This window comes from Stanieria cyanosphaera PCC 7437 (assembly GCF_000317575.1).
Classification (GTDB): domain Bacteria; phylum Cyanobacteriota; class Cyanobacteriia; order Cyanobacteriales; family Xenococcaceae; genus Stanieria; species Stanieria cyanosphaera.
Map to the genome: position 1 here is coordinate 2,062,929 of NC_019748.1, position 57,671 is coordinate 2,120,599.

Sequence of the window (57,671 nt, forward strand, 5' to 3'; positions counted from 1 at the left end):
TATTATTCCTGGTAGTGAAGGTGCAGAGACTAGTTGTAGGTATCAAACAGGAAAATTTTATTCAGATTTCAATGCCTACAACATAAAGGCCACCACCTAAAGGCAAACTGTCTAAGGTGAAGAGATAGTCCAGAGAGTGAGGAAACTCACACCAATCTGAAGCGCTAGGTCGCCGGTTCAAATCCGGCCAGTCCCGTTTTTTTGCTGCTTGTACTCTTGATTTCAACACTAACTATGTCATTAGGTAATGAACCGTCAGAAATTTTAGAACAACTTTTGTTTTATAAAGGTCGTAAATTTAATTATGAAGTGATCAAATTACGTTTACCTAATGGAGTAGAAGGAAATTGGGAATGTATTCGTCATCCGGGGGGTGCTTTAGCTGTACCAGTTACCCGAGAAGGAAAGTTAGTTTTGGTTAGACAATATCGTTTTACTGTGCAAGGAAGATTATTAGAGTTTCCTGCTGGTACAGTAGAAAGTTATGAAGATCCAGCAGAAACAATTAAACGAGAGATTGAAGAAGAAACTGGTTATCGTGCAGGCAGTTGGAAGTCTTTAGGAAAGTTTTCTCTTGCGCCTGGTTATTCTGATGAATATATTTATGCTTTTTTGGCACAGGATTTAGAGAAGTTAGAAATTCCACCTCAACAAGATGAGGATGAAGATATCGAAGTAGTGTTGATGAGTCCCGAAGAATTAGAAGCAGCAATTTTAGCTGGCGAACCGATTGATGCTAAATCAATTGCTAGTTTTATGATGGCACGTCCTTATTTAAAATCAATCATAGATTAGTTTGTTTTGAACTAATTTGTTATTTCTTTTTAAAAGCTTTCCAAGTACCACCATAGCGGTAATTGGGATTATCGTGACTCACTTGTTGCCAACATTGAGGACAAACTAATACCCATTCGCCTTCGGGTTGATATTTAATGCGGTAGCGGATGTCGACAAGATGATTGCAGATAGTGCAAGATTTTAATTTTTTTGAAGACATTCTCAATAGCAACTACGACTCCAACAACAGTAGAATAGCTCATACATACCTATTGTTATCAAAAGCGATCGCATTATGAACCCTGCACTTTCTCAATTCGGTACTCAGATGTCCCAACTGACTGGAGTTCGGGCAATTATGAAAGATATCATCGAAACTTTGAGAAATAGTAATGGTAGAAAATTTATTAATCTTAGTGCAGGTAATCCAGTTATTTTGCCAGAAGTAGAACAGTTGTGGCGAGATTGTACTCAAGATTTATTGGCAAGTCAAGAGTATGGTGAAGTTGTCTGTCGTTATGGTTCTTCTCAAGGATATACTCCTTTAATTGAAGCGGTAGTTAAGGATTTTAATCAACGATATAATTTAAGTTTAAGCGATCGCAACATTTTAATTACTCCTGGTTCTCAAGCACTGTATCTCTACGCAGCTAATGCTTTTGGGGGACGTACGGTAGAAGGAAATCTTAGGCAAATTGTTTTACCTCTCAGTCCTGATTATACGGGTTACGGAGGTGTAACTCTCACTCCTGAAGCTTTGATTGCTTATCAACCTACTCTGGAAATTGACGAATTCCATCATCGTTTCAAGTATCGTCCTGATTTTAGTCAATTACAAATTACAGATCAAACTGGTTGTGTGATCTTTTCTCGTCCGTGTAATCCAACTGGAAATGTTTTAAGCGATGAAGAAGTAAATAAAATTGCAACTTTAGCAGCAGAATACAATACACCAGTATTAATTGATTCTGCTTATGCTTGTCCTTTCCCTGCCTTAAATTTTGCACCGATGACTCCTCAATTTGGAGATAATATTTTGCACTGCATGAGTTTATCCAAAGCAGGATTACCAGGAGAAAGAATTGGCATTGCTATTGGTGAACCAAAATTAATTCAAATTTTAGAATCGTTTCAAACCAATGCTTGTATTCATTCTTCTCGTTACGGACAAGCGATCGCAGCAAGAGCGATTAATTCGGGTGCTTTAGCGCAAATTTCAACTGAAATTATTCGTCCTCACTATCAAGATAAAATCGAAGTTTTAGAACAAACTTTAGATGAATATATGCCCTCAAATTTGCCTTGGTTTTTACATCGAGGCGAAGGAGCAATTTTTGCTTGGTTATGGTTAAAAGATTTACCAATTAATGATTGGCAATTATATCAAGAATTAAAAGCAGTAGGAGTAATAGTTGTTCCTGGTAGTACCTTTTTCCCTGGATTACGAGGTAATTGGCAACATAAACATGAATGCGTCAGAATTAGTTTAACTGCAACTGAACCCGAAATTACCAAAGCAATGAAACGTTTAGCTCAAGTAGTTGAAAAAGTTTATGTAGCGGTTAATAATTCTCAATTACCTGTTAATAGTTATTAGTAATTAGCGACCAATGAACAATCAAGAATTAAACAATGATTGGTTAGAAATCGGTACAATTGTTGCGCCTCAAGGTTTAAAAGGAGAACTAAGAGTTTATCCTAGTTCGGATTTTCCTGAGCGATTTTTAGAACCAGGAATACGTTGGTTACAAGATCCAAAAACAGAAGAAATTGAAGAGATAGATTTACTTCATGGACGTTATCTGGCTGGAAAAAATTTATATATTATTACTATTGATGGTGTAGAAGATCGAGAAACTGCCGAATCCTTAAAAGGGTATAAAATCTTAGTCGAACAAGGTGATTTACCTGAATTAGCAGAAGATGAATATCATGTTTCTGAATTAATTGGTCTGGAAGTATATCATCAAGAGACTGGGGAAAAAATTGGAGTAGTAACCGATCTTTTTACAGCAGGAAATGATTTATTAGAAGTTCGACTAGAGCAACAACCAATCCAAACAGAAAAACCTATTCGTGATCTTTCTGAAATTAGTAGAAGAACTAAACGTAAACAATTCAGACCAAAACCTGTTAAACCTGTAACAATTCTAATTCCTTTTGTGAAAGAAATTGTGACAATTGTAGACTTAGAAAAGGGCAGACTAGAACTTAATCCTCCTGCGGGCTTGTTAGAAATTTATTAAAAACAACAAGATAATTCCTTGATCCAAAGGTTAGATTTATAAGTTTTCTAACTCTAAGGTGGTGTAAGAAAAGATTTTGAGTTTTGAGCAAGTTTAATTTGTTTTGCTTTAGTTTGAAGGCATTGGTTTTTCTGGGGTAGATTCAGACTGCTGTTGTTGTAGCAATCTTTCTTGTTGTAAGCGTTTAAACTCTGAGGCAGAATTTTTGATATTATTTTCTGAATCTTGATTAAATTCATTTAAACTACGACCATTACTCAGGTTAGCTCGATGAATTAACTCCAAAGGATTAAAACCACCGTTGCCACTGCCTAAGAAAGGACTTTCTTCATTGGATTGATAACCTTCATTGGCGGGATTGTTAGATTGGGCTAAACTCGACTGTGCGATCGCAGTAACTAAGGTTAAACTAATTCCTAAACCAAGAATAGTAGTTAATTGAGTCAATTTATTTGGGATTAACATAACATACCAGTGAATAAAGAATAAAAGAAGCAGGATGGAGGAGTAAGGAAGTAATAAGGGCTTAAATCTTTGAGTGATTAAGCAAAACGACGGCGTAATAAAGGTTGAATCATTAACAAAATCAAAGCATCAAAAGCTAGTAAAACTAAAATTACACTGCTAAAACTTAAATCCAACCAAGGGGTATTCATGACGATACTATTAATGCCCCAATCACCATTAAGATAAACATAACGAATTGGTTCGATCGCATAAGTTAATGGATTGAGACTAGCAATTACTTGTAACCAATCTGCCATAAAAGTCAAGGGTGCAAGAGCAGTACTAGCGAATAGTAAAGGTAGATTCGTCACAAAGATCACGGCAATCAGTTCAATATGACCGGGCAAGGCAAAAGCTAAACCTAGACTTAAAGCAGTAACACCCAAAACAATCAAAAAGACAATTAAAGCGATCGCACTTAGTCCAGCAATGCCTGGTAAACCCGCACCCAAGAAGGCACTTGCTCCAACAATTACCGCCGTTTGAATAAATGCCAGGGTAATAATATAAATTGTCGAAGCTGCCACAATCGAGTAACGAGAAGCCAAGGGTGCAACTAATAAGCGATTGAGAAAGCCAAATTCACGGTCAAACATCACGGGTAAACCTGCATTTAATGCCCCAGAAAAGGCAGTAAAAACGATTACTCCAGGTGCGAGGAATTTAGCGTAACTGAGGTCGTTACCAAACAATCCTTGAGGGGCTTTGGCAAATAGTGCGCCAAATAATACCAACCACATAAACGGTTGAATTACACCAGCCATCAAAGTTGAAGGACGACGTTGCAGTTGAATAAATAGACGTTTGGTTAAAGCTAAAGTTTCTTGAAGAAAATCTCCCCAAGCATTATTTTGCGCTTCAGATTCCTGAGTGATAGTAGAGATAGGAGCTAGAATTGTCTCAATTTTTCCTGTAACCATATTATTTAAATTTGTTTGAATTCCAACACAAATAACCAAATTATTTCATTTGTTGTTTCTTTTCTTTCTTTTCATCTCTTGTTCCTGCTGCTGCTAACTCTGCATCCATCAAAGTTTGTCCTGTCGCAGCTAAATAAACATCATCTAAACTTGGACGAGATTGCGCCAAACTAAAAGCAGGTAAGTTAACTTGGGCTAAAGATTGTTCAATTTTACTTAGATAATTGTCACCAGACTGCACTACAAGATTGAGGGAGTTTCCTTGAGAAGTATTAATAATCACTTCTTCTACAAACGGTAAAGACTCTAAAATATGTTTAGCTTTGACTGCCTCTTCATCAGGAGTAAATTCCCGAATTCGGAGAGTAACGCGATCGCCACCAATTTTATCTTTCAATTCTGAAGGTGTACCCTCATCAATTACGACTCCTTTATCTATGATAGCCAAGCGATCGGCTAAAGCATCAATTTCTTCTAAGTAGTGGCTGGTAATTAAAACTGTTGTTCCAGCTTCTTTTAATTTACGTAAAAAGTTCCACACTACCATTCGACTTTCGATATCTAAACCAACGGTTGGTTCGTCTAAAACTAAAACTTCTGGTTGATGCAATAATCCTGCTGCTAAGTCAATGCGTTTACGGATACCACCTGAATATGTCCCAGTTTTTTGCTCGGCGTAGTTCCTTAAACCCAGTATTTCGATCAACTGATTGATTCTTTGTTTGATAACCTTTTTGGGAAGATGATAAAGTGCAGCTTGCAATTCTAATAATTCTCTGCCTGTTAATACCTTATCAATGGCAACTTCCTGGGCAACATAACCTAATCTCCTTCTAGCAGCTTTGGGTTTTTCTATGACAGGAATTCCACTTACCTCAATTCTGCCCCCGTCTGGTTTGGCTAGAGTACACAAACAGCGAATAGTGGTGGTTTTTCCTGCTCCATTTGGTCCGAGTAAACCAAAAATTTCTCCTGCTTTAACAGTGAAAGAGATATCTTTTACGGCTAAGACATCCCCGTAGCTTTTTTGTAAATGTTCAATAATAACGGCAGCAGCCATAGATGTTTTTATACCTAAGATCAGATCTCTTTGTTAATTATTGTAATAGGTTAGTTATCTAGGGTTGAAACCGAATTCATCCGTTGGAGTGTCAAAGCTTATACCTAACATTGCTAATTACAAAGCCACTTTTTGGGATAGTTGGCATTTTTGACAAACTAATTGCTAAATTTTGTTCTGGGAGATTATATTCCAAAGCTTGAGTAAGAAAATTCAGCGTGACTTTCATTACTTTGATCGTAATCCATTCTCCCGCACAGCGATGATTGGTGTAATAATCTCCTCCTCCTTGGGGAATAAAATTAAACTGACTTCCATTCCAATGACGAAATCGTTCTGGCTCAAAAGCTTCTGGATTTTCCCATATTTGAGGATCGTGATTAGTGCCGTATAAATCTAGTAACACCTTTCTTCCTTGAGAAAAATGATATCCTTGCCAATCAAAATCTTGACGAACTATAGCTGCTGTAAAAGGAAAAAACGGATAAAATCGGCGCACTTCTTGAACAAACCACTCATAATATTCGTTTTCTTCGCTATTTGGTAGTTTTTGTTGACATTCAGGATGTTCGTATAGAGCCAAGGCAGCAAAGGTTATGTATCTAGCGATCGCAACAATCGGTCGTATAATATTGATCAATTCAACAGCAGCAGTATGTTTATTGAGTAATTGCCCATCTAAATCTCGATGCCAAGCAATCACGTATGCTGCGCTATCTTCAGGTATTTTTAACTGATTATTACGCACCTGTTCAATAATATCTTCAATCCACTTTTCCGATTTTTGTCTGCTTAGTCTTCCTTGCCAATGCTTTAAACCCACCGCTCCCGAAGCATCAATCATTGCCTCTAATTCCTTAGTTCTTTGTTCTACCTGCGATTCTTATTAAGATACAACTAAGATACAAACGCGATCGCTCTGGTTGCTGGCAGGGAAAGACAAAGTTATATTTTTACTAATTTGAGTTGAGCTAAATAGAAGCAAAATTGAGCAAAGATATATGCTGTTAGTAGCTTGAGATTTAATTAATAGGTTAATAGTTTTTCAGTTTCATCTTACTGGGTTTAAAGATAGTACTCTTCTATCGAAAGTGAGATCAGGGAGTTTAGATTTCGATCAAACTTAATTATCCTTTTATTTGGCTGGAAAAAATGAGATAAAAATGCGTTTTAAAATGATGTTTAACTATTAAAAAAATTAACGTTAATTTATATTTGTGAGCTTTCACTTTCCTCTGCAAATAAATATTTGATGTCATAAATGGGCTTAAAGCTTTAACTTTAGTCAAAAGCGATCGCGCTCCATATTAAATAATCATTTGAATCTTTGCTCCTGATTAATTATTTATTTTTTGGCTATTCAAGCTCAGTTTTTTTCACACAGTTATTAAAAATATTACATAAACCATTAATATAAGGAGAATGCCAGGCTAAAATAACACTAATAATAGAAAAAACTAAACAAATTAAGACAATTATTTGCGTTTTTTTTGTTTTATTTTTAACTGGTTCAACCGTATTTTCTAATGAATAATTATCAGAAAAAGGCTCTAAAAATGTTGTTGGAGTTAAAGAAGCGTAAGCAAAATTATCGGTTGAAATTGTTGACAAAGCCATTAAAACTTCTTGAGCAGATTGATAGCGTTCTTGAGGAACTCTTGCTAGCATTTTATCAATAATATTACCAAAATCTTCTCTTATAGTCACAAAATCTTGCCAGTACCATTTCAGCTTAAAATTATCAAAAAAAGTTTGAGGATGTTTACCAATTAATAATACTAAAGCAGTGACTGCTAAAGCATAAAGATCGCTATTAAAATAGTATTTGCCTTCATTAATTTGTTCGCTTGGAGAATAACCAATCTTACCTACTGCCGTTGGTATTTGTAGTGAATTATGGGAAGCAGTCAGTTGAGTAATAGCTTGTTTATTAACTAAACCAAAATCAATCAGCATTGGCTTATCTGAGCCAATCGGAAGCATAATGTTATCTGGACTAATATCGCGATGAATAATATTATGAGCGTGAATATAACTTAATACTGGTAATAAATCTTTAAGCCATTGAATTACTTCCGTTTCAGAGAAAGTTTTTCCTTCTTGTTGGCGTTGTTGCAGCAGTTCGGCATAAGTATAACCATCAATATACTCTTGTACCAGCAATAATCGTCCTAATTCAGTAAACCAGCCTAAAAATTTAGGAATTTGGGGATGATCAATTTTATTTAAGACTCTTGCTTCTCTTTCAAATAATTCTCGCGATTTATTGACAAAACTTGCTTCTAAATCTCGCGGTGCAAACTCTTTAAGCACACAAAGTTTATTAAAACGTTGTTCGTCTGCTACCAAATAGGTACGACCCATACCACCTTGTCCTATGGTTCTTTTAACTCGGTAGCGTCGTTCAATTAAAGTTCCTGGTAATATCTCTGATAGATAGTCCACAGTAGCTACATTAGTCGTATCCTAGCTTACTTATACCAAGTTGTATTGCACAATAGCACGAAACATCCAAAAAATTTAATAACTTACTTTCCTTTAATACCAGAAACTTTAAGAATGTCTGTAATTGTTGAACAGTAATTTTTTAAACCAAAGGTAGCAGGATTGACAGGATTTTGATAGATAAAATGGCGATATTCTAAAGAAAACCTACTCCAAGAATCCATCTGAATTTTAAATACTTTGATTAAAAAATTAGCCAATTCAATCGAAAGAGGAATACGTCCATAAATTCTTTTATTTAAATAATGACATATTTCTGCGATCGCTTGATTAATTGTGGTGGGGTTATTACCTAAAACTAGTTTTTTGACTCCTATTTCTTGTTGCCATTGACTTAAGTTAATTTGCGGGTTAGCTACTAAATAATTAACAATAGTTGCAATGTCTTGAGCATGGATAAAATGAAAACTGCCATCGGCTTTTAACCAACGAATTAAATCAATCCAACGTAATACTTCTGGTAAACCCGAGGAAAGATGAGATATAGGTTTGTTCTCACTGCCTCCCACTACTAAAGTTGGAAAGACAGCAATAATTTTTTCTGCAATTTCTAACTCGGATAATTTAGTAAAACATTGATATTTAGTCCGAATATAATCTGTTCCGTACTGCTCCGCTTCGGGTAAAAGTTGTTGATTGCGGTCTAAAATACTAGCTGTAGAAAAATAAATTACTTCCTCACAAATTTCGGGATTAAGCATCTTTAATAAAGCAAAAGTTTTCCTGACATTAATGTCATACGCTTCTGTCGTCCCACCCCAAGCAGTAGCAATTAAAATAGCAATATTAATTTGATTAGATAATAAATCTCGATACTTTTCAATCTCTTGCAAATCGCCTTGAAGAAGATGAATTCCCGAACGAGCTTGATAGTCAAATTTCAATTTATCAGGATTTCTAACTAGTAAAAATAATTCGTGGTCTGTTTCTTTAATTAAACTTTCGGTAATATAATGTCCGATGCACCCACTCGCACCTGTAATAAAAATTCCCTTCATGGCAAATACAATTTTTACTTTTATTCAGTTACTATTTCCTGTCAATGAAGCCCAAGGTTTGATTTTTTTCAGTTGTTGAGCTTCAGCACATTGAGTGTGATAGAGTTACTAATCTCGATTAAATTAAACTCAATTGAAGTTGAGTGAGGCTGCGATCGTTTTACAGTGTCCAATCTTTCAATTCTAATTTCTCAATCTTACCCAAATGAAACATTTTGGTTTATGCTGCTTGTGTTATCGAAGTATACTGGCAAAACTGGCATTTTAGGTACGGAGATCAGGCACAACGTTAAATACATTGGTATCGTTCCAGCGATAAATGAAAAAATCTTTGTCCAGCGTGAAAATGGTTGAGATGCCCCGTGTTTCTGCCAGAGCAACCAGAGAGGCATCTGCTAAGTCCATTGGTACATTTTGATATTTCTTCATTAGCGATCGCATTCGGGCTTGTTCGTTAGGAGTTGGGGAATGAACGTCAAGCGCGTTCGTTTCCGCTAATCGCCAAAGGTATTCTTGTGCCAACCAACCGCCGAGCCGTCCGGCAAAGTACATGGCTTCGGTATAACAGCACCAGGTAGTCAGCATCCGTTGACGTAAAGAACGCCAGGTAGACAAAACAAACAACATTCGTGTACTTCCCCTTGTCCTTTATCCACTAGGGCAATTAACGGCGAAGCATCTACCAGAATCATGGCAGACGCAGCCCCTGTTCGGTCATTTTTTCAATAATCGCCTCTTCAAAAACAGTTGGTGGAGAAACAGGACGGAGGTGTTTCCTGCTGTCGAACCCGCCGAGCAGGTGTTCGACCGTGGCAGGGTCAAATTCTTCCGCAACTTCTACCGTTTGTGGCAAGTGATTGGCGATCCAGTCCGCAGGTGTCACCCCACTGGCGTGAGCAGCAGCCAGCAAGCGTTGATACACTCTATCGGGTAAAGCAATTTGATGCTCGAACATCTCACACCTCTTCGATCATGCCATCATTATCAAACATCTTTCAATTTTAAAGTTTATTTTGGTTATCTGGGGCTAATTAAGCAATTACTAATTACTACTGAAAGATTCAAATGCTTATTTAATTATTTCCCCTCCAGTATCGGGAGGGAAAAAAATATTAGAAAAATAACCGCTTTGATATCTTTTTAGGCATGAACAGCCATTAGTTGATCTGCTTGTTTCGCAGTTTCAAAAAAGAAACGGACATTATCTTCAGGAGTACCAACTAAAACTCCATGTCCCAAATTGAGAATATGTCCCCGATTTCCTGCTTTACGAATGGTATCTAAAATACGTTGACGAATAACATCGTGCGAACCAAATAAGACACCAGGATCGATATTACCCTGAACATTCATGTCTTTGCCTAATCTTTGTCTAGCTTCTGCCATGTCGACTGTCCAGTCAACACTAACAAGATCTACTCCAGACTTACCCATTCTTTCTAAGACACCAGCACTACCACTGATATAAAGAATTAAAGGTGTGTCGGGATGAGTTTCTTTAACTTGACGAACTACTTGCTGTTGATAGGGTAAAGCAAAAACTTCGTAATCTTGAGGACTTAATTCTCCAGCCCAAGAATCGAACATTTGAACTACCTGCGCGCCACAATCGATTTGATAACGCACATAAGTTGCGATCGCATCTGCTAATTTACTGAGAAACTGATGTAACATAGCAGGTTCAGAAAATGCCATGCCTTTAATCACAGAATAATTTTTGGAACTTTTACCTTCAATGGCATAAGCAGCTAAAGTCCACGGCGCACCGACAAAACCTAACACAGTCGATTGATTACCAACTTCAGCACGTAAACTTTGCAAAATAGTTTTGATAAAAGGTAAAGATTCTTCTGGATGGAGAGGATGTAATTGATCTACTTGTGCTTGAGTACGAATAGGAGTTTCAAATAAAGGACCTTTACTTTCAACAATATCAAAATCAATACCGATGCCTGGTAAGGGAGTTAAAATATCAGAAAACATAATCACCCCATCGGGTTGAAATGCTCGCCAGGGTTGCAAAGAAATTTCAATCGCAATCTCAGGATTTTCCGATCTTTCCCGAAATCCTGGATATTTATCCCGCAAATCTCTATATACTTTCATATATCTACCCGCTTGACGCATCATCCAAACAGGAGGACGATCTAATACTTCACCACGAGCAGCACGTAATAATAAAGGAATTTCTGGTGAACTTGTCATACTAGTTTGACCTTCTTATAAGCATTTTTTAGCGCAATTGCTAGCTTACCATCACGTGAGTTATCAATTGTGGTCAGGATTGTGTAGTTATGTGTACTTAACTTAGTTACACCACTAAAATAATTTTGTTAGGTATGATGATTCAAAATACAATTCAAGAAAAAAATGCCTGTTCGGGTAGTTGAAATTCTCTCTGCTGAAGAAATTCGTCGTACTTTGACTCGTCTAGCTTCTGAGATCATCGAAAAATCTGGGAATTTGAACGAGATAGTTTTGCTTGGTATTTATACTAGAGGAGCTTCTCTTGCTAATCTGTTGGCACAGCAAATCGAGATGTTAGAAAACATCAAAGTGCCAATGGGAGCGATCGATATTACTTTTTATCGAGACGATTTAGATAAAATCAGTGTTCGTACTCCTGAAAAAACTAAAATTCCTGTAGATTTAACTGGCAAAACCGTAGTATTAGTAGATGATGTAATCTATAAAGGTCGTACTATTCGCGCTGCCCTTAATGCAGTTACCGAATATGGTCGACCAGAATCGATCAGGTTAGTGGTATTAGTAGATCGAGGACATCGAGAATTACCTATTCATCCTGATTTTACTGGTAAAAAATTACCAACTGCCAAAGAAGAACAAGTCAAAGTCTATCTGCAAAGTGTAGATGGTAAAGATGGAGTGGAATTGATTAGAGGTGACGACAACAACTAATACCCAGACACGTAAAGCAGATCATTTGCGAATTTGTTTGGAAGAAGATGTACAGTTTCATCGTTTGACGAACGGTTTTGATCAGTACCGTTTTACTCACTGTTGTTTGCCAGAATTAGATTTTACAGAGATTGAGACCGAAACTACTTTTTTGGGTAAGCAATTGGGTGCGCCTCTGTTGATTTCTTCGATGACTGGCGGTACGGAAGAAGCTAAAATGATTAACTATCGTTTGGCAGAAGTAGCTCAAACCTACCGTTTGGCGATGGGAGTAGGTTCGCAACGAGTAGCGGTGGAAAACCCCGACGTGGCAGATACCTTTGCCGTGCGATCGCTTGCCCCTGATGCTTTATTATTTGCTAATCTTGGTGCGGTACAGCTTAATTACACTTATGGTTTAGAGCAGTGTTTACGGGTGGTAGAGATTCTTGAAGCTGATGCTTTAATTCTTCATCTTAATCCTCTACAAGAGTGTATCCAACCCAAAGGAGATACTAATTTTAAAGGTTTACTCGATAAAATCCATCAGCTATGCGAGCAAATTTCTGTTCCTGTCATTGCGAAGGAAGTAGGTAACGGCATTTCTGCATCGATGGCAGGAAAATTGCTTGAAGCAGGAGTAGTTGCGATCGATGTTGCTGGTGCAGGAGGTACTTCCTGGGCAAAAGTAGAAAGTGAGAGGGCAGAAAATAATTTACAAAGAAGATTGGGAAAAACCTTTGCTGATTGGGGTTTACCTACCGCAGATTGTTTAGTTGAGATCCGCCACAACTATCCTGATATTCCTTTGATTGCTTCTGGTGGTTTACGAGATGGAATGGAAGTAGCTAAAGCGATCGCACTTGGGGCAGATTTGGCAGGTTTAGCTTTTCCTTTTTTACAAGCAGCTTCTGAGTCTCCTACTGCTTTGGATGAATTGGTACAGTTGTTGATTGCTGAAATTAAAACGGTTTTATTTTGTACAGGCAATCAAAATCTTACTGAGTTAAAGCGATCGCATTCTTTGCACAAGATTAGTTAAATCCCATCATAAAATTAGTAGGGGTGATTCATGAATCTTCCCTACAGAATGTGTCTAAGTTTTTCTTTGGTAAAACAATTCAAAATCTTGGCAAAAACAAGCTAAAAATTCTCCTCGAACTAAATCTTGAAGTCTAATCCAACCACAATTAGGTAATAATTGTTCCATTTGAGATTTATGTTGTGCTAAAGCTTTCTTTTTCTGTGACAAAACGTCTTGAATATCAACTCGACAATGAAATGTTTGCACAAATTCAACTCCAAAACGAGCGTAAACAGTGCTTTTTAAAACTGATAAAGCTTCTTTGAGATTAGCACCAAAACTCGTCCAAGGAAAATGTCGCCAAAACCAGATAGGATATTCATACACTGTAGCTGGAAGTCTCAATTGCTCTAAAGCAGCAATCACAATTTGATTAGTAGCAATATGATCGGAAATTACATCTCGATGATAGGGAATAAAAATTTCTTTCGGTTGATAAGTTTGCAGAATTTCTACGACTTTTTCAATTCCTTGCTCTTGAAATCTTTGTAAATTGCCGTCTTTATACTCTAAAAACAGCACATCTTCTGATGATACACCTAAAACTTCAGCAGCAGCGATCGCTTCTTGCGTTCTGATTTGTTTTAACTTTGCTGCGGGTATCAAATGAGCATGAGAACCACTACCATCGGTCATAAAAACAATTTTAACGGTTGCTCCTGCTTGTTTTTTACGAATAATTGTACCGCCACAACCCAACGTTTCATCGTCTTGATGAGGAGCAAACACAATCGTTGATTTTTGCCAATTTTCTGGGTTGTATTGCTTTAGTTTGGAATTAAGAATCGATTGATAGATTTTTCTGATTAATTTAACCATGTTGAAGCAGATTCTGATAAATATCCAGCAGATTTTCAGTGACTCTATCCCAACAAAATAACTTTAATACTCTCTGACGACCAGCTTTACCCATTGCTTTACAAGTATCTTCATTCTGAAGTAACTGTAAAATAGCTTGAACTAAAGACTCAGTATCTGCTGATTCAGCTAATAATCCTACTTTGCCTTCCTCAATCACATTAGGCATTCCCCCCGCTTTAGCACCAATCACAGCAATTTCCATTGCCATTGCCTCTACTAAACTCATACCAAACGCTTCACTAAGAGAAGGATTGATCACCAGATCTGCTTGACGATAATAATCAACTAATTCAAGCTGATTTAAAGGACCTGTAAATTGATTTTTATCTGCAATTTCTGGTTCAATTTGCGATTGAATATACTCAAAATAATCTTGAGATTTCTGATAAAAGCGGATTAAGTTTTGAACTTTTGGGTTATCATCTAAACGAACTAAAAACTCAGGACAAACAATTGCTTTTGGTCCTGCAATAGTTAAAGTAGTATTTGGATGTTGTTTAACTACTTGTTTGAAAGCATCTACTAAAATATGTATGCCTTTTTCTGGTGAAATTCTTCCTACAAATAAGATATTTTTATTTTTTTTTGAAGAGTAATCTTGAGTTTGATTCTGAGAATAATTATTCGTAAAAAGTGTAGTATCTACTCCATTGTAGACAGTTTGAAATCGATTGTCTAAATGAGAAAAACGCTTACTTGATTTTTCAGTAAGATAATCACTACAACTAATTACTAAATCAATATATTGTAGTCGTCGATTGATCATTTCCCAATTCAGTTGATTTAACCACTCACAATGCATATGTAAAACAATTTTACTGTGAGGATTAAAAGCTTTAATAATGGGTGCAAATTGAGAAAAATTATGAATATGGATCAGATCGCATTGCTCTTTTTGTAGGCTCTTGGCTACCTGATAAATATAGCCTAAACCATAAAGACGTGAAGCAAAAAAAGGTCGTTGAGGAGAAGTTATTTGCCATCGGTCTAAGATTCTAAATATTTTCAAATATTTGTCAAAATTTGATGAGATCCCGTGATACTCTATTCCCGATTCTTGATAAACCGACGGATAATTATTATCTTTTAAACCATAATAAAGAACTTGTGTAGAGTTATTTAAACGGCGAGCAACTTGATAAGTCCAGATACCAAGAGAATCACAACCTATAATTGGACGAGCAAACGACCAAGGTTGAGCAACAAAAGCTATTTTCATAAATTAGTAGATAAAGAGTTTAGCCCGTTTGATCAATCATATTCAAGAGAAGTTCGCAGCGAATGTCCTCAATCAAGATTTAGATAATAATATCAGAATTGATAAATTAAAGATATACAGTTTTGATAGATCTTAAGTAATAATAATCATATTTTTGAGCTATAAATATAGTTTTTAATCGATGTTAATTATAGCTAAAGTCAGATTTAAACTTGGGTACTTTTTTTTGAGAATCTTTTCTATTTAAAGAAAGACTAACTACCATATATACAGTCCAAATAATAGAATTGTGTTTCATTACAGAACTTTCAGTCAAATTATAAAGAAAAAAGCAGGATAAATAAGTTAAATGCCAAAGAGCTTCGGGAGCAAAATTTAGACGTGCATAAACAAAAGCTCTTTGAAAAGCAAAAATAAAACTACATAAAAATAAAATTAAACCAACAATTCCCAAATCAGCAGTTAAGTCCAAAAAGCCGTTATGGGCATCAGGAACTAGAAAATTGATAGCAACATAAGAACCAACAATTTCTGACATATTGCTCTCGGAATTCCAAAAACCACCTCTTCCGTAACCAAGCCAAGGTTTTTGTCGAATTTGATCAATTACACCGTTCCACAATTCTGTACGACCACTTAATGTTATGTCTTTACCTAAGCTAGTAACAATTAGTTCTGCATTTCCTATTAAAAGAACCACTACAGAAGCAATAAATAAACCAATGAGAGTCAAAATCAAAATAGATCTTGGGTTACGCCAGCGTAAAGTTCGATAAAATTGCAAAAGACCAACTATAGACAGAAATACAACCAGTCCAGTTTTAGAAGTAGATAACAACAACATCACAAATGATAAAAATAATCCTGTCCAAGTCAAATAACGGTATTTACGAAAAATAATACATAGAAATAAAAATACTAAAGAACTGAGAACAGCAATTTGCGCTAAAAAGTTTTTTTGGTCAAAAGCTCCTTGCCAAGCTCCAATATGTACTTCTGAATCTATTCCTAATCCAGGAAATAATAAGGTGTAGATAAAATTGAAAATTATAACAATAATTAATGCTATACCTAGTAACTTGAGTTGTTGTTTGGTGGTATAGCAAGAAGCCAGATAAACTCCTACTAAAGCTGTTTGCCAAGCAACAATACTATTACTAAAAGTATCGCCAGGTACATTAGACCAAAGAGAAGACAAAACTGCTAAGGTTAATAACAGCCAAATAAAAGGGTCATTGATTGCTGTATTAATCGTTCTTTGCCAACGAGCTAAAACTAGTAAAAAAACTAATCCGTAAAGTAAATATTGAATTCCTGAGATGACGGGTAATGGAAACAAGTTATAACAAGTTCCTGTTAGATAGATTAAACAACTAACAATTAAAACCCTTTCTCCTAATCTGACTAATTCAGGCATATTATTAAATGTAATCAACTAGCTTGGATAAATTAGATTTAATTCAAGTCTTAATTGCTTTAATTCTGTTTAAATCAATTAAAACCAAAAATTACATAATTAATTTACTTGTAAAATTTGAGTGTATTTTTCTATCGATTTTTCTAAAGAAAATTCAAAAGCTCTTTGTTTGAGAAGCTCTGAATCTAGCGGTTGTTGAAGAGTGGCAATAATTGCTTGAGCAATTCCTTGAATATCTCCAATTTCCACTAACTTGCCATATTTACCACCAGCTAAAATTTCCCAGGGACCACTAGGACAATTGGTAGCAACCACAGGAGTACCACCAGCCATGGCTTCAATTAAGACAGTTGGTAAACCTTCATAAAGAGAAGAAAGAACAAATACGCTTGCTTTTGCCATGTAAGCATAAGGATTATTAACAAATCCTGGTAAAGCTACTGCTTCGGTTAAATCTAATTGTTTTACTAAAGCTTCTAAACTAGAGCGATCGCTTCCTTCGCCTAGAATCATTAATCGTGCAGGAATTTGTTGACGAACCTTCGCCAAAGCTCGAATTAAAGTGGGAAAATCTTTTTGTTTATCCAATCTTCCTACACCTACTATGACAGGAGGTTGATTCGGTGCAAACCAAGGATGAGTGACTGGTTCGTTAACTTTTTGCGCTATTTCTGGTGTAACGACAGGATTATGAATTACTTGAATTAACTGAGGAGATAAACCTAATTTAATTAAATCATCCGCTACACCCTGAGAAACAGGAACGATTGCGTTTGACCAAGGATAAAATAAACGAACCATTATGGGAGCTAAGCGTTTTTTTAAACTAGTTCCATGTTTAAATTCTTGAGAAACGGTATTTTGAACGTTAACTACTACTTTAGTTGCCACACGAGCTAAATGCTTTGCTGCGATCGCAACAACATTAGTATCTTCCAGACTAGAAAGTAACGCCTGTGGTTGTTCTCGTTTTAAGTAATTAACTAAGTCACCGATACTAGCGATGAGACGTTTGCCACCAAAATCAATCATGTTGACTTGAGGATCGACTAGCGGTACAAAAGGACCTTCGCGTTTAACTAAAATTAGGTCTACTGTAATTCCTTGTTGAACTAGACCATTGATTAAATTGACCATTGATCTTTCTGCACCACCACCATCCAAGGAGGTTAAGAAAACTGTCAGTTTTGCCATCTTTCACTTAGATTCTTTTTAATAATTGAATTCAAAGAAAACTCATTAAATATTTTTCTTAAAATATAATAAATTGCTCGCAATCTAATTAAATTTTTTTCTTTGATAGTTAAAGACTTAAAATAATCTTGAAATAATTTTTGATTAAAATCCGAAATTTGGTAATACCAGATCAAAGATAAACTTAAGGCAATATATTTATCTGTAAGTTTTTTTAAAGCAGGAAAATTGTGTTTAAGCCAATAACTTAAAAGTATATAAATTTTCGCCTGAGTTTGTTGATGATTTTTAGTTAAAGTAAAGCGGTTATTATTGTGAATTCTTTGTAAAACTAGAGGTTTGCCTAACACAAAACCTGGACTTAAGTATAAGGCAGCGTGTTGTAAATAAGAGTCGCCAATACTAATTCCTTTTCCTTCAGGCATTGGTAAAATTTGCTCAAGCAAACCGCGATTAAAACATAGTCCTGAAGTAGGTGGAATTTCAAAATAATGAGCAGTGCCTGTAATTTTACCTTGTTGAATACTGGCTCTGAGGTCACATTTGAAAGAAGGATTTTTGGGACTATTATTTAATGTTTGCTTGCCATTTTGATCTACTAATTGAACATCATGAAAACACCAGTTTAGTTCTGGGTTGTTTTGCAATGTAGTTACTACTTCTGCTACTTTTTTAGGTACAAAGATATCATCAGCATCAAGAAAACAAATTATGTCTCCTGAACTTGCAGCAAACCCTGCATTAAAAGCAGAAGCTTGACCGCCATTTTCTTTAAAAATTGGTATGATTGCTGCTTGAAAATGATTGATGATTGTTCGAGAATTATCCGTAGAACCATCATCAACCACAATAATTTCTATGGGTTGATAAGTTTGTCGTAAAGCACTGTTAATCGCTTCAGCAATAAAATTTGCATAATTATAATTATTAATTATGATGCTAACCAAAGGTTTTTTTTTCATATTTAATTATGAGATTAATAACTTTAGCGATTTTTGAATAAACCATTTAAAGTCATTGCTTTAGTCATGACCCGACCCATTGGACGAGCAGGAGGATACAGAAAACACATAATATAATCGGCAAAGCCATAAGAAATGACTGTGGCGATCGCTGCTCCCACTGCGCCATAAATAGGAATTAACCACCAATTTAAAATAATATTTAAAATTGCACCCAAAACACTAGCTGCTAAAGCAAATTTAGTTAATTCTTCGGTAGCAATCCAAACTTCTTTGATATAGCCTAAAAAACCAAAAACTGAAGCCCAAATATGAATTGATAAAACCGTTCCTGCTGCTGCATACTCCGAACCAAACACAAACACTACTAAAAAGTGAGACAAAAAGGTCATGGGTATGGCGATCGCATAAACAATGAGAGTTAATAAATTAGCAAGTTTCTGAATTTTTTGGTAATAAAGCTCTTCACTGACTTGTTTGGCACTAATAATAGCAGGAGAAAAAGACTTAACAATTGCCAAGACCATAAAAGGCCATACCTCTGACAGTTTCACTGCTGCTGAATAAATTCCCACTTCTTGATTGCTAGCTAGTTGACCAAGCATAACTTGATCGATCCGCAGGTAAACTACAATAGCTAAACTGGATAAAATCAGTGGCCAGCTTACTCTCATCATCTGTTTGGCTCTCAGCAGTTTACTCCGCCAATTGATAATTTTGCCTGTAGTTTTTTGATAAGCGATCGCTATAAAAATGTTGGCAATCAAACTTTCGATCAAAAATGTCCACGCAAAGGCAATCAAAGAAGCTTGAGTTTCTAGCAGGATAACTCTGACTACTGAAATAATCAAAAATGACGTATTTCTTGCCCAAACACCATATTTAGCTTGTACCTGAGATTGAAATAGTTGGTCTACAACATCAATCGGTTGAAACACAAGTCGAAGAGCTAGAATTAGAACTAAAATTTGACTCAGTTGGTCTTCAGGACGAAGCACGAAAATTGCGATCAAACTGAGCAAAAAAGTTCCTACTCCAGCAAGCGTTCTTAAAATAAAAGCTGTGCCTAAAATCTCATTTTTTCGCTCTGGTTCACTGACTAAATCCCTAATTATGATTTGATTTAATCCTAAATCAGCTAGATTACCAAACAGATCGACAAAAGCTATTCCATAATTTAATAAACCAAATTGAGCAGTTCCTAAATATCTGGCAATCCAAGCTAGCACGAAAAAACCGACACCCATTCGTAAAATTCTCTCAATTAACAACCAACTGATATTGCTGAGAATTTTTCTGAGGTTTGGGCTACTCAGTTTATTAGAAAAGGCAAAAAGCTTTTTACGCATCAACTCGCTTTAATTTTTAATTGTTTTGATTTTCGTTCGACTGAGTTATAGTCGTTACATATCTGTTACCGTAGTTTTTAGCGTAAGCTTTGGCATGATAGTAGTAACTGTCTGGTTCATATTTAGTAACTACTCCATTAACAACTAAGCCTAAAATCTTTTGTCCTGATTGTTCTAACATTTCTTTACTAGCATTAGCACTACTAGGTTCAATTACACCAGGACGAACTACCATTAAAATTCCATCTGCTAATTTACCGATAGTTAGTGCATCAGCAAACAATAATAATGGTGGTGTATCAAAAATAATTAAGTCATAATCTTGTTGTAATTCCTCAAAGAGCGATCGCATTTGAGGAGAATTTAGTAAAGCCAAAGCATTAGGCAAAGCTTTACCTGCCGTCAACACATCTAAATTAGGAATAACCGATTTAATTGCTTGGTCGAGCAGATTTTGATTTTGAAGTACATCGAGCAAACCAACTGAGTTGTCTAATTCCCAGATCTCTTGTTGCTGAGGATGATGAACATCGGCATCGATCAACAGTACTTTTTTGCCTAATTGAGCAACTGCAGTAGCTAAATTCGACGAAACTGTCGATTTTCCTTCTTGAGGAATTGAACTAGTTATGACAATTGATTTTAAATCTTCCTGATGCTCCAAAAATTGTAAATTCGCTTGTACCATTCGGTAAGCTTCACTCATCAAAGAATGAGGAACTTCTTGAACTAAACGTCCTGGTACAGTAGGTTCTTGCATCTCCACCCCTGGTAAAAATTTCTGGGGTTGAGAATGAGGAATCATTCCTAATAGTCTGTAATTCAACAAACTGCGTACTTCTTTGGTAGTTTTTAAAGAAGGATCTCTCAGTTCAAGAATCAAAGCTGTGACAACATACAACAAACTACCAGCAAATAATCCAGCAGCGAGCATCGCCGACTTACTTAAGGTTACAGGAAACTCTGATGCGATCGCAGGACTAACTATCTGCGCATTATTAACATTCTGATTTTCAGCAATTTGTGCTTGTTGAAGATTTCTCAGTAAAGTTTGATACGCTGTTTGAGCAACTTCCAATTTTCGCTCCAAATCTCTCTGTTGCTCTTGTAGTTGAGGTAGAAGATTAGACCTTTGTCTGTAATTTGCTTTAGCTTCAGTGAGCGATTGTAATTCTTTTGCTAAAGATTTGCGCTCAACTTCATAATTAACCAAATTTTGAGCAAGTCCTTTTTCAATGTCTCCTGTTTGCAGATTACCACCAACAGAACCGATGGAGCGTCCTGTTCTACGAGCTAGTTCTTGTTCTAAATAAGCTTTTTCTTCTTGGAGAGCAATAATACTGGGATTATTGTCCTGAAAACGGCTTCGCTCGCTTGCTAATTGATTTTCAACATCTTTTAGCTTGGTAACCAACTGTTGAACTGCTGGAGAATCATTCAAAGTGTTTAAACTTAAAGCTTCTTGAGAGCTAATACCTAATTTAAGTTCTAATTCTCGAATTCTTTCGTTAACTTTACCTAAATTGGCTTTAACCTGATCGATTCGATTATCTATGTCTCCCAATTGATTAACAGATAATTGACTTTCCACTCCCAGATTAACAACCTGATATTTTTCTTGAAAAGCTCTTAAATTTGCTTCAGCTTGTTTTAATTGTTGTTCAGTTTTGGGTAACTGTTGAGTAATAAACTCTTTGGCTGAAGATGCTGCTGTACGATTGACAGAGACATTTTGATTGACATAGTTATCCATTAAAGTGTCAACAATCAACTGTGCTTGTTGCGGGTCTGGGTCTTGATAGCTGACTTGCAAAATATCTGTATCGGGAATATTGGTAACTTCTAAATTTCTTAAAAAAGTCTCGTAAGTAATTAATTCACCTTTGTCATCCTTTAAATTTAAAGTTTGAATTGTTTTTTGAACAACTGGTGCAGAACGAATCACTTCAGCTTCTGTATCAACAGGAGAACCTTCAAATTTTAAAGCATCTAATCTGCCAATTTTTTCTCCTGCTTCAGTAACTAAAGCAGAAGTAGCATTTTCTTTAATAAATTTAAGCTTACCAGCAGCTTCGTATTTTTTTTCGGAAAATAAAGCTAACAAAGCTGCAATTATAACTGTTATTAAAAAAACTCCAGTCGCTGGAACACTATGACGCTTTAAAATTAGCCAATATTTTTGAAAATCTAAATCTTCTGGTGGTGTTGGCATTTCCATAATAATATCTATAATCCTTTAGTTAAAGTTTAATTTTTGCATATTTTTAGCGCATCTTGGTAAAGTTTCGATAAAGAAATGCTGTATTTTTGAATGCTAAATGCAGCAACTTTATTTCTAGCTGCCTGGCTAATTTTGTCTCTCAAATCTAAATTTTCTAGTAAACATTCAATCGCAGTTTTAAGTTGTTGGCTATTACCTGGTTCAACTAACCAACCTGTTTCGCTGTGAAAAATAACTTCCCCAATGCCACCTACGGGTGTAGTAATTACTGGTATTGCCCAACTCATAGCTTCTAATAACGCCATTGGCAAACCTTCATTGTAAGAAGGTAACAAAAAAAGATCTACTTGAGCTAATAATTGATTTCTTTGTTCACGATTTACCCAACCACAAAAATCAATTTTTTCCTCAATTCCCAACTCTTGAGCCAGGTTCAAAGTTTCATTAATCTCACCACTACCAGCAATAATTAATTTTATTTTATGACTTAATTCTGCTTTAACTAAAGCGATCGCTTTGAGCAAATCATAAATTCCTTTACGTTGATTAATTTTACCGAGAAACAATAATTTAAACTGCTCATCCTGATTTTTAGTTGGTAGTTGTTGTGGAAAATCTACAGGATTATGCAATACAACTACTTTTTGAGCGGGAATATGGCAATGAGAAATATAAAACTTTCTCCAACTTTCAGACAAAACGATTAAATAAGTAGGTTTTTGTAAAATCCAATTCAGAAATTTTCTGAAAATAGGGTTAAGTCGAGCATGAAAAGTATGAAACTCTGCTCCATGAGCATGAAGAATTACTGGTTTATTAAACAATAAAGCAATCAAAATTAATCCAGAATTACGCCAAGCACTTCCTCTTTCTGACAAATGAAGATGTAGTAAATCTACTTTTTGTTGTAGAAGTAGCCCAATTAATTGCCATATTGCCAAACAAAATACTTGCAAAGATTCCAACTTGGTCAGATTAGGCCCATTCCAAGTACTAATATGTTGAAATTGTATTTCTGGAGTAGCTGACTCTATAATTAAATTAGATACCGCGCCCATTCCTCCTTGTTCTTGAAGACTCGGTCCTAACATAATTACTCTAGTAGGTTGTATTTCTGGGTTAGCAGTTATGAAATTTTTGCGTTTGTCTGTTTGTTTATTGTGAAAAGATTTTCCTAGTTTTGCAGATGTAATCATTAGGATAGATATTTAGAGTAATAGTTACATTTACTTAGCAGTGCTTCAACTTTGATTAGTCAGTTTATGTAAAAGTACATAAAGACAATGATATTGTCAAAAATGTTAATTTCAGGTGAAACCACTTAGTTAAAATTTTCTCATAACTAAACCTGATAGGTTTTATTATTAAAGTTTATCAATTATGAGAAGAGAAATATTTAACTCATAATTTTAAAGATCTAAGTTCAGTAATACTTGCTGAAAATTAAGAAAAAAATGTTTGTTCGCTCCTCGTTTAAATTCTTCAGTTTCTGGTTATTAATTCCGCTCGTGGCTGGATGCAGTTCGACCACAGTTAATTCCGAAAAAATCACTATTGGTGTGATTGGTTACGGAGAAGAAGCAGTGTCAGTAGAAAAGTATCAACAGTTACAAGAGTACTTAGCCCAAGAAACTAACTCAATTGTTGAACTAGAACCTGCTTATAATGAATTACAGGCTCTAGAACAAATTAGAAGAAATAATTGGTCAATTGTTTTTGCTCCGCCGGGATTAGCAGCAATAGCAATTGGTCAACAAATGTACTTACCTATTTTTCCCTTAGCCAAGGTAAGTAGCTTAGAACGATCAGTTTTTGTAGTTCGTGAAGACAGTCAAATCAATCAAGTTAGTCAATTAGCGAATCAAATTGTTGCTTTGGGTCAACCCGGATCAGCAGCAGGCTATTATTTGCCTCTATATGACTTATATGGTTTAACTTTGGCAAAAATAATTTTCGCTCCTACCCCCGAACAACTGCTTAACCTATTGGCACAAGGAAAAGCGGTAGCGGGAGCTTTATCAGAAAATGAGTTTGAACGTTATCGAAGTAAATTCGGCGAGACTAAGTTTCGAGTTATTCATACTAGTCGCTGGATTCCCGCCGGGGTAGTTCTAATTGGCCCTACCGTCGAGCGTAATCAGCAAGAGAACATTAAAACGGTAATGAGTCAAGCTCCTTCAGAACTAGTTTCCGATGCAGGTTATGTTCTTGGCTCCAAAATTCCTGATTATCAAGAATTTATCAAATTAGTCAACAAAGTACAACCGATTGAAAGACAAGTAAATAATGAACCTGTGGTTTTGGTAGCTCCTCAAAAAACAAGTGGGAATTAAAAAAAATCTACCTTGCTTAATTTAGTAGGTAAACTTAACTTCTGCCTTTTGCCTCCTGCTTAAAACGATTAACTTTGTACCTCATTGAGCGCGAAAATTGCTATGAGTTACAACATTAAAATTATTTTATACGGCTAAAACTTTTGTTTCATGATGATTTGCTTAAGAAATTGTATCTATTTTGCAAACTAAACTTTGATAAGTGCAATTTACTTAGTAGCTTCGCTTAACTACTTCTTTTACTAGTATTTTAATTTGAATTTGATTTGATAGGATGTCTTTGATTATATAAATTTGACTAGCATTTAAATTAACTATGCAAAGAGCTATTTATCGTATTCTTGATACTAATTTAGATCGTGCTAGAGAAGGATTACGAATAATTGAAGAATGGTGTCGTTTAGGATTAAACAATTCTCAATTAGCCGAAGAATGTAAAAATATGCGACAAGAGCTTGCCGAATGGCACACTGCTCAACTACGCCAAGCTAGGGATACTCCTGGGGATGTGGGAACTGAGTTAACTCATCCTAAAGAAGAAAATCGAGATGATATTGAACATCTGTTAAGAGCCAATCTTTGTAGAACCCAAGAAGCATTAAGAGTAATTGAAGAATATAGTAAGCTCTACAAACCGCAGTTGGGTATAGCTGCCAAACAGATGCGATATCAAATTTATACTTTAGAAAGTAATTTGTTAACTAATCATCGTCTTCAACAACTTCAAAATGCGAGTCTTTATTTGGTAACTTCTCCTTCAGAACAAATTTTGGCAGTAGTCGATGCAGCACTGCAAGCAGGATTGACTTTAGTTCAGTATCGAGAAAAAACGGCTGATGATACTTTGCGATTGACTCAAGCTCAACAATTGTGCCAATTATGTCATCAGTATGGAGCTTTGTTTTTGGTTAATGACCGAGTTGATTTAGCCTTGGCAGTTGATGCTGATGGAGTTCATTTAGGACAACAAGATCTGCCTATTGCCTTAGCTAGAGAAATTTTAGGTCCGCAAAAAATTATTGGTCGCTCGACAACTAATCCTGAAGAGATGGCAAAAGCGATCGCAGAAGGAGCAGATTATCTTGGAGTAGGACCAGTCTATGAAACTCCAACCAAACCGAATAAAACTGCAGCAGGGTTTGATTATCTTCGTTATGCTGCAGCTAATTCGCCGATTCCCTGGTTTGCGATTGGAGGAATTGATTTAAATAATCTCAATGAGGTTTTGCTCAATGGAGCGCAACGAGTGGCAGTAGTTCGCGCTATCATGCAAGCAGAACAACCTGGTATGATTACTCGACAATTTTTGTCTGAGCTAGGTAGGCAGCAAAGGCTTCTAGACCTAGGCACCCACTTAATTTAACTCTATGTTTGATACCAATACCACAATCACTTTACAAATCAACGGCGAACCTCATAGTTGTTCTGCGCTCACTCTATTACCCGAGCTTCTTAACGAATTGGGTTTGAATCCCCGATTACTAGCAGTTGAATATAATGGAGAAATTCTTCATCGTCAATATTGGTCGGCAACTCAATTACAACATGGCGATCGCTTAGAAATCGTAACAATTGTTGGTGGTGGCTAGCAATAAGTGAACAATTATTTAATAGTTAATCTTTTTTCTTTGATATGAATCGCATACGTCCAAAAAACACTAAATTCTGGTTTAAATCTTTACTCGTCTTAGGATTAATTTTCACACTGGTCTTTGGTAGTGCTAACGATGCTTTAGCAGCCCGTACAGGAGGCAGAATTGGGGGAGGTTCTTTCCGTTCTCCCAGCCGTACTTACTCTCCTCCTTCAGGTGGTTATCGCTCTAGTCCTAGTCCTGGTTATGGTTATGGCTATCCAGGTGGAGGAGGCATTGGTTTTCCGTTTTTACTTCCTTTCTTTGGTTTTGGTGGCTTTGGTGGTTTATTTTCGATCCTAATTTTTATTGCGATCGCTAATTTTTTGGTCAGAAGTTTCAGTAATGCTGGAGCAGGTGGTACTGTAGGCTATAGCGATCCTACTCGTGTGTCTGTAGCTCAAGTACAAGTAGGTTTGCTTTCTAGTGCCAGAGAACTTCAGCAGGAATTAAATCAATTAGCTTTGACTGCTGATACTGGTTCGGCTGCGGGTCGTGCTGCTGTACTACAAGAAGCAGCTTTGGCTTTATTACGCCATCCTGAATATTGGGTTTATGGTGCAGCAGAATCTCAACAAACTAGTATAGATGCAGCAGAAGCTAAATTTAACCAGTTAGCTTTAACTGAACGTAGCAAATTTACTGAAGAAACTCTGTCTAATGTAGATAGTTTGATGCGTCAAGGTTATGAATCTCTGCCTGCTGGTGGTGGAGAATTAAGCAATCAACTACAACAAGAATCAGGAGAATATATTATGGCTACTGTGATTGTTGGAGTAGAAGGTCGCTTAGAATTACCAAAAATCAATGACTCTGAAGATTTGCGTCGAGCATTACAGCAGATTGGTAGTATTGGTAGCGATCGCTTGTTAGCAGTTGAAGTGTTGTGGACTCCTCAAGCAGAAGGTGACACTCTTAGCACAAACGATATTTTGGCTCATTATCCTAATGTGAAATTAGTTTAAGCTATTTTGCTCGGCTTTGTTGTCCGCCCTAATCAGGTGGACATTTTTTTCTTTTCTAGAGTTAAAGATACGATTAATGAGTTAATCAAGTCGTCAAATTGATAGCGTTTCTTCTCTAGATAAGGTCAACTATGAACAAAAACCCTTATCTTAGCGGGTATCTCATAAAGCGTCAAAATTGCTATAGCCTTTCTCGCTCTTGGTGAGGTACACCACTATCAGTGACCAGTTATCAGTTATCAGTCACCAGTTTTTTACTTTTTACTTTACTAATAACCATTAACATAAGCGAAGCGCACTACCGTAAGTCTCAACTATCAACTATCAACTATCAACGCTCTACCAGGAAAATGAATTGTATCTCATTCATCTGAGAACCGCTATATATTTATATTTGTATACCAAGAAGATTGGTTGAAGCATTAACGAGACTATTTTGAGATTCGACACAAAAATACTTCAAACTAATAGTCTTATTCTCTACAAAATTTCTTAAATTTAATCAAAACTATCTTAACAGGACACAAATTGAGTTAAAATAACTGAGCTTTTCCTAATGTAGATGGAAGATTAGTTTCTACTAGTTATCTTGCTGCTGATATCCTTTAAGCTTTGGCAGATGCTTTTGAACAATAGTTTCAGTATAAAACGAGCAATGCTGAAATGCTAAGTAGAGGTTGAATAGTAAAATAACTATTCAGGGTTAGCGAGAATTGTCTTAACACTAGAGTGTGTTCAAATTATTCTTAAAATTATCTCTATTTCTTCCCTTTTTCTTTTTAGGGTAATCACAAAGCAAGATTGTTTGCATAAAAAAAATTGTCTTTACCTAATAACTGGAAAGAAAAAACCTGTGGAGGAAATAAAGATGATGGAAACTAACAAACACTTTCTCGCTTCTTTTCCGTATCACCTGGACTGGTACTTTGTGTATTCGATGTTGAACGGTACAGCAAGAATAGTTATTGGTTTAGCAATGGCTTCTATGTTTGGTTGAGTTTAAGTACTCAAAGCAAAAATGAAATTTGGACTGGTTATTATGATGAAAATTATTAAAATTATTGGTATTAATAACTGCACTCTGGTTGTTTATCAAACTTGTGAAGATTACTACTATCAGTTTGCCATTATAGACGAAGAAGGAATTATTCTTGAACCAGGCGATATTTTTGCTACTTCGGAAGATGCTGAAGAGGAAGGAAGGGAAATAATTAATTGTTTCTAATTAAAATATTTTTAAATCTGATTAGGTCAAACTTTGCTTTGTTTTTCGCCCATTGTAGGTAGCTCTACATTTTTCCTAGATTAAAAATTGTAAGTTTAGTAGAGCCGTTTTGAGCATAAAAACTGTTTACAGAAACAATTCTAAAAATTAAAACTTATTTTTGAGGGTGTGCAATCTTTCTTGTAGTTTAGTCAAATGTTGATGATTAACCACTGGCGATCGCGGTTGCGGTAGTTCCGAATTTGGCCAGCTTGGTAGATCTTTACAAGGACAACTATCTGATGTCAGACCTAGATTAACTATAGCAACAGGCATTCCACATCTAGCACAATCAGTGATTTCCCATGTAGAGGAAAATAATTCAGCTATCGTTTGAGATGTACCTTCTAAATACCAATTTTGGCCATCTTCTTGAGTAATTTGGTGCCAAACATTTTCAAACTGTTGCGAATATCGTTCGCCACTAATCACGGGTTGGGGTAATAACTCTTGTTTGATTCCTTTGTTTAAGATTATTTTTTTGCCTAACTGAAACCAGTAAGCAAGATACATTTTCACTTCTTGTTTTGATGCCATTACTTTTAGTTTAGTTGACTAGGAACTAGACAAATTTACTGATGTTTAAATTGCTTGTTTTTTATTGTAATCTTTTGAAGTTTGACTTTTAATCTTACATAAGATTTATTTTTTATCCTTCATATTGTTTTAATGGTTGTCCTAGTTGACTAAGATTTAAAATGTGACCACCTACAACTAAATAAACACAATCAGCAATCCCACCAATTTGTCGTAACAGATCGCTCAAGCGGTCGCGAAATATTCTACCAGATTGATAGGCAGGAACAACACCCCAACCTGTTTCTTCTCCTACCAAAATTATTTCAGCAGCAGTTGTATTCAAACTATTAATTAAATTGTGAGTAATTTCTGACCAAATAGAAGCGTCTAAGTCCAATAAATTGGCAACCCAAGTTCCTAAAGAATCGATTAATAAGCATTCAGAAGCTAAAGCATTATTAATAACTGTTACTAAATCTTTCGTAACTACCAAAGTTTGCCATTGTTGAGGTCTTCTAGATTGATGTTTAATAATTCTAGCTTGCCATTCTGGATCAGTAGAATCTACGATAGCAGTAGCAATATAAACCACGGATTGATTAGTTTTCTGTGCGAGTATTTCTGCCCATTCACTTTTTCCTGAACGAGATGCTCCAGTTACTAAGATAACCTGCTTAGAATCTGCTTGAATCGAATTCATTCGCTAGAGTGAGTGTGATATAAATTTTGTTGTTTTCAATGAGTCAATGTTACCGTTGTTAGATGATACAGTAGTTAATTTTTAAATTTTTCTTTTATTATTGACATCTCAATCAACATGACCTATTTAACGAAAAAAGTTCCTGTTTCAGTTTTAATTCCTGCCAAAAATGAGGAACTCAATTTACCAGCTTGTTTAGAAAGTGTAGCTCAAGCAGATGAAATTTTTATTGTTGATTCTCAGAGCGAAGATAGATCGAGTGAAATTGCTGAAACTTTTGGAGCAAAAGTAGTTCAATTTTATTTTAATGGTCGTTGGCCGAAAAAGAAAAACTGGGCTTTAGAAAACTTGCCTTTTCGCAATGATTGGGTGTTAATTGTCGATTGTGATGAAAGAATTACTTCTGAATTATGGACAGAAATAGCTCAAGTAATTGAAACGGAACAATACGAAGGTTATTATTTAAATCGTAAGGTATTTTTCTTGGGTAAATGGATTAGATATGGTGGTAAATATCCTGACTGGAATTTACGTCTATTCAAACATCAATTAGGTCGCTACGAAAACCTAAGTACCGAAGATATTCCTAATACTGGAGATAATGAAGTTCACGAACACGTAATTTTACAAGGAAAGGTTGGTTATCTCAAAGAAGATATGTTGCACATTGACTTTCGAGATATTTATCAATGGTTAGCAAGACATAATCGTTATTCTAATTGGGAAGCAAGGGTTTATTACAATCTACTGACAGGTAAAGATGAAAGCGGAACAATTGGCGCAAATTTATTTGGAGATGCTGTTCAACGCAAACGTTATTTGAAAAAAATTTGGGTAAAATTACCTTTTAAACCGACTTTAAGATTTATTCTTTTTTATATCATTCGTTTGGGTTTTCTTGACGGATTACCAGGTTATATTTATGCTCGTTTATTGAGTCAATACGAATATCAAATAGGCGTGAAACTATACGAACTACAAAAATTTGGTGGTCAGCTTAATCGTACTTCTAATTCATCAAAATTACAGACTCCAGAATCTGCTTCTGTAGAAAAAAATCCAACTGCAACAATAATAAATTAATCTATTTTCAATGGCAGTAATTCCTGATTATGAAGTTCAACCTTTAGTTGACTTAAGAAAATATGACCAATCTAAGTTTGAACGTGGACGACCAGGATGGTATATTATGTTCTGGTGGTTTGTGCAAGCAGTGGTTTTTCCCTTAAGTCCTCACAATTTTAATGGCTTACGCTGCTGGTTATTGCGTTTATTTGGTGCAAAAATTGGACAAGGAGTATTAATTCGTCCTACTGCTCGTTTTACTTATCCTTGGAAAGTTGCGATCGCAGATAACTCTTGGATTGGAGATGATGTAGTTTTTTATAGCATTGATCAAATTCAAATTGGTTCTCATTGTGTGATTTCCCAAAAATCCTATCTTTGTACTGGTAGTCACAATATTCAAGACCGAGCTTTTGGTTTAATTACTGCACCAATTATCATTGAAAATGGAGTGTGGATTGCTACTGATTGTTTTGTTGGTTGTGGAGTAACCATTGGAGCTAATACGGTAGTGGGAGCAAGAAGCAGTGTGTTTCGAGATTTGCCTGCTCAACAAGTAGCTTGGGGTTCTCCTTGTCGTCCTCATTATCAGAGGGAAATTACTAAATAAAGCAAATTGGACTATTTCACAAAAACTTGAGCTTCGTATCCGCCTAAATTCAGTTTTAATCCAGTTTGATCAGCTTCTAGATCGTAATTGGTAGTCCATTCGTGCCAAGTACCAGTAGTAGGAAAAGAAGGAACTGAATAATCTTTTAAAAAATTATCAGAAAAATTAGCCACGACAACTACACGAGAACCTTGATCATTCCAACGATTGTAGGCTAACACTTTAGTTTCTGGATCTTCCCAGAAAAAATCAATATTGCTGGTACGAAGAGCAGGATTTGATTTACGCAAAGCAATCAAACCTTTGTAATAGTCAAATAAATTGTGGTTAAGTTCGTTGGCGAGTAGCGTCCAATCGATTTTGACTTGTTGTTGAGTTTGAAATTCGCCAAATTCACTACCCATCCAAATCATCGGTATTCCTACCGCAGTCATGAGGAGAACTGCTCCAAGTTTAGCGCGTTTAAATGCTTCTGCTTCAAAAATTCCGCGATCGCCTAAATCTGCCATCGGATACTTGCGGTCGTGATTAGTTAAATAATTAATGACATTACTTCCATCAAGATAACCTTGTCTGCGACAATCTAAAACCTCTTTTAACGCATCAAGATCAAAATGATCACCACAAATATGTTTTAAAACTTGTTGATAAAAACTTTCATGCCAGCAACTATCCATTGGTTTATCAAAACCAACTAAATCGGGAGTTTCTGGAATATGTTCGGCAATGTTAAAAAATGGCTTCATGGAAGCAGCTTTCCTTGCCTGTTGGGCAATCCAACTCATAAAGTCATAGTTAGCAATTTGTCTAGCTGCATCGTAACGAATTCCATCAATGCGATATTCTTCAACCCAAAAATGCACGGCATCACCACTAAATTGCCAGGCGGGTTTAACATTCAAATTTTCGTCATAGTGTTCGTAATTAAATTCTGGACCCCAACTATTATCAGGATCCCGCGCTGAATGATGAAACCAGTAGTCATAGTCTATTTGAGTTAGAGGACAGTCTGCATCACAATGATTTAAGATGCTGTCCATCATCACTCGAATACCTCTGCAATGACATTCATCTATTAGACGCTTTAAATCTTCACTCTTTCCATAACTAGACTCAATTGCCAAAAAATAACGGGGTGTATAACCCCAATTATCGTCTCCCGGATATTCTTGAACAGGAAGTAATTCAATAGCATTGATACCAAGTTCACAAAGGTAATCTAACTTTTCAATCACATCTTCAAAATTACCTCGTTTTTTGCCTTCTTCTTCTCCTCCAGAAAAACCAGACACGAATAATTCGTAAATAATTAATTCGTCATTATTGGGTAAAGGTTGGTCATGATCTTGCCAAATATAACTATCAACAATTCGTTTGCCTTCTTTGATGCGGATTACTGCATTTTGGGTATTATCATCAATTTCTGTAGCGTAAGGGTCGCTAATATCTACCCATTGATTTGGTTCTAAAAACCAGGATTTTGACTGCAAGCGAAATTTATATTGATAAATTCCATCTTCTAACTCAATCGTAGTCCGAAAATAACCATCTTCTGTTTTTGTCATGGGTATTTCTTCCCAGTTGCCAAAACTACCGCAGAGGCTTGTTTTTTGGTTATAGGGAGCAAATAATTTAAATTCAATTGAGCTAGTCATGAAAGTTTTTAAACTATCTAAAACTTAAACGTTTTTGTTCAAGATGTTTCATGCTATAAATTTTTACCGAACTAATATCTCTATCAAAAGTTATAAATTTGCCTTCTTAATAATTATAATTTATGTTTTTGTTTTCATTTAGAAATCTCAATCAATTTTAAAATTATAAGAGTTTTTATTTGCTCAAGTTCAATAAAAATTGCTTCATAACAAGACAATATTTGTTTTTTATATAACTTACGATAGATTAACATTTCAACTAAAAGTTGTATTTTGGTTGGTATAAGCTTATCAACTTTTATCTCTTGCTTCTATAAAAAGCTAAACTTATGAGTCGGTCAAATTATAACTAAAATTTTTCTGGCTCTCTTTTTTTTATCAAAATTTTTAGATAATCAAGAAATTTTTGTAATATATAACTTTTGATATACAAAAACCAGCAAGATTTTTTTTTAAGGTAGAAACAGTTAAAGGCAAATATTAAATGGCAATTTGCAATTTGAAGTAAATAAAAATAAATTAAGTTGTTCTTGCCAATTGCAGATAATTAATTATGCCAGCATATAGCAATTCTTAGGCTCTGGAATCACTAAAGTAGGTCTAGCGACCAAACATCATTAAAAATAAAGTATTCCTTTTATTTTATTAAAATCAGAATCGCTATAAATAATAACTCACTGAAGAAATAAATAGGCTAGAAAAAAAAACCAATTGTTTTTAGGTAATTAATTTAAAAGAATTGTGAAGAAAACTTATTAAACAACAATTACTAGAAATTTTGAAAACAGTAACAAATCATTATCGAATTATGTTTAAGCAACATCGAATAACTAAAATAATCGGAGGTTCACTAGTTGCAATCTCTCTTGGTTTATCTCCAACTTTTCTGTTTCCATCTAAGAGCATTGCTCAAGAAATGGAGCAAAATCAGAACCAAAATCAAGAGAACGTTACTATTGAGGATATGACGGGCAATGCCGAAGAGTATGTCGGACAACAAGTAACAGTAAGAAGTACAATCCAAGAAGAATTGGGAGATACAGGCTTTATTCTTCAAAACAATCAACTTTTCGGCGGTTCACCAGTTCTTGTTTTTAACCCTCTTAATCGATCTTTAAATCGTCCTAGTGAAGATGTTCCGATTCAAGTAACGGGAACAGTACAACAATTTGTCATAGACGATCTAGAAAGAGAATATGGATTGACTATAGATAGGGAACTATATACAGATTACGAAAATCAACCCGCTATTATTGCTGATAATCTTGCTCTAGCTCCTACGATTGAACAATTAGCCGAAAATCCTGCCGATTATTACGACCAAGCGATCGCAGTTGAAGGAGAAATAGGAGAATATTTATCTTCTAATATGTTCGCTCTTTATCAAGACGGTTGGTTAGACAATCTTGGTTTATTGATTACTGATGTCAACCAAGACCTCAGTAAAGATAATAATGCTTTTGAACAAGGAAAGTCTGTTGTCGTAACTGGTGTAGTTCGTCCGTTTGATGCCGATATTTTAAGACAAGACTCTGATTTGGGATGGAGTGCAGAGCAGATTGAAGAATTTGAGTCGAGATACACACAACGACCCGTGATTGCTGCGGAGCAAGTCTATATCCGTAGTGACAATAAATAGAAACAGATTTTTATCTGCACTTGTAACAGTAAATCTATTAAAGGAGACAAATAAATGATGAATAAAGAAACAAGAACAACAATGGGAAATTCTAATGTTTATCAGCGAGCCGTTGGTGTTTTTACTAGAAGAGAAGATGTCGAAAACGCCTTACGCACTCTAAAAGAAAGCGGATTTAATATGGATGATGTCTCGCTGCTAGCACGAAATCTGGAAGGGATTGAAGGAGCAGACGAAGTTAGTGAAGGCAATGAAGCTGCTGAAGGTGCAGGTATTGGTGCAACTACGGGGACTGTTTTAGGTGGTATTGGTGGATTCTTAGTCGGAGCAGGGGTTTTAGCTATTCCTGGTGTTGGTCCAGTCCTTGCTGCTGGAGTAGGAATTTCAGAAATTGCAGCTACCTTAGCTGGTGCAGGTATTGGCGCAGCAACTGGTGGTATTATTGGTGCTTTAGTGGGATTAGGTATTCCTGAAGATAGAGCTAGAGTATATCAAGACCGAATTAAAGCTGGTGACTATTTACTCATGGTGACTGGTACTGAAGATCAAGTCAGAAGAGCAGCTTCGATTTTGCGCGATCGCCATATTCAGGAGTTTGATATTTATGATGCTCCCGATTTGTACAAATCAAGAAACCAAAATGTTTCGCCTACTTCTAGTGGAACAATGGTAAGTGGAGAAGAATTTATTGGTGAATCTCGTCAGCCAGTATCGAGACAAAATTTGACTAACAAACAAGTCGTTGCTGAACCTAATCAAGCAGTATCAAGACAAAATATAACTAAAAAACCAGTTGTAACCGAACCGAGTCAATCAGTATCGAGAAGGGATGCAACTGAAACCATAGATATCAATAATGATGGCGAAGCAGAAGTTATTATTGTGGATAAAGTCGATAAATAAGACGAAGTTGACCCAAGTTATTAATTAATAGTAGTCGGGAAAAAGCCCACTCCTCATCCCAAAGCGGAAGGGGTGGGTTTAAAATTTATAAAGATTAAATTGATAGTTATTTTCATTTAATCACCTTACATTTTCTAAATAGAAACTAAAGCTATAGCTTGTCTGAAATACTTTAATAAGACAAACTTGATTTTTTACTTTTACCTTCCAAAGCGATCAAGTTTGTCCCCATCGATTTAAAAATCCCTAAAGCTTAATCTATTATTAATTTTTTATTAAATATAATTAATACTTCTTTTTATATATTTTGAAGAAGATTGTTAAAAAATAATTTTGATTGTCAACAATAAGCTGCTCGTAATTTTTGATAGCTGTCACTATTAATCATGAAAAAAAAAGTTTAATCTGGTTAAACTTAACTATATTATTAGTATTTTTAACAATTACAGTTATGACTAACTCCCCCAAAGCATCAACTGTAGAGCAAAACTCATCAATTTCTTTGTTAAGCGATCCTTTTTTACAGCTACCTACTAGCAATTCTGTCAGAGTAGTTTGGTTTACAGACTTTCCAGGTGAAGAACATCAAGTAGTTTATGGTAACCAATTAGAGTCTACAGTTACCGCAGATACAACTAAACTGAGTCGGGTGCGAGAAGATGAAGATTCTCAACTAGCTCAAACTTATTTAAAACCTACCACCAGAGATATTTGGCGACATGAAGCTATTGTTACTAATCTAACTGCTAATCAAAGGCTTCCTTATCAAGTCATCAGTGTTAGGCAAGGAGAAGAAATCAAAAGTAAAGTTTTTACTCTTGCTGCTGCACCTCAATCGGGGACACCATTAAAAATTTTACTTACTTCCGATCATCAACTAATGCCCATGACTGCTGCTAATTTACAAAAAGTAGTAGAAACGATTGGTCGAGTCGATGCAGTTTTTTTTCCAGGAGATTTAGTTAATATACCAGACCGTGCTTCCGAATGGTTTGATGACAAGCGAGGTGGTGCATTTTTTCCCTGTTTGCAAGGACGAGCTAATTACCAACTAGAATACAACGGAACTAAAACAATCTATCGTGGTGGTGAAATAATTCAACACGCTCCTTTATTTACTGCGATCGGTAATCATGAAGTTATGGGAAGATATTCTCATACTCAATCTCTTAAACAACAGTTTGGTGATGCTGTTCCTAGGTTTGTTGCCGAAAAATCTTATCAACAATTAGTTCAACAAATTAATCCGAAACAAGATCCACAAGTACACACTGCATGGATCAAAGCCAATTCTTTCAACACTGATACCTACGAAGAAATTTTTACTCTTCCGCAAAGCATCAATGGTGGTAAAAAGTATTATGCCGTGACTTTTGGTGATATTCGTTTAGTTGTATTATACATTACTAATATATGGCGATCGCCTGAACTTAATCCAGAAGTTAAAGGAAGATATCAAGAAAGAGAAGCAGATTTAAACCTACCAGAACAATGGGGTTACGGACAGCACATTTTTGAACCAATTACGCCAAATAGTACACAATATCAATGGTTAAAACAAGAATTACAAAGCGAAGCTTTTCAACAAGCAAAATATAAAATTGTCATGTTTCATCATCCTCCCCATACTCTTGGTGGTAATATTGTTCCTCCTTATACCAATCCTATTGCTCGTATAGAACAAACTGAAACTGGTGAGATTAAATTTATCCGTTACGAATATCCTCCAGAACAAGACTATATTATTCGGGATGTTATTCCTTTATTAAAATCAGCCAAAGTACAATTAGTTTTCTATGGTCATTCTCATCTTTGGAATCGTTTTGTTAGTTCTACAGGAATCAATTTTTTAGAATCGTCTAATGTTGGTAATAGTTACGGAGCGCATTTAGGAGATAATAAACGACTAGTACCCAAAGATAATCCTAATCTTGTCTATGCTGAAACAGGCGACCCTAATGGCCTAGAACCAATTACACCAACCTTAGCACCACTCCAAGACGAACAAGGAAACAACTTATCTTATCTTGCCAGTAATGAAATTACTAGTTTCAGCATTCTTGATACCAAAACAGGTATAATTAGTAGTTATCGCTACGATACTCGTCAGCCTAACTCCAAAGTAATCAAATTTGATCAGTTCGCACTAACGAAATAACTATTAAATTAAATCCTAAACTTTAGTAGTCATTTTGTTAATTACTTGTTTTAGAGATATTTAAACAACAATCACTCTAAGCTGTTACACATTTAAGTTATTGATTAAGAAAAGACAGAAGACAGAAGCTTTAAAAGAATATATTGAATTTTAATTAATAAATAATAATCCAATACCTGCCACCGCAACTAAAACTCCTAAAATTGCCCTGAGACTGACTTTTTCTCCTAGTGCAAGAGCTATTGGTAAAATAAATAGTGGACTGGTGGATAGAAGGGTTTGAGCGATTCCTGTTGAAGTAAATTTGAGTGAGATTTGTTGTAACCAAATACCTAAATAAGTACTGGCAAAGGAAGCCAAAATAATTGTACCGACTAAAGAGGCAAAGGTTTTAGTTGAAAAGAAAGAACGAAAAGGCATAGCAGCAGACACTCTTTGTTTAATGACTGATTTGATTTGATTAACAGCAGTAAATAGAAGTAACAAAGATACAATAACAGTACCTGCTACTAATCTCAGTAAAGTACTCCAAAGAGGACTAATATTAGAATCTATTAAAGCAAAACGCGATAATACAGCCCCAATTGCTTGAGCAAGAGCAGCTAGTAAACCCCAAATAATGCCTATTTTTAAATTGTGTGAGTTATTGGCAACAGGATTTCTTTCACTAATTACCCAAGCAACACCGAGTAAGGTAAGAAAAATACCACACCACGCAATCGTATTTAGTTGTTCGCCAATAAATATTAAAGCAAACCCTGCCGACATTGGCGGTGCTAAAGTTTCTAATAAAAGGGTGCGTCTTGCGCCTAAATGATTAATTGCTGCAAAATAGGCTGTATCTCCCAATCCAATACCAATTAAGCCACTAACCAACAGAAGAGTGGTAGGAAAAACGGGAAAATTTGGAATTGCTTCTGTTTGCCAAACTAAAGTAATTAAAATAAATGCGATCGCGATTATGCCTTTGATAAAATTTAGTAGTAGAGGAGGAATTTTTTGTCCGACTAAACCATAAACTACAGAAGCAACTGCCCATAAACAAGCAGCCGTCAGCGCAGCTATCTCTCCTGGAAAATCAGTTAACAGGTTCACCAAATAATTAGGTTAATTAATAAACTTATATTATTAAATTAGTATAGTTAGTCTTTAAATAAGCAAACTCAAATTTTCAACTTTGCAATCATTTCAGCACGAGCAGAAACATTGAGCTTCTGAAACATTCGCTTTAGTATTTGTTTCACGGCATCACGACTGATATTCAACTTCAAAGCAATTTCTCGATTGCTGCAACCTTGAGCAACTAATTCAGCAACGTCTAATTCTCGTAATGTCAGACAATTGATTAAAGATGGAGCGATGACAAGACGAAAAGTTGCTAGACGAACAGATAAATGCTGACATAGAGAACTCAATCGAATTAGATCGTAGTCGTTAAAAGCAGGAAGATTTTTTCCCCGCATAAAATAAATTCCACCTATTAACCGACCGACCCCGATTAGAGGTGCAACCATACCATGTTCAATCTCAAAAATGCGAAACACCTCCTGATAGAGCTTGCTGTTGTGCCAATCTTTCAATGACTGTACTGATAAATTATGTATCGGAATTTGTTGCTCGATCATCTTTTGGCTTAGTAAATCTACACTTCGCCCAACTGCTTGATAGCGATCGCAAAACGTCTCTGGCAATCCCCATAAGTCTGACTCAATTACTTGAAAATGATTATCTAGCAAATCAAATCCCCAAGCGGTTGCTTCTATTAACCCACCTGCATACTCCATAAAGCAAGAACGTACCTGTGCTTCATTGGATGCTGTTGCAATTTTTTCAATTAGAGGAGCAAATTTCATCAATTTGTACCCAGTTGGGGACTTGGCTATTTGGTTGCAAGTTTCTATTTTATAAGACAAACTCATAGTCAAAAATTTTTATGTTTATCCCCATTTCAACACTTTTCATCGGACTCAATGGTTTCATTGCCCTTATCCTTTCTTTCATTGTTGTCGTGGAGCGCGCTAGAACTCGCATTTGGCATGGAGAGAGTAAAGCAGAAGTCGTAAATCAGCCAAATTACCTTGAAAATCCCAATCAATGGGCAGTTTTTGTCGAAAGCTATACTCAAAAATTTTTGCTCACTAAAACTGCTGATGATGGTATTCTTCAGCGTAAAATACGTGCCTATGGAAATTTCACAGAATACGTACCGTTAGGACTGCTGTTTGTTCTCACTTTAGAATTGATGCATTCTTCGCCTTATCTGCTTTGGTTGATTGGAAGCGCGCTAACTATAGGAAGAGTTGCCCATGCGTGGGGCTTGATTGCAACTTATGGTCCTTCTCCTCGCCGTGCCATCGGATTTTGTCTAACTTCGTTTGTTTATGCTGTCGGTGCTGTTGCTTGTGTTTACTATGGAATTACTAAACTTTTGTAGTATTATAGTATTAAAGCAGAATCACTAGGACATCTTGTCTATCTAGATACAAAAATCTTAAAACAGATCGAAATTACTGAAAATAGTAACTGATTGCGATAAAGTCAGTAAAAGCAGCTATTGGCAGTAAGTAAGTTATCTTATGGCATCTGAAAAGACAACACCAGTTACCGACTATCTCAACCTTGACAAAGAAAAACTTTCCCCAATGTATCGTCATTATGTCGAGGTGAAAGAACAATATCCTAATGCTTTGTTGTTATATCGGGTGGGCGATTTCTTTGAATGCTTTTTTCAAGATGCTGTGATTATTTCCCGTGAATTGGAATTAGTGCAAACCAGTAAGGATGCGGGTAAAGAAATTGGTAGAGTAGCGATGACGGGAGTGCCTCATCATGCTCTAGAACGCTACAGTACTATGTTGGTAGAAAAAGGTTATGCTGTGGCAATTTGCGATCAAGTAGAAGATGCTGCTACGGCTGCTGCGGAAAAAAGAATTGTTAAAAGAGAAGTTCAAAAGTTACTTACTCCTGGTACTTTAACCGATGATGCGATGCTTAATGCTCGTCGTAATAATTATCTAGCTGCGATCGCTATTGCGGGAGATCATTGGGGTTTAGCCTATGCAGACATCTCTACAGGAGATTTTTTAACTACTCAATCAAGCGATTTATCTGCCTTGACTTTAGAATTGTTGCGTCTTCAACCTGCTGAGGTTTTGATTCCTACCAATGCCCCTGATTTTAATACCATCTTACGTCCAGGAGAGAAATCTGAGTATTTAGCCGATTGTTTACCAGAATGTTTTTGTTATTCATTGCGATCGCAAAAACCTTTTACTTTAGTAGAAGCAACCCAACGACTTAAAGAGACTTTTAACCTAACTTCTTTAGAAGGAATTGGTTGCGCTCATTTTCCTTTAGCAGTGAGGGCAGCAGGAGGGTTATTAGAATATGTGGAGGAAACCCAAAAAGCCTATCAAGTTCCGCTACAACTTTTACGTACTTATAGTTTGGCAGATTATTTGATTTTAGATCACCAAAGTCGACGCAATTTGGAAATTACTCAAACTGTTAGGGATGGTACGTTTTACGGTTCTCTTTTGTGGGCATTAGATGCTACTGCTACGGCGATGGGTGGTAGGGCATTAAGACGCTGGTTATTAGAACCTCTACTTAATATTAATGGTATTAAAGCCAGACAAGATACGATTGAGGAACTGACAGTTAATACTTCTCTACGGCAAGATTTACGGGAAATGCTCCGCAAAATCTACGATTTGGAGAGATTAACAGGAAGAGTAGGGGCAGGAAGCGCGAATGCTAAAGAATTACTTGCTTTAGCGGAATCTTTGGTAAGATTAACCGATCTAGCTACTATTGCTAACTATGGTAAATCTCCTTACCTCAAAGCAATTCAAAAAGTTCCTTCAGAATTAGAACAACTAGGTAAAAAAGTAATCGCTCATTTAGTCGAGTCACCACCACAGCTTGTTACAGAAGGGGGTTTAATTCGGGATGGGATTAACCCACAACTTGATGTAATGAAACAGAGATTAGAAGATGATCGACAATGGTTGACTAATCTAGAACTAACTGAAAGAGAACGTACAGGAATTGCTAATCTCAAAGTTGGCTACAACAAAACCTTTGGCTATTATCTCAGTTTACCTCGTTCCAAAGCCGACCAAGCTCCAGATAACTATCTGCGTAAGCAAACTTTAACCAATGAAGAAAGATATATTACTTCCGAACTCAAAGAAAGAGAAACGAGAATCCTTAGTGCTAGAGAAGATTTAAACAACTTAGAATACGAAGTTTTTAGTCAATTAAGAGCCGAAGTTGCTGAAAAAGCCCAAGAAATCCGCCAAATTGCCAAAGCGATCGCTGCGGTAGATGTCTTAGCAGGATTAGCTGAAATAGCAGTTTATCAAAATTATTGTCGTCCTGAAATTATCGAAGGAAGAGAAATTTATATCGTTGATGGTAGACATCCCGTAGTAGAAAAGTCCCTAGGTAATGGTTTCTTTGTACCCAATTCTGCCCACCTAGGAGATACAGAAGCAAATCACCCCGATTTAATTATCCTAACGGGTCCTAACGCCAGTGGCAAAAGCTGTTATCTCAGACAAGTAGGTTTGATTCAATTAATAGCTCAGATTGGTAGTTTCGTACCTGCCACAGAAGCAAGACTAGCAATATGCGATCGCATTTTTACCCGAGTTGGTGCAGTAGACGATTTAGCAACGGGGCAATCTACCTTTATGGTAGAAATGAATGAAACTGCTAATATCCTCAACCATGCTACACCCAAATCCTTAGTTTTATTAGATGAAATTGGTAGAGGTACAGCTACCTTTGACGGACTTTCAATTGCTTGGGCAGTAGCCGAATATTTAGCCACAGAAATTCAATCGCGAACTATTTTTGCTACTCATTATCACGAATTAAATGAGCTTGAATCGATTTTAACTAACGTGGCAAACTATCAAGTCACCGTTAAAGAAATGCCCGACAAGATTATCTTTTTACATCAAGTTCATCCAGGTGGTGCAGATAAATCCTATGGTATTGAAGCAGGTAGATTAGCAGGTTTACCTCCTTCAGTAATTAGCAGAGCAAAGCAAGTCATGGGACAGATTGAAAAACATAGTAAAATTGCCCTAGGGTTACGCCAAGGGATTAAACAAATGTCTCCCCTGGGAATTAATCGCAATCAGTCTAAATCCTTTGAGCAGTTAGATATTTTTGAAGAATAAACGAGAAAATTAATTGCACGATGAAAAAAAATCTACTAATTGCTGGAGGAAGCAGAGGAATTGGTGGAGCTATTGCCGAGATTTACCATCGAGCCGGTCATAATGTTTATTGTATTTCAAGGACACAAGCCTCTGCGGGAAAATGGATTAAAGCCGATTTGAGCCAACCAGAAGGAATCCAAAAGATAGCCAATGACTTAAACAACGTCCCTTTAGATGCATTATTGTTCCTCGGTGGTGTGTGGGAAAATAACGCATTTACAAGTGAATATGACTTTCTAACCAGTAGTGATTCTGAAACTCGTTTCGTTATTTCAGTGAATACAATTGCGCCCATAGAGTTAACACGCGCCATTTCTCCTAATCTTCTAATGACAAATAACCCCAAAGCTATATATATCGGTTCATTGTCTGGACTCGATCATTTAGCTTCCCATGAAGTTGCCAACACTGCCTCCAAATTTGGGCTTCGAGGTGCGGTACAAGCTCTAATGCTGACTTCCCTTGGGTTAAAAATTTGTTTTACCGTCATCAATCCCGGAAATGTAGCTACAGAAGAAGTAATAAATGATATCCAAGAAGGGCGTTTTGCGCCACAGCAGCCAATTCCAATAGAAGACGTGTATTTTACCATTGATTGGCTCTTGAGCTTATCGCCTCATGTTAGCGTACCAGAGATCAACCTCATTCAAAGAAGAAATGCTCAACATTAAGCTCTGTAGGTTGGCAAGTCAATGCGTTGCGGAGGTTTCTTCCATTGTAGCAAGTGGTTTTTGAAGCATGAAACCCAAAATATTTAACTAGAAAATCGATTTATTGAGTTAAGTTGCAGATTTTAACCTAAGCTTGACTCTCTACCTAACTAGAGAGTTTAAGATAAAGCTGCTGACAACTATAAAAAGATATTTTTTTAAGGTCTTTAGTAATGAATAAATTATTTAAAAAATGGTCGCTACTGATACCTGTAACTGCTCTATGTTTAATCGGAGCAATGTCTTTGTCTTCTGAAAAAGCTCTCAGTAATTCTTCAACAGTTACAGATGATTCTAAAAATATTGCCTACGCCAGTGTTTGGGATCGAGAAACAGAACTAAATTATTCAGGAACATTGAATATGAGTGTATATCGCAGTCCATCCTGCGGTTGTTGTGGAGAATGGGTAAAACACGCAAAAAAACATGGTTTTAAAATTAAAGATATTAAAACCGATAATATGGAAACACTGAAACAAAAATATAATGTGCCTCTAGAGCTAGCATCTTGTCATACAACTATTATTGATGGTTATGTCATGGAAGGACACATCCCCGCAGATGACATTAAACGCTTTCTGAAAGAAAAACCCCAATCCGTTGGTTTAACTGTACCTGGAATGCCTTTAGGAACACCAGGAATGGAAGCGGGAGATAAAAAACAACCATTTCAAGTATTAGCATTTAACAATCAGGGTGAAATTGAAGTATTCAAAGAATATCAATCTTATTAATTACCCAATAGCTTTGCAATATGGTTAAACTTAACCGTCGTAAATTTATTGTTTTGGGGACTGTCGGGGCAGGAGTAGCTGTAATCAGTAATTGGCTATCGCAAGAAAGCATTTCTAGCCAACCTTTGTCTCAATCATCTCTTAATCTTTCTTCTTTATACCAAAGCAGCAATGGCTTATTAGAACTAGATTTAGAAGCGAAAGAAAGTGTAGTAGATTTAGGTGGAAAACAAGCATATCTCTTAACTTATAACGGACAAGTTCCTGCACCGCGTTTAGAAGCAAAACCAGGAGATAAGGTTCGTATTCACTTCACTAACAATCTTGCTCAACCGACTAACATTCACTATCACGGTTTACACATTCCCATTACAGGTAATGCCGATAATGTTTTCCTTAATATTGAACCAAGAGAAAAACTAACCTACGAATTTCAGATTCCAACCAATCATCCTTCGGGTACATTTTGGTATCATCCTCACTTGCACGGTATGACGGCAGAGCAGTTGTTTGGAGGTTTAGCGGGTTTATTTATCATCCGTGGAGAAATAGACGAAATTCCCGAAATTAAGGCAGCAAAAGAAGAATTTTTAGTATTGCAAGATTTTTCCTTAGACGAAGAAGGAAGGCTTTTATCCTCGATGCATATGTCCCTAATGATGGGACGAGAAGGAGAGTTAATTACGGTAAATGGTCAAATAAATCCTAGTTTGTCTATATCTGCTAATGGTTTACTGCGCTTGAGAATTCTCAATGCTTCTACCTCTCGTTTTTATCGACTGATGATAAAAAATCATTCTTTTGATCAGATTGCTACTGACGGCAATGCATTAAATGAACCTATAGAAGTTAATGAATTATTATTAACACCAGGACAACGAGCCGATGTTTTAGTCAAGGGAAATCAAGAACCGTCACAATATCGTTTACTTAACTTACCCTACGATCGCGGTAGTATGGGCATGATGGGGGGTGGAATGATGGGTGGTAGAGGTATGGGTATGATGGGTGGAAATCACCTCGATGCACCTATAACTATAGCAACGATAAACTATCAATCCTCTGTACAATCTCTTCCTCTACCAACTAAGTTTACTACGATCTCTGCATTACCAAAACCTGAGATAGTTAGAAGTTTTGAACTCAATCATGGTATGAATCCTATGGTGGGTATGGCTTTTTTAATTAATGGGCAGCCTTACAATAAAAACAGCATGGATACTATAGTTAAACTCAATACTATCGAAGATTGGGAAATAACTAATACTGACGTAATGGATCATCCCTTTCATATTCACGGCAATGCTTTTCAAGTTATTAGTCGGAATGGTCAACCAGAATCATTACTTGCTTGGCGAGATACTGTTTTAGTGCCTAGGGGTGAAACCGTGCGCATTCGCACCTCTTTCCGCGATTTTGTGGGGAAAACTGTTTATCACTGCCATATTTTCGACCACGAAGATTTAGGCATGATGGGTAACTTAGTGATTGAAGCGTAATTGAAAACTTTTCGGATGTTGAAGCTAAACTAACTAAAAAATTGTACTTGCTTTTGATCATCTACTCATAATTATTAAACTAAGTTGATCATAGGTTCGGTAAGGATTTGTCGATATTTAATTGAGCCTTGCCAAGATTACGGGTAGCATAACCGTTTTTCATGAAAATTATTTATCAAAATTAACGAACTTTGGTTAAATAAGATACATCCTTCTTAAAAAGCTCTGCTTTGCGGTGAGTGCTATGACCAAAGCCAAAACTCGTAACTTCTCCTTAATTCCAATGCCAGGTTTGCAAAAATTGCTGTCTTACCATCCAACGTGGTTGCGGGGAGATGTATTAGCTGGTTTGACAGTAGCAGCCTATTTAATTCCTCAGTGTATGGCTTATGGAGAGTTGGCAGGAGTTGAACCAGTAGCGGGTTTATGGGCAATTTTACCACCGATGGTGATTTATACTTTCTTTGGCTCTTCACCTCAACTTTCAATTGGTCCTGAGTCTAGTACCGCCGTCATGACAGCAGTTGCGATCGCGCCTTTAGCAGCAGCTAAAAGTGATGCTTATAGTAGTCTTGCTGCTTTACTAGCAATGATTGTGGGTGTTATTTGTATTGTTGGTTATCTGGGTCGATTAGGTTTTTTAGCTAATTTATTATCGAAGCCGATCTTAATTGGTTACATGGCTGGTATTGCTTTAATTATGATTGGCGGACAACTGGGTAAAATTGGCAAGATTGAGATTGAGTCAAATGCTTTTTTTAGTCAAGTTAGTGAATTCATCGGCAAGCTACAACTGGCTCATACTCCTACTTTTATTTTAGGAATTTTAGTTCTAATATTTTTATTTGCTTTCCAGCGTCGTTTTCCTAATTTACCTATTCCCTTAATTGCCGTTTTACTCTCTACAGTAGCGGTAGCAATTTTTAATTTGGATCATCGTGGTGTGGCTGTTGTGGGAGAGATTCCTGCTGGTTTACCTCATTTTGTGATTCCCCAAGTGTCGGTTAAAGAGATAAGTTCTTTGGTAGCTTCGGCTGTCGGAATTGCTATTGTTGGTTATTCTGATAATGTGTTGACAGCAAGAGCCTTTGCTAATCGCAACCATTATAAAATTGATGCCAATCAAGAACTGTTAGCTTTGGGTGTGGCTAATTTTGGCAATGGATTGATGCAGGGATTTCCTATTAGTAGTAGTGGCAGTCGTACTGTGATTGGAGATTCATTAGGAAGCAAAAGTCAGCTATTTTCTTTGGTGGCGATGGTGGCAGTAATTTTTGTCTTGTTATTTTTACGCCCTGTTTTGGCATTATTCCCCAAAGCTGCTTTAGGCGCGATTGTGATCTATGCTGCAACCAAACTAATCGATGTTGCTGAATTTATCAGACTTTATCGCTTTCGTCGTAGTGAGTTTATTTTGGCTATAGTAACTACCATTGCCGTATTAATCACCGATATTTTAGTAGGAGTAGGAGTTGCAGTTGGTTTATCTGTAATTGAGCTATTTTCTAGAGTTGCTCGCCCCCACGATGCCGTATTAGGTACAGTTCCTGGTTTAGCTGGACTTCATGATATCGAGGATTGGGAAGGTGCAACAACTATTCCTGGATTGGTTATTTACCGCTATGATGCACCTTTGTGTTTTGCTAATGCGGAGGATTTTAAAAGACGATCGCTTGAAGCGATTGAAGCAGAACTAACTCCTGTGGAATGGTTTGTCCTAAATATGGAAGCTAATGTCGAAATTGATATTACTGCGATTGATACTTTATTCGAGTTAAGAGATGAATTAGCTGCTCAAAATATTACCTTTGCTATGTCACGAGTTAAGCAAGATCTATATCTTGAACTCAAACGAGCAGGGTTTCTTAAAAATTTTCCAGCCGAACATATTTACCCTACTTTAGCTGAGGCGATCGCAGCTTTTGAACAACGTCATCTACAGACAAAGCAAAATTAGTTTCACGCGCGATCGCTACTTTGGGATTTGCCATTTTCTTAAAGCTCAAACTCTACTCTTACAACAATATGGTTTACCTACCGCAGTATAATCTGAACTGATGTTATTTATTTATATATCCTTATCATTGTCATAAAACAATTATATTTTATTATTCATAGACTAAATTCTATAATGATCCTATGATAGATAATAATCAATTCAAATAAGCAGTAAAACATTAAAATATCTATGAATGAGATATTTAGTCAGACTATCTGGCTAGTACCTTTATACGCTTTAGTAGGTGCGATGCTAGCTATACCTTGGTCGCCAGGAATTATTCGTCAGACGGGACCTAGACCATCGGGTTATATTAATGCTTTAATGACTTTCATAGCGTTGAGCCATAGTTTGTTGGCTCTCTCAGAAATATGGCATCAACCAGTTCAATATTTATCATTTCAATGGCTTCATGCTGCTGATTTAAATATCTCTTTCGATCTAGTAATTTCTCCAATCACTATTGGGGCATTGGTTTTAATTACTGGTTTAAATCTCGCTGCCCAAATTTACGCCATTGGTTACATGGAAATGGATTGGGGTTGGGCGCGTTTCTACTCGCTACTAGCTTTGTTTGAAGCAGGAATGTCTACTTTAGTTTTGTGTAATTCCCTCTTCTTTAGTTATGTAGTCTTAGAAATTCTGACTCTCGGTACATACTTATTAATTGGATTGTGGTTCAACCAATCTTTAGTGGTAACTGGTGCAAGGGATGCTTTTTTAACTAAACGGGTAGGAGATTTAATTCTGCTGATGGCGGTAGTTGCTTTATTACCTTTAGCAGGGACTTGGAATTATACTGAATTAGCTCAATGGGCAAAAACCACCACAATTGACCCTAATATAGCAACTTTACTTTGTTTAGCTTTAATTGCTGGCCCTTTGGGTAAATGCGCTCAATTTCCTCTGCATCTTTGGTTAGATGAGGCGATGGAAGGACCAATGCCCGCCACTATTTTACGGAATACCATTGTTGTTTCTACAGGTGCTTGGGTATTAATCAAATTACAACCCGTGTTTACTTTATCGCCAGTCGCTTCTACGGTAATGATTGGCATCGGTTCAGTAACTGCCATTGGTGCTTCTCTAATTGCGATCGCACAAATTGATATTAAACGTTCTCTTTCCTATTCTGTCAGTGCCTACATGGGTTTAGTTTTCATTGCAGTAGGTACACAACAAGATGAAACTGCCTTGAGATTACTCTTTACTTATGCGATCGCTATGTCGTTGTTGGTAATGAGTATTGGTGGCGTGGTTTTAAATAATATTACCCAAGATCTAACCAAATACGGCGGTTTATGGTCACGTCGCCCCATATCTGGAATTTGTTACTTAGTTGGTGCAGCTTCTTTAGTTGCTTTTCCTCCTTTAGGCTGTTTTTGGACATTAACCGAAATGGCAGATAACCTTTGGAATACTCATCCCTGGTTAGTAGGAGTATTGGTGATCGTTAATGGTTTAACTGCTTTTAGCATTACTCGTGAATTTAGTCTTATTTTTGGTGGTAAACCAAAACAAATGACAGTTCGTTCTCCAGAAGGCTTATGGGCGTTGGTTTTACCGATGACATTTGGAATGGGATTTGCCTTGCACGTACCGATTTTATTACATCAATGGAATTTGTTACCTGAGTGGGAAAATCTCAATTTAACTGTTGCTATTCCCTTAGTTATTTCTACTTTGGTAGGTGCAGGTGCTTCGGCATTCATTTATCTCAATGAAAAAATTACTAAACCAATTGAATTCAAACCCAAAGCTGTACAAGACTTTTTTGCTTACGACTTATATACTGCTCAACTTTATCGCGTAACAATTGTTTTTGTAGTCGGTTTAGTTTCTCAAATTATTTATTGGTTTGACCGCTATTTAGTTGACGGAGTAATTAATTTAGTTGGGTTGGCTACAATTTTTAGTGGTGAAAGTTTAAAATACAACGTTTCTGGACAAACTCAATTTTATTTTCTGTCAATTTTCTTGGGAGTTATCTTATTCGTAGGAGTAGTTTGTTTTCCCATCATCTCTCAATTTTCCTTCGTACTTTTTCCATAACAAACTATTTTTATTTAGAAATTAAAAAAAATTAATTCAAGAGACAATGAAAAACACAAAAGGACAAATGGATTTTTCTCGACGCAAATTAATGAAGTTTGGAGCAGGCTTTTTAGGGACAGCTACATTAGCAAGTGTTTTAGGAATAAATCTTACTAATTCAAAACCAGCAATTGCTCAAAATGAACTAACTTGTGACCAAGCCTTAGCAAAATTAATGGAAGGTAATCAGCGTTTTATTCAAAATAAACGGATGAATCCTCATCAATCTTTAGAATATTTACAATCAATCTCTGAGGAACAAAAACCTTTTGCAGCGATGTTAGGTTGCGCAGATTCTCGACTTCCTCTGGAAGCGATTTTCGATCAAGGATTTGGTGATTTATTTGTGGTTCGTGATGCAGGTAATGTAGCTACAGAAGAAGAAACTGGCAGTTTGGAATTTGGTACTTTAGTGTTGGGTGCTAAAGTAATTATGGTCATGGGTCATTATGGTTGTGGTGCAATCAAAGCTACTTTACAAGGTGAAGAAGTTCCAGGCACAATCGGTAGTATTTTGGCACAGATTGAACCTGCTGTAAAAGATTTTCAAGGACAACAAGAAGATAAAGAAGCACTTAAAAAAGCAACTGAAGCTAATGTAAAGTATCAAGTAAATAAATTAAAACAATCTTCTGTTTTATCGGAATTAATTGCTGCAAATCAATTAAAAATTGTTGGAGGTTATTTTAATTTTAAAACAGGGGAAGTAACTGTAGTTTCATAATATCTACTATTGGTTATTAATCATTACTTTTGTCTACTTGTTTAAATAGTCGCTAATCAAAAAAAATAACTCAAGCGATCGCAAAAGCTATCCCACAAACTAACTAAACATAACTAATGAAAAATAACAAAACACAAAGGACAAACAATGCTTAGTTTTCTACTCTGGTTACCTATTATTGGGGCTAGTATTATCGGTTTTTTACCCCTAAAAATTGAATCGGCGCGTCTCAGACAAATTACAACAGTTTTTGCAGTTATTATTTTTGTTTGGACAATCTGGTTATTAACTCAGTTTAATTTAAGTACTTCTGGATGGCAATTTTCAGAATATTTACCTTGGGCTGAACCAATTGGTTTAAGTTATAGTTTGGCAGTTGATGGTTTATCATTACCTTTGCTTGCTTTGAATGGCTTACTTACCATTATTGCTATTTATAGTATTGGAGAAAATGTTGAACGTCCCCGTCTTTATTACTCTTTAATTCTGTTAATTAATGCAGGCATAACTGGGGCTTTAGTTGCTCAGAATTTATTACTATTCGTAATCTTCTATGAGCTAGAATTGATTCCTTTTTACTTAATGATTGCAATTTGGGGAGGAGAAAAACGAGGCTATGCTTCAATTAAATTTCTGCTTTATACAGCCGTATCAGGATTATTAGTTTTAGCTGCCTTTTTAGGGATTGCTTTCCTCAATGGTGCTACCAGTTTCGATTATGATCTTATCACCACTCAAGGATTATCTTTAAACACACAACTGATTTTACTTACTGTTTTATTAGTCGGATTTGGAATTAAAATTCCTTTAGTTCCTTTGCATACTTGGTTGCCTGATGCCTATACAGAAGCTTCTTCAGCCGTTACCATTCTGTTAGGCGGGATTTTAGCTAAACTCGGAACTTATGGTTTGATTCGCTTTGGTTTACAACTATTTCCCGAAGCTTGGTCAATTGTAGCCCCTGGATTAGCAGTTATCGGTACAATTAGTGTACTTTATGGAGCTTTAAGTGCGATCGCACAAAAAGATATCAAACGCATGGTAGCCTATAGTTCCATTGGTCACATGGGTTATATTCTAGTAGCTGTTGCTGCTGGTACGGAATTAAGTATTCTCGGTGCAGTAGCACAAATGATCGCTCATGGTTTGATTCTCGCTTTATTGTTCCATTTGGTAGGTATTGTCGAACGCAAAGTAGGTACTCGCGATCTAGATGTTCTTAATGGTTTGATGAATCCTATTCGTGGTTTGCCTCTTACCAGTGCCTTATTGATTATGGCAGGTATGGCTAGTGCAGGTATTCCTGGTTTGGTGGGATTTGTAGCTGAATTTATTATTTTTCAGGGTAGTTTTGCTACGTTCCCCATTCCTACTTTACTTTGCATCATTGCTTCGGGTCTTACAGCGGTTTACTTTGTCATTCTGCTTAATCGTACTTGTTTCGGCAAATTAGATAATAAATTGGCATATTATCCTCCAGTTTTGCGTTCTGAAACTATTCCTGCCTTTGTTTTAACTGTAATTATTCTTTTCTTGGGCATTCAACCAAACTGGTTACTACGTTGGATTGAACCAACGACGGATTTATTAGCAGTCAATATTTCTAATAATCAAATTGAAGAAATTGCTGTTCAACAACTACCAGCAAACGATCTTCTATTGAATTAGGAAATTTTGTGATGAAATTAACTTTATCTTTATTGACGGTTCTGTCTATTGTTTCGGTGTTAACCATTCCAACCCAATTGTCTGCCCAAACTCCCATTGAAAACTTAAAAAGTATGCAGGGTGTTACTATTTCAGGTCAAGTTGAAAGCGTGGTTGGCAATAATTTTACTCTTAACGACGGAACAGGAGAGATAATTGTGGATGCAGGGCCTCGTTGGTGGCATCAAATCGATTTAAATACTGGGGAGTCTGTCACTGTGGTAGGAGAAATGGGTCGAGATGAATTTGATGCTTTCTCCATCACCCGTGAAAATGGCGAGGTAATCGATATTCGACCATCTCAAGGTCCTCCTCCTTGGTCTGGAGGTAACAGAAGAGACATTCAAAGATAAATACAGCAATTCAAGAGTATAAACAATTAATATTCATTTGTTAGGTGGGCATTGCCTACCCTAATCGCAAAGAATTGTCCGCAGTTTTTACGCAGATAGAGTGAAGAATATAAATAATTAACTATCAACAAACTATGGTACAAACTCCAATTAAACAACCTACAGCTAAACTTCCTCCTTCTACCCATCAATTTGCTGATGTTATTCATCGTCTTGAAGCGGGTGGATCGATGTTACCCGATACGCCAGAAAACTTGATGCAGATTATTGGTATTTATAAAGCTTATGCAGTACCGATGGATTTTTATTGGCGCGACTTATTGTATATTGCTGAACGAGTCTTTTTAGAACCACTTCCCTTCTTTAAATATTTTCTGCCCAAAGAATATCTAGACTTGCACAATCACTATGCAGGTGATGATGCCGACTTGAGAATTTGGCGAGGAGAAGCAACCGCCCATCCAGAATTATTGGAATTTATGGAGAAGGGTAAAACCTTCAAAATGCCAAAACTTTTCCATCACTTATGGCACGATCGCATTAATATGGAATTTGCTGAAGCTTGTATGCGGGCAATGCTTTGGCATGGTAGAGATATGGGTTGGGGTAAGTTTGATGCTTATCTCGATACCGAAGAGTATAAAGCTAATGCAGACAGGGCAATCAAAGCTTATTTTAAATATAATCCTGCTATGTTGGGGTTATATAAACTTTTCCCCGATATGTTCCTCGAACAAGTCAGACAGCTATCTTACTATTCCAACCTAGGTTTATTCTGGGAAGTAATGGCACCAGTGTTCTTTGAAATGTCGGATATCTATGACGAAGGTGGTTTTAAAGGTGTTCCTGATGCCATGAATTTTCTAGTTAATGGCATTTTTGCGATCGCAGGTCGTCCAATTTATCATCATGTTTACATTCGGGGTGAATGCTACGAAATTATCCCCAAGTCTAAAGGTTTTACCTGGCTATATGAAGCTGCCTTACCCTACGTCGAGGCTGTCTTTTATCGTACCGCACCTTTCCGTGGCACAAAATCCTATAATGCCCAAGCTAAACAAGTTCCCGATGAACAAAAAGATTTTCACTACGGCATTTTATACGCTGATGTCTTTCCTGTAGGTACGGCAGGAATTCCTCCGACATTATTAATGGATGATATGTATCATTTTCTGCCAGATTATTTGCAGAAATACTATCAAGAACACTGTCGAGGTGAAGAAGATGTTTTGATTCAATTGGGAATTACTTTCCAGCGCTCAATGTATAACGTAACTTCAGCAGTAATTCAAGCTTTGCGTCAAGCTTTGTTGTATCCTTTAGACGATCAAAACCCTAAACATTTAATGAAAAATCGCGCCTTTTTTGAAGCCCAAATGGATCGTTTCTTGCGTCCTGAAGCTCGTTTAAAAGACATTCAATCCCAAGATTATCGCTAGTTTTAATTAGGTAATAAGTAATAGATAATAATTATTGATTGTCAAGCTTGTTACTTATTACCAACTGACAGATTATTTATACCTAAAATGGTTAGTATGAACGAGCGAAAGGAATTTTTCGAGATTAGTTTTATTTCCGCGATCGCCTTTATTCTGTCTTTGATTATTGCATTATTTACTTGGTTATAAATTTTTAAAATTTTAATGATAGCCAAAGATTTTACATAATATATATTGGCAAGATTTAATTTTAGTAGATATTTAACTATTTCATATTAATTTAAGGGCGTATTATTACGCCCGATTTAATAGTATTTTAACCTATTAAAATAACGTTATCAATGACATGAATAACTCCATTATCTGCCTCAATATCTGCTGCGATTACTGTGGCATTTTTAACTTCAAAACTATCCGAACAATCAATAGAAATTGGTGAACCCTCTAAAGAAATAACCGAATTAATTTTAGCTAAATCTTCTTTCATTAACTTACCTGAAACAACATGATAAGTTAAAATTCTTGCTAACTGAGGAATGTTTTGCACCAAAGTTTGAATTGTTCCTGGGGGTAGTTTGGCAAAAGCATCATCAGTAGGAGCAAAGACTGTAAAAGGTCCAGGACTTTTTAAAGCATCGACTAAATTAGCAGCTTTAACCGCAGTTACTAATGTACTAAATCCTTCTGTATTAACAGCAATATCAACAATATCAGGCATATTTCCAGAGTTTATTTTTGTTGTTTATTAGGAATTTGGGACTATTAAATTTATCTGATCTGTGCAGTAAAAATTTCTTTTCAATGCATTATATAAATCTAGTATTTCTCGATTTAATTGTTTAACTATGACTAAATTTATGTGATTGATAATTTTGATAAGTCCTGTGACTATACAATATAAAGCATTTGGTGACTTAAATAATATTAAAAAATCAATCTTATAGATAAAATATTTTAATTAAACCAAGACAAAAGTTTTAATTTATGATTTTCTATTTTTATCTTAGAACTACTCATTCATATTTTTATAAGTAGCTACAGAAGAAGGTGAAATACGATTCAGATAGCGGAAAATCCAATATTTTAAAACTGTATCTAAAATTACAGGAAAAGTAGCAATAAAGAGAAAGTTAAAATCCCTATTTTCTGGCAAACCTAAATGATTAGCAATTCCTTCTAAAATCACTTCCCATCCATGAGGAGAGTGATAACCAACAAACATATCTGTTAACAGGATAATCAAAAAAGCTTTAGCAGAATCGCTTAAACCATAAACAATTTCATCTAAAAAAGATTTAACTATACCAATTTCTTTTTGGCAAGCAAAAATAATACCAGCAAAAGCAATTAGAGAAAAAATATCAGAAAAAACATTACTAACAGCATTTATACCATGTTCACGATATTCTTCTGCAATTTCGCCAGCTTTTTCTTGTAATCTGATTTCGACTTCTTCTTCAGAAAGACGAGGAGCTAAACCAAGTAAATTTTGAAAATGAAGATTTTCTTCATAGTGCCGTAACTCGATAAAAGCTTCTTCTTCTAAATCTTTATTAATAAAAAGTATTTGTTCTCTTTCGGCAAAATATTCTTTGACAAGAGGTGTTACTAAAAAAGTTTTGGCAATTTGATGAGTCATTAAGGGAACAATAATCAAAATCAGCAAAAATCTAATAGAAATAGCTGTTTTATTACGAGAGCGACGAAATTTTTTTAAAACTTCTTCTTCGGTAGTTTCTGATTGGGGGTCTATCTCCTGTTTGATTCGATTAATTGTTCTCATAAAAGAGCGTGGTAAAACCCCTGTTTTATCTGAAATAGTTTCTAAGTTAGGGTCTTTATTCTTAGGATTGGTTGAATTTTTATTATTTTTTGGTAAGGTAAGTTGATTTTTGGCAACAGCAGAATCAATTGTGATCTTTGAGTCTGAATTAACAGCTATAACATCTTTATTTTGATACCGACTAACAATTTGATCGATAAAATTAAGTTTTTCGACAATTGTTAAATTAGGTTGAGGTGGCAATCCATTACTATAAGTAATTGCTACTTGATTGTTGTTAGGTTGAGTATCAGAAAAGATTAAAAAAGAACGACTAAGCTTAAATTCTGTTAATCTGAACTTAATTGTTTTAAGATAATTATCAACATCAGTACGAAAAACTTTGTAAACACTATCAGAGTAACCCATAGTTTGAGTAAGTACTGGTTGACCATTAAAATGATCATCTTCGATCGCTTTAATTTTTATAGCAGCACGATAAGCTTGATCTAAAGCTCTTTCCGGAGTAGCAGACAACCAGTTTCTTCCGCCACTAATAATGTTTTGTAATTTCATTTGCGTCAATTGATTCTTACCTAATCAAGAACTATCAGATTTTTTTAGACGAACTTATCTACAACAATAATTATGATACTTAGTGTAGTGTAGATAGTATGTTAGCAAAATACTTTCCAGCACGCTGTATTAAAAATACCGATTTAAATTCAAGAGCGTATTGATTGAGGTAATCACCATTTTGAAACATCAAAATGATCTAAAATCTGCTCTATGGTTCTCAGGAACAACCCGTCAAGGCAAAACTTCTCATTTAGTTCGTGAGTTTCAGCAGTGGGTAAAAAAACAACCATCTTCCCTAGCTCAATCCCATCTTCCTCAAGAGCGATTAGCTTCTGTAATCCTAGTCTTTGCTGCGAATAATCATAATCGTCGAGAATTAGCCAACCGTTTAGCTGTTGCGATTGAAGGAACATACCCGATTAATTGTAAAACTCCTGTGGGTTTTATTACCGATGAGGTAATGTTATTTTGGCCTTTAATTTTTGAAAAATTGCAGCTTAAAGCTCAATTTCCTTTGAAATTACGTCCTGAAACCGAACAAGAATTAGCTACTAAATTATGGCGTAATGAAGCTGATTGGGACGTTTTAACTAAAGCAATTCCAGAATATTCTTTAGTTCGTCAATCCCTCGATCTGTTTCAGTTGGCTGCTACTAGTGGTACTCCAATTGAAGACCTTGCCATTATTTTAGAACAAGGTTTGCCTGCTCAAGAACAACAAGAAGCAGTTTGGCAAAGAATGGCAGAATTATTATTAAAGTGGCGTAAATGGTCTTTAGAAAGAGGTTTGTTAAGTTATGGTTTAATCTATGAATTGTATTGGCGTTATTTACTTCTTCATCCTATCTATCAACACCATTTAACCCGTCGCTATCGAGGTGTATTTGCAGATGATGTGGATGACTATCCAGCGATCGCAAGAGATTTATTTGAGTTTCTCTTAGATAGTGGTGCATTTGGCGTTTTTACTTATAATCCCAACGGTAAAATACGTCTGGGTTTAAATGCCGATCCTAATTATTTAGAGGGTTTAGGGGATCGTTGTCAAGTCAGAGAACTATCAGACTCGTTTAATTTCAACGATAAATTAGCTCAACAAGCAACTGCTTTAGTGAATAACACTCCCACTTTCATCAGTCTACCAGAGACAATCGAATCGATTCAAACCATTTCCCGT

General features: G+C 36.0%; 52 protein-coding genes (1 of these 52 only partly in view). 27 read left to right on the top strand and 25 right to left on the bottom strand.

The annotated features are described in order from the left end of the window. The first annotated feature begins 234 nt into the window (after positions 1 to 234). Positions 235 to 795, top strand: coding sequence for an NUDIX hydrolase (locus tag STA7437_RS08945; RefSeq protein ID WP_015193063.1), 561 nt, complete (start codon positions 235 to 237; stop codon positions 793 to 795). A gap of 19 nt (positions 796 to 814) precedes the next feature. Here STA7437_RS08945 and STA7437_RS08950 read toward each other — a convergent pair whose 3' ends face one another. Continuing rightward, positions 815 to 997, bottom strand: a complete 183-nt coding sequence (locus STA7437_RS08950; protein ID WP_015193064.1) for a hypothetical protein — start codon at positions 995 to 997, stop codon at positions 815 to 817. 75 nt (positions 998 to 1,072) lie between these two features. On the opposite strand from STA7437_RS08950, the gene STA7437_RS08955 reads away from it, so the two are divergent. Then, positions 1,073 to 2,374, top strand: a complete 1,302-nt coding sequence (locus tag STA7437_RS08955; protein WP_015193065.1) for a valine--pyruvate transaminase — start codon at positions 1,073 to 1,075, stop codon at positions 2,372 to 2,374. Between the two features lie 13 nt (positions 2,375 to 2,387). Beyond that, complete coding sequence (gene rimM, locus STA7437_RS08960; RefSeq protein WP_015193066.1) at positions 2,388 to 3,023, top strand: ribosome maturation factor RimM; 636 nt, start codon at positions 2,388 to 2,390, stop codon at positions 3,021 to 3,023. A gap of 108 nt (positions 3,024 to 3,131) precedes the next feature. Here the strand turns inward: rimM and STA7437_RS24820 are convergent, their stop codons facing one another. The 9 genes from STA7437_RS24820 to hemE all read right to left on the bottom strand — a co-directional run bounded on the left by STA7437_RS24820 (position 3,132) and on the right by hemE (position 11,218). Beyond that, positions 3,132 to 3,488, bottom strand: coding sequence for a hypothetical protein (locus STA7437_RS24820; protein WP_015193067.1), 357 nt, complete (start codon positions 3,486 to 3,488; stop codon positions 3,132 to 3,134). A gap of 77 nt (positions 3,489 to 3,565) precedes the next feature. Further along, entirely contained in the window at positions 3,566 to 4,450 is an 885-nt protein-coding gene (locus tag STA7437_RS08970) for an ABC transporter permease (RefSeq protein WP_015193068.1), read from the bottom strand. Between the two features lie 40 nt (positions 4,451 to 4,490). Continuing rightward, on the bottom strand, positions 4,491 to 5,510 hold the full coding sequence (locus tag STA7437_RS08975; protein WP_015193069.1) for a daunorubicin resistance protein DrrA family ABC transporter ATP-binding protein: 1,020 nt from the start codon (positions 5,508 to 5,510) through the stop codon (positions 4,491 to 4,493). Between the two features lie 91 nt (positions 5,511 to 5,601). Next, entirely contained in the window at positions 5,602 to 6,354 is a 753-nt protein-coding gene (locus tag STA7437_RS08980) for a cytochrome P450 (protein WP_051036043.1), read from the bottom strand. Positions 6,355 to 6,866: 512 nt separating this feature from the next. Beyond that, the gene (locus STA7437_RS08985) at positions 6,867 to 7,955 is read right to left on the bottom strand and encodes a serine/threonine-protein kinase (protein ID WP_015193070.1); all 1,089 of its coding nucleotides are present in this window, start codon (positions 7,953 to 7,955) and stop codon (positions 6,867 to 6,869) included. An 83-nt stretch (positions 7,956 to 8,038) separates the two neighbouring features. Further along, entirely contained in the window at positions 8,039 to 9,013 is a 975-nt protein-coding gene (locus STA7437_RS08990) for an NAD-dependent epimerase/dehydratase family protein (RefSeq protein WP_015193071.1), read from the bottom strand. Between the two features lie 264 nt (positions 9,014 to 9,277). After that, a complete protein-coding gene (locus STA7437_RS08995) occupies positions 9,278 to 9,628 on the bottom strand; it encodes a type II toxin-antitoxin system VapC family toxin (protein ID WP_216087104.1) in 351 nt (116 codons plus the stop codon). Between the two features lie 73 nt (positions 9,629 to 9,701). Next, positions 9,702 to 9,968, bottom strand: coding sequence for a hypothetical protein (locus tag STA7437_RS09000; RefSeq protein WP_015193072.1), 267 nt, complete (start codon positions 9,966 to 9,968; stop codon positions 9,702 to 9,704). Positions 9,969 to 10,153: 185 nt separating this feature from the next. Continuing rightward, on the bottom strand, positions 10,154 to 11,218 hold the full coding sequence (hemE, locus tag STA7437_RS09005) for a uroporphyrinogen decarboxylase (RefSeq protein WP_015193073.1): 1,065 nt from the start codon (positions 11,216 to 11,218) through the stop codon (positions 10,154 to 10,156). A 165-nt stretch (positions 11,219 to 11,383) separates the two neighbouring features. On the opposite strand from hemE, the gene pyrR reads away from it, so the two are divergent. Further along, positions 11,384 to 11,932, top strand: coding sequence for a bifunctional pyr operon transcriptional regulator/uracil phosphoribosyltransferase PyrR (gene pyrR / locus STA7437_RS09010; protein ID WP_015193074.1), 549 nt, complete (start codon positions 11,384 to 11,386; stop codon positions 11,930 to 11,932). Further along, complete coding sequence (gene fni / locus STA7437_RS09015) at positions 11,916 to 12,953, top strand: type 2 isopentenyl-diphosphate Delta-isomerase (RefSeq protein ID WP_015193075.1); 1,038 nt, start codon at positions 11,916 to 11,918, stop codon at positions 12,951 to 12,953. The genes pyrR and fni overlap by 17 nt, the downstream gene beginning before the upstream one ends. Positions 12,954 to 13,007: 54 nt before the next feature. Here the strand turns inward: fni and STA7437_RS09020 are convergent, their stop codons facing one another. The 8 genes from STA7437_RS09020 to STA7437_RS09055 all read right to left on the bottom strand — a co-directional run bounded on the left by STA7437_RS09020 (position 13,008) and on the right by STA7437_RS09055 (position 23,414). Next, the gene (locus STA7437_RS09020) at positions 13,008 to 13,814 is read right to left on the bottom strand and encodes a PIG-L deacetylase family protein (protein WP_015193076.1); all 807 of its coding nucleotides are present in this window, start codon (positions 13,812 to 13,814) and stop codon (positions 13,008 to 13,010) included. Further along, positions 13,807 to 15,075: a glycosyltransferase gene (locus STA7437_RS09025; protein ID WP_015193077.1), complete on the bottom strand. Its 1,269-nt coding sequence runs from the start codon at positions 15,073 to 15,075 to the stop codon at positions 13,807 to 13,809. Before STA7437_RS09025 ends, STA7437_RS09020 begins: the two co-directional genes overlap by 8 nt. A gap of 184 nt (positions 15,076 to 15,259) precedes the next feature. Beyond that, a complete protein-coding gene (locus STA7437_RS09030; RefSeq protein ID WP_015193078.1) occupies positions 15,260 to 16,492 on the bottom strand; it encodes an O-antigen ligase family protein in 1,233 nt (410 codons plus the stop codon). 99 nt (positions 16,493 to 16,591) lie between these two features. Beyond that, positions 16,592 to 17,686 (bottom strand): glycosyltransferase, encoded by a 1,095-nt coding sequence (locus STA7437_RS09035; RefSeq protein ID WP_015193079.1) that lies wholly within the window; start codon positions 17,684 to 17,686, stop codon positions 16,592 to 16,594. Further along, positions 17,674 to 18,648: a glycosyltransferase family 2 protein gene (locus tag STA7437_RS09040; RefSeq protein WP_015193080.1), complete on the bottom strand. Its 975-nt coding sequence runs from the start codon at positions 18,646 to 18,648 to the stop codon at positions 17,674 to 17,676. The genes STA7437_RS09035 and STA7437_RS09040 overlap by 13 nt, the downstream gene beginning before the upstream one ends. A gap of 23 nt (positions 18,649 to 18,671) precedes the next feature. Further along, positions 18,672 to 19,997 carry a flippase gene (locus STA7437_RS09045; RefSeq protein WP_015193081.1) on the bottom strand — a complete coding sequence of 442 codons (1,326 nt, stop codon included), beginning with the start codon at positions 19,995 to 19,997 and terminating at the stop codon, positions 18,672 to 18,674. Between the two features lie 16 nt (positions 19,998 to 20,013). Beyond that, positions 20,014 to 22,215 (bottom strand): GumC family protein, encoded by a 2,202-nt coding sequence (locus STA7437_RS09050; RefSeq protein ID WP_015193082.1) that lies wholly within the window; start codon positions 22,213 to 22,215, stop codon positions 20,014 to 20,016. A 29-nt stretch (positions 22,216 to 22,244) separates the two neighbouring features. Continuing rightward, on the bottom strand, positions 22,245 to 23,414 hold the full coding sequence (locus tag STA7437_RS09055; RefSeq protein ID WP_015193083.1) for a glycosyltransferase family 4 protein: 1,170 nt from the start codon (positions 23,412 to 23,414) through the stop codon (positions 22,245 to 22,247). A 258-nt stretch (positions 23,415 to 23,672) separates the two neighbouring features. Here STA7437_RS09055 and STA7437_RS09060 point away from each other — a divergent pair, with 258 nt between their 5' ends. The 5 genes from STA7437_RS09060 to STA7437_RS09085 all read left to right on the top strand — a co-directional run bounded on the left by STA7437_RS09060 (position 23,673) and on the right by STA7437_RS09085 (position 28,372). Then, positions 23,673 to 24,551, top strand: a complete 879-nt coding sequence (locus STA7437_RS09060; RefSeq protein ID WP_015193084.1) for a phosphate/phosphite/phosphonate ABC transporter substrate-binding protein — start codon at positions 23,673 to 23,675, stop codon at positions 24,549 to 24,551. Between the two features lie 316 nt (positions 24,552 to 24,867). Beyond that, the gene (locus STA7437_RS09065) at positions 24,868 to 25,914 is read left to right on the top strand and encodes a thiamine phosphate synthase (RefSeq protein ID WP_015193085.1); all 1,047 of its coding nucleotides are present in this window, start codon (positions 24,868 to 24,870) and stop codon (positions 25,912 to 25,914) included. 4 nt (positions 25,915 to 25,918) lie between these two features. Further along, a complete protein-coding gene (gene thiS, locus STA7437_RS09070) occupies positions 25,919 to 26,140 on the top strand; it encodes a sulfur carrier protein ThiS (protein ID WP_015193086.1) in 222 nt (73 codons plus the stop codon). 44 nt (positions 26,141 to 26,184) lie between these two features. Next, entirely contained in the window at positions 26,185 to 27,147 is a 963-nt protein-coding gene (locus STA7437_RS09075) for a DUF1517 domain-containing protein (RefSeq protein WP_015193087.1), read from the top strand. Positions 27,148 to 28,165: 1,018 nt separating this feature from the next. After that, positions 28,166 to 28,372, top strand: a complete 207-nt coding sequence (locus STA7437_RS09085) for a hypothetical protein (RefSeq protein ID WP_245562093.1) — start codon at positions 28,166 to 28,168, stop codon at positions 28,370 to 28,372. Positions 28,373 to 28,519: 147 nt separating this feature from the next. Here the strand turns inward: STA7437_RS09085 and STA7437_RS09090 are convergent, their stop codons facing one another. Together STA7437_RS09090 and cobU are read right to left on the bottom strand one after the other, a co-directional pair. Continuing rightward, positions 28,520 to 28,948 (bottom strand): hypothetical protein, encoded by a 429-nt coding sequence (locus STA7437_RS09090; RefSeq protein WP_015193090.1) that lies wholly within the window; start codon positions 28,946 to 28,948, stop codon positions 28,520 to 28,522. A 112-nt stretch (positions 28,949 to 29,060) separates the two neighbouring features. Beyond that, positions 29,061 to 29,630, bottom strand: a complete 570-nt coding sequence (gene cobU / locus STA7437_RS09095; RefSeq protein WP_015193091.1) for a bifunctional adenosylcobinamide kinase/adenosylcobinamide-phosphate guanylyltransferase — start codon at positions 29,628 to 29,630, stop codon at positions 29,061 to 29,063. A gap of 117 nt (positions 29,631 to 29,747) precedes the next feature. Here cobU and STA7437_RS09100 point away from each other — a divergent pair, with 117 nt between their 5' ends. Both STA7437_RS09100 and hpsU read left to right on the top strand, forming a co-directional pair. Beyond that, positions 29,748 to 30,713 (top strand): glycosyltransferase family 2 protein, encoded by a 966-nt coding sequence (locus STA7437_RS09100; protein ID WP_015193092.1) that lies wholly within the window; start codon positions 29,748 to 29,750, stop codon positions 30,711 to 30,713. Between the two features lie 10 nt (positions 30,714 to 30,723). Then, positions 30,724 to 31,305, top strand: coding sequence for a hormogonium polysaccharide biosynthesis acetyltransferase HpsU (gene hpsU / locus STA7437_RS09105; RefSeq protein ID WP_015193093.1), 582 nt, complete (start codon positions 30,724 to 30,726; stop codon positions 31,303 to 31,305). 11 nt (positions 31,306 to 31,316) lie between these two features. Here the strand turns inward: hpsU and STA7437_RS09110 are convergent, their stop codons facing one another. Beyond that, positions 31,317 to 32,960 (bottom strand): alpha-amylase family glycosyl hydrolase, encoded by a 1,644-nt coding sequence (locus tag STA7437_RS09110; protein WP_015193094.1) that lies wholly within the window; start codon positions 32,958 to 32,960, stop codon positions 31,317 to 31,319. An 808-nt stretch (positions 32,961 to 33,768) separates the two neighbouring features. On the opposite strand from STA7437_RS09110, the gene STA7437_RS09115 reads away from it, so the two are divergent. The 3 genes from STA7437_RS09115 to STA7437_RS09125 all read left to right on the top strand — a co-directional run bounded on the left by STA7437_RS09115 (position 33,769) and on the right by STA7437_RS09125 (position 37,660). Next, positions 33,769 to 34,599: a hypothetical protein gene (locus STA7437_RS09115; RefSeq protein WP_015193095.1), complete on the top strand. Its 831-nt coding sequence runs from the start codon at positions 33,769 to 33,771 to the stop codon at positions 34,597 to 34,599. Between the two features lie 54 nt (positions 34,600 to 34,653). After that, positions 34,654 to 35,502: a glycine zipper family protein gene (locus STA7437_RS26845; protein WP_015193096.1), complete on the top strand. Its 849-nt coding sequence runs from the start codon at positions 34,654 to 34,656 to the stop codon at positions 35,500 to 35,502. A gap of 451 nt (positions 35,503 to 35,953) precedes the next feature. Beyond that, positions 35,954 to 37,660, top strand: a complete 1,707-nt coding sequence (locus tag STA7437_RS09125; RefSeq protein ID WP_150109048.1) for a metallophosphoesterase family protein — start codon at positions 35,954 to 35,956, stop codon at positions 37,658 to 37,660. 150 nt (positions 37,661 to 37,810) lie between these two features. Here STA7437_RS09125 and STA7437_RS09130 read toward each other — a convergent pair whose 3' ends face one another. Next, the gene (locus STA7437_RS09130; protein ID WP_015193098.1) at positions 37,811 to 38,755 is read right to left on the bottom strand and encodes a DMT family transporter; all 945 of its coding nucleotides are present in this window, start codon (positions 38,753 to 38,755) and stop codon (positions 37,811 to 37,813) included. Positions 38,756 to 38,823: 68 nt separating this feature from the next. Then, positions 38,824 to 39,513: a helix-turn-helix domain-containing protein gene (locus tag STA7437_RS09135; protein WP_041619291.1), complete on the bottom strand. Its 690-nt coding sequence runs from the start codon at positions 39,511 to 39,513 to the stop codon at positions 38,824 to 38,826. 80 nt (positions 39,514 to 39,593) lie between these two features. Between STA7437_RS09135 and STA7437_RS09140 the strand changes: the two genes are divergently transcribed. From STA7437_RS09140 to STA7437_RS09190, 11 genes are all read left to right on the top strand, one after another. Then, on the top strand, positions 39,594 to 40,094 hold the full coding sequence (locus STA7437_RS09140) for an MAPEG family protein (RefSeq protein ID WP_015193100.1): 501 nt from the start codon (positions 39,594 to 39,596) through the stop codon (positions 40,092 to 40,094). Between the two features lie 142 nt (positions 40,095 to 40,236). Next, complete coding sequence (gene mutS, locus STA7437_RS09145; protein WP_015193101.1) at positions 40,237 to 42,852, top strand: DNA mismatch repair protein MutS; 2,616 nt, start codon at positions 40,237 to 40,239, stop codon at positions 42,850 to 42,852. A gap of 20 nt (positions 42,853 to 42,872) precedes the next feature. Further along, the gene (locus tag STA7437_RS09150; RefSeq protein ID WP_015193102.1) at positions 42,873 to 43,565 is read left to right on the top strand and encodes an SDR family NAD(P)-dependent oxidoreductase; all 693 of its coding nucleotides are present in this window, start codon (positions 42,873 to 42,875) and stop codon (positions 43,563 to 43,565) included. Between the two features lie 212 nt (positions 43,566 to 43,777). Continuing rightward, on the top strand, positions 43,778 to 44,338 hold the full coding sequence (locus STA7437_RS09155) for a DUF411 domain-containing protein (RefSeq protein WP_015193103.1): 561 nt from the start codon (positions 43,778 to 43,780) through the stop codon (positions 44,336 to 44,338). 20 nt (positions 44,339 to 44,358) lie between these two features. Continuing rightward, positions 44,359 to 45,837, top strand: a complete 1,479-nt coding sequence (locus STA7437_RS09160) for a multicopper oxidase family protein (RefSeq protein WP_015193104.1) — start codon at positions 44,359 to 44,361, stop codon at positions 45,835 to 45,837. Positions 45,838 to 46,081: 244 nt separating this feature from the next. Beyond that, on the top strand, positions 46,082 to 47,794 hold the full coding sequence (locus tag STA7437_RS09165) for a SulP family inorganic anion transporter (protein WP_015193105.1): 1,713 nt from the start codon (positions 46,082 to 46,084) through the stop codon (positions 47,792 to 47,794). Positions 47,795 to 48,025: 231 nt separating this feature from the next. After that, positions 48,026 to 49,888 carry an NAD(P)H-quinone oxidoreductase subunit F gene (locus tag STA7437_RS09170; RefSeq protein ID WP_015193106.1) on the top strand — a complete coding sequence of 621 codons (1,863 nt, stop codon included), beginning with the start codon at positions 48,026 to 48,028 and terminating at the stop codon, positions 49,886 to 49,888. Between the two features lie 46 nt (positions 49,889 to 49,934). Beyond that, positions 49,935 to 50,654: a carbonic anhydrase gene (locus STA7437_RS09175; protein WP_015193107.1), complete on the top strand. Its 720-nt coding sequence runs from the start codon at positions 49,935 to 49,937 to the stop codon at positions 50,652 to 50,654. Positions 50,655 to 50,801: 147 nt separating this feature from the next. Continuing rightward, complete coding sequence (locus tag STA7437_RS09180) at positions 50,802 to 52,322, top strand: NADH-quinone oxidoreductase subunit M (protein WP_015193108.1); 1,521 nt, start codon at positions 50,802 to 50,804, stop codon at positions 52,320 to 52,322. A gap of 11 nt (positions 52,323 to 52,333) precedes the next feature. Continuing rightward, the gene (locus STA7437_RS09185) at positions 52,334 to 52,714 is read left to right on the top strand and encodes a NirD/YgiW/YdeI family stress tolerance protein (RefSeq protein ID WP_015193109.1); all 381 of its coding nucleotides are present in this window, start codon (positions 52,334 to 52,336) and stop codon (positions 52,712 to 52,714) included. Between the two features lie 134 nt (positions 52,715 to 52,848). Further along, positions 52,849 to 54,153: a CO2 hydration protein gene (locus STA7437_RS09190; protein ID WP_015193110.1), complete on the top strand. Its 1,305-nt coding sequence runs from the start codon at positions 52,849 to 52,851 to the stop codon at positions 54,151 to 54,153. A gap of 316 nt (positions 54,154 to 54,469) precedes the next feature. Here STA7437_RS09190 and STA7437_RS09195 read toward each other — a convergent pair whose 3' ends face one another. Beyond that, a complete protein-coding gene (locus STA7437_RS09195; RefSeq protein ID WP_015193111.1) occupies positions 54,470 to 54,871 on the bottom strand; it encodes a fasciclin domain-containing protein in 402 nt (133 codons plus the stop codon). Between the two features lie 291 nt (positions 54,872 to 55,162). Next, on the bottom strand, positions 55,163 to 56,491 hold the full coding sequence (locus STA7437_RS09200; RefSeq protein WP_015193112.1) for a proton extrusion protein PcxA: 1,329 nt from the start codon (positions 56,489 to 56,491) through the stop codon (positions 55,163 to 55,165). A gap of 181 nt (positions 56,492 to 56,672) precedes the next feature. Between STA7437_RS09200 and STA7437_RS09205 the strand changes: the two genes are divergently transcribed. Continuing rightward, positions 56,673 to 57,671, top strand: partial view of a hypothetical protein gene (locus tag STA7437_RS09205; protein ID WP_015193113.1) — the 5' end (the start) only. Its footprint extends 1,128 nt past the window's final position; only the first 999 of its 2,127 coding nucleotides appear in the window; its start codon is at positions 56,673 to 56,675; the stop codon falls past the right edge of the window.

What these genes read in the sequence shown, in the direction of transcription:
- pyrR (WP_015193074.1), top strand. Translation starts at nt 11,384, where the DNA reads ATGCCTGTTCGGGTAGTTGAAATTCTCTCTGCTGAAGAAATTCGTCGT.
- STA7437_RS08990 (WP_015193071.1), bottom strand. Translation starts at nt 9,013, where the DNA reads ATGAAGGGAATTTTTATTACAGGTGCGAGTGGGTGCATCGGACATTAT.
- STA7437_RS09025 (WP_015193077.1), bottom strand. Translation starts at nt 15,075, where the DNA reads ATGAAAATAGCTTTTGTTGCTCAACCTTGGTCGTTTGCTCGTCCAATT.
- STA7437_RS09150 (WP_015193102.1), top strand. Translation starts at nt 42,873, where the DNA reads ATGAAAAAAAATCTACTAATTGCTGGAGGAAGCAGAGGAATTGGTGGA.
- STA7437_RS09040 (WP_015193080.1), bottom strand. Translation starts at nt 18,648, where the DNA reads ATGAAAAAAAAACCTTTGGTTAGCATCATAATTAATAATTATAATTAT.
- STA7437_RS09090 (WP_015193090.1), bottom strand. Translation starts at nt 28,948, where the DNA reads ATGGCATCAAAACAAGAAGTGAAAATGTATCTTGCTTACTGGTTTCAG.
- STA7437_RS09050 (WP_015193082.1), bottom strand. Translation starts at nt 22,215, where the DNA reads ATGGAAATGCCAACACCACCAGAAGATTTAGATTTTCAAAAATATTGG.
- STA7437_RS09125 (WP_150109048.1), top strand. Translation starts at nt 35,954, where the DNA reads ATGACTAACTCCCCCAAAGCATCAACTGTAGAGCAAAACTCATCAATT.
- STA7437_RS09020 (WP_015193076.1), bottom strand. Translation starts at nt 13,814, where the DNA reads ATGGTTAAATTAATCAGAAAAATCTATCAATCGATTCTTAATTCCAAA.
- STA7437_RS09035 (WP_015193079.1), bottom strand. Translation starts at nt 17,686, where the DNA reads ATGGCAAAACTGACAGTTTTCTTAACCTCCTTGGATGGTGGTGGTGCA.
- STA7437_RS09165 (WP_015193105.1), top strand. Translation starts at nt 46,082, where the DNA reads ATGACCAAAGCCAAAACTCGTAACTTCTCCTTAATTCCAATGCCAGGT.
- STA7437_RS09135 (WP_041619291.1), bottom strand. Translation starts at nt 39,513, where the DNA reads ATGAAATTTGCTCCTCTAATTGAAAAAATTGCAACAGCATCCAATGAA.
- STA7437_RS09110 (WP_015193094.1), bottom strand. Translation starts at nt 32,960, where the DNA reads ATGACTAGCTCAATTGAATTTAAATTATTTGCTCCCTATAACCAAAAA.
- STA7437_RS09060 (WP_015193084.1), top strand. Translation starts at nt 23,673, where the DNA reads ATGTTTGTTCGCTCCTCGTTTAAATTCTTCAGTTTCTGGTTATTAATT.
- STA7437_RS08970 (WP_015193068.1), bottom strand. Translation starts at nt 4,450, where the DNA reads ATGGTTACAGGAAAAATTGAGACAATTCTAGCTCCTATCTCTACTATC.
- STA7437_RS09155 (WP_015193103.1), top strand. Translation starts at nt 43,778, where the DNA reads ATGAATAAATTATTTAAAAAATGGTCGCTACTGATACCTGTAACTGCT.
- STA7437_RS09195 (WP_015193111.1), bottom strand. Translation starts at nt 54,871, where the DNA reads ATGCCTGATATTGTTGATATTGCTGTTAATACAGAAGGATTTAGTACA.
- STA7437_RS09045 (WP_015193081.1), bottom strand. Translation starts at nt 19,997, where the DNA reads ATGCGTAAAAAGCTTTTTGCCTTTTCTAATAAACTGAGTAGCCCAAAC.
- STA7437_RS26845 (WP_015193096.1), top strand. Translation starts at nt 34,654, where the DNA reads ATGATGAATAAAGAAACAAGAACAACAATGGGAAATTCTAATGTTTAT.
- STA7437_RS24820 (WP_015193067.1), bottom strand. Translation starts at nt 3,488, where the DNA reads ATGTTAATCCCAAATAAATTGACTCAATTAACTACTATTCTTGGTTTA.
- STA7437_RS09200 (WP_015193112.1), bottom strand. Translation starts at nt 56,491, where the DNA reads ATGAAATTACAAAACATTATTAGTGGCGGAAGAAACTGGTTGTCTGCT.
- STA7437_RS08950 (WP_015193064.1), bottom strand. Translation starts at nt 997, where the DNA reads ATGTCTTCAAAAAAATTAAAATCTTGCACTATCTGCAATCATCTTGTC.
- STA7437_RS09170 (WP_015193106.1), top strand. Translation starts at nt 48,026, where the DNA reads ATGAATGAGATATTTAGTCAGACTATCTGGCTAGTACCTTTATACGCT.
- STA7437_RS09030 (WP_015193078.1), bottom strand. Translation starts at nt 16,492, where the DNA reads ATGCCTGAATTAGTCAGATTAGGAGAAAGGGTTTTAATTGTTAGTTGT.
- STA7437_RS09085 (WP_245562093.1), top strand. Translation starts at nt 28,166, where the DNA reads ATGAAATTTGGACTGGTTATTATGATGAAAATTATTAAAATTATTGGT.
- STA7437_RS09115 (WP_015193095.1), top strand. Translation starts at nt 33,769, where the DNA reads ATGTTTAAGCAACATCGAATAACTAAAATAATCGGAGGTTCACTAGTT.
- STA7437_RS08975 (WP_015193069.1), bottom strand. Translation starts at nt 5,510, where the DNA reads ATGGCTGCTGCCGTTATTATTGAACATTTACAAAAAAGCTACGGGGAT.
- STA7437_RS09100 (WP_015193092.1), top strand. Translation starts at nt 29,748, where the DNA reads ATGACCTATTTAACGAAAAAAGTTCCTGTTTCAGTTTTAATTCCTGCC.
- STA7437_RS09160 (WP_015193104.1), top strand. Translation starts at nt 44,359, where the DNA reads ATGGTTAAACTTAACCGTCGTAAATTTATTGTTTTGGGGACTGTCGGG.
- STA7437_RS09065 (WP_015193085.1), top strand. Translation starts at nt 24,868, where the DNA reads ATGCAAAGAGCTATTTATCGTATTCTTGATACTAATTTAGATCGTGCT.
- thiS (WP_015193086.1), top strand. Translation starts at nt 25,919, where the DNA reads ATGTTTGATACCAATACCACAATCACTTTACAAATCAACGGCGAACCT.
- STA7437_RS09055 (WP_015193083.1), bottom strand. Translation starts at nt 23,414, where the DNA reads ATGATTACATCTGCAAAACTAGGAAAATCTTTTCACAATAAACAAACA.
- STA7437_RS08980 (WP_051036043.1), bottom strand. Translation starts at nt 6,354, where the DNA reads ATGATTGATGCTTCGGGAGCGGTGGGTTTAAAGCATTGGCAAGGAAGA.
- STA7437_RS08945 (WP_015193063.1), top strand. Translation starts at nt 235, where the DNA reads ATGTCATTAGGTAATGAACCGTCAGAAATTTTAGAACAACTTTTGTTT.
- STA7437_RS09190 (WP_015193110.1), top strand. Translation starts at nt 52,849, where the DNA reads ATGGTACAAACTCCAATTAAACAACCTACAGCTAAACTTCCTCCTTCT.
- STA7437_RS09075 (WP_015193087.1), top strand. Translation starts at nt 26,185, where the DNA reads ATGAATCGCATACGTCCAAAAAACACTAAATTCTGGTTTAAATCTTTA.
- cobU (WP_015193091.1), bottom strand. Translation starts at nt 29,630, where the DNA reads ATGAATTCGATTCAAGCAGATTCTAAGCAGGTTATCTTAGTAACTGGA.
- hpsU (WP_015193093.1), top strand. Translation starts at nt 30,724, where the DNA reads ATGGCAGTAATTCCTGATTATGAAGTTCAACCTTTAGTTGACTTAAGA.
- STA7437_RS09140 (WP_015193100.1), top strand. Translation starts at nt 39,594, where the DNA reads ATGTTTATCCCCATTTCAACACTTTTCATCGGACTCAATGGTTTCATT.
- mutS (WP_015193101.1), top strand. Translation starts at nt 40,237, where the DNA reads ATGGCATCTGAAAAGACAACACCAGTTACCGACTATCTCAACCTTGAC.
- STA7437_RS09185 (WP_015193109.1), top strand. Translation starts at nt 52,334, where the DNA reads ATGAAATTAACTTTATCTTTATTGACGGTTCTGTCTATTGTTTCGGTG.
- STA7437_RS09000 (WP_015193072.1), bottom strand. Translation starts at nt 9,968, where the DNA reads ATGTTCGAGCATCAAATTGCTTTACCCGATAGAGTGTATCAACGCTTG.
- STA7437_RS09175 (WP_015193107.1), top strand. Translation starts at nt 49,935, where the DNA reads ATGAAAAACACAAAAGGACAAATGGATTTTTCTCGACGCAAATTAATG.
- hemE (WP_015193073.1), bottom strand. Translation starts at nt 11,218, where the DNA reads ATGACAAGTTCACCAGAAATTCCTTTATTATTACGTGCTGCTCGTGGT.
- rimM (WP_015193066.1), top strand. Translation starts at nt 2,388, where the DNA reads ATGAACAATCAAGAATTAAACAATGATTGGTTAGAAATCGGTACAATT.
- STA7437_RS09180 (WP_015193108.1), top strand. Translation starts at nt 50,802, where the DNA reads ATGCTTAGTTTTCTACTCTGGTTACCTATTATTGGGGCTAGTATTATC.
- STA7437_RS08955 (WP_015193065.1), top strand. Translation starts at nt 1,073, where the DNA reads ATGAACCCTGCACTTTCTCAATTCGGTACTCAGATGTCCCAACTGACT.